Consider the following 50,327-nt stretch of genomic DNA (forward strand, 5'->3'; position numbering starts at 1 on the left):
TGGAACGTAGTAAAGTTACGGTTATTGGTGGTGGTGTCGTAGGTACCAATGCTGCCAAAATAGCAGTAGGCTTAGGTGCTGATGTCACAATTGTTGATTTAAGCCCGAACCGTTTACGTGAATTAGATGACTTATTTGGTAATCAAATTAATACAGTTATGTCTAATCCGTTAAATATCGAACAACAAGTTAAACAGTCTGATTTATTAATCGGTGCTGTACTGATTCCTGGTGCTAAAGCGCCTAAATTAGTCACAGAAGACATGGTCAAACAAATGACAGATGGCTCTGTTATCGTTGATGTGGCAATTGACCAAGGTGGTATTGTTGAAACGGTTGATCACATTACGACACATGATAACCCAACTTATGATCGCCATGGTGTCCGACATTATGCGGTTGCGAATATGCCAGGAGCTGTTCCTCGGACATCAACTATTGGATTAACCAATGTCACAGTGCCATATGCTTTACAGCTTGCTAATAAAGGTTATCAAGAAGCGGTACAAGATAACCCTCAATTAGCTAAAGGTGTTAATACCTTGAAAGGTCATGTGACTTATAAAGCTGTTGCCGATGCACATGGAATGGACTTCTATGATCTAACAAATTTAATTTAAAGCTTATTTCCTTAAATAATTAATAGTCACGAATAAACCCGGATGACTCCTGATCATAATAGGAGCTCATCCGGGTTTTTAGCTGAATAATTATTTTACAATGTTTTATGAAATGATTTGCAAGTCTTTAGGATATTGAGTTAAAACTAGTGGACCGTCCTCCGTCATATAAATATCATCCTCAATTCTGACACCACCAACGTTAGGCTGGTAAATCCCTGGTTCGATCGTAAATGTCATACCAGCTTGTAATGGATTTTGATTGTTCGATGCCATCGAAGGAAATTCGTGAACGTCAATTCCGATGCCGTGACCAATTCTGTGGGTAAAATAGTCGCCATAGCCTGCGTCATCAATAGTGGAACGTGCTGCTCGGTCAATTTCACCTAATGGTGTCCCTAGTTGACATGTTTCAATCGCTCGTTTTTCCGCTTCTAAAACAGTTTGATACACAGCTTGTTGCTCATTCGTTATATTGCCCACAGCTACTGTCCGGGTAATGTCAGAGCAATAGCCATTATAAACAACACCTAGGTCCATTAAGACAAAATCACCGTTTTCAATCGGCTTAGTGCTCGGTGTCCCATGTGGTGACGCTGTTTTTTCACCTGATAGGACGAGCGTGGAAAATGACATATCACGTATGCCTTTTTGTTTTAAAGCATATTCGACTTCTGCAATGATTTCTAATTCTGTTTTGCCTGGTTGAATATGGTGGACCGCCGTTTCAATAGCAAAATCAGCATAACGAGCAGCTTCTTGAAGCGCTTTTAGTTCTGATTCATCTTTGATAACACGAATTTGATTAAGTAATTGTTGCCCGTGGTAAACGTCACTTGCTTGTGTGAGGTTAAGGATGTTCTGATAACGCGAAACATTTAGATGATCTTCTTCAATAGCTAAATGCTTCGGTAATTCACCTGTTGATGTGAGCCATATTTTAATTTTGTCCCAAGGGTCTTCGTGATCGAAGTATGTAATAATATCGTTTTGCCAAGATGTGCGACGAATATCTTCCATTTCTAATGCTGGTGCTACGATTGCTTGACGCCCATTTGTATCAACATAGACAGCAATTAAACGCTCGTGAGCTTCAGCGTATAAGCCACTGTAATAAAATACATTATCTTTAGATGTCATAAACATACTATCTAAATTTCGTTCTCTTAAAGCTTCGGTTAATTGATCTAATCGTTGATTCAAGTTAATCACCTCTAAAAATTATAGTCTCTATGTGTTATCTTAAAGGATAACGGGTAATAAATGAATGGTGAAGTAATAATTTTATTTGGCTCTGTTAAAACTTAGTATTATTTTATAATACATTTATAAGTTTATAGTTGTTGAATTGTGAGAAGCGAAGGTGGCGACTCCTGTGGGAACAGCACGCGTCTCGAGACCCCGCAGGTCGTGCCTTTTGGCCGAGGAGGCTCGAGCCGTGCCCACGGAAAGCGTCCACCGAAAGCGGATCACAATATCAACAACGGACAAGATCAGAGTCTAAAATCGAAACACATAGGAGGGCATAACATATGAAAGTAAGTTATCATGGACATTCTGTTGTAAAGGTTGTAACAGACGAGCACACCATTTTAATTGATCCATTTATTTCTGGAAATGATAATTGCGATTTAAACGCTGAAGGTATGAAAGCTGATGTGATTTTATTAACCCATGGTCATAATGATCACGTCGGTGACACAGAACAAATTGCCAAAGAGAATGATGCACAAATTGTTGCACCGTTTGAATTGGCAACGTATCTTGGGAATAAAGGATTAAATGCCCATCCAATGCATATTGGTGGAGGACATCAATTTGATTTTGGATATGTGAAGCTAACACAAGCGTTCCACGGCTCTGCTTATACAGAAGAAGATGGCACCATTGTATATACGGGTATGCCAGCTGGCTTATTATTAACGATTGATGGAAAAACCATTTATCATGCTGGTGATACTGGGTTATTCTCAGACATGAAGTTAATTGGTGAGTTTAATGATATTGATTTAGCATTCTTACCAATTGGAGATAACTTTACGATGGGGCCTGACGATGCACGATTAGCAGCTGAATGGATTAATGCAGCCCGTGTTGTACCTATTCACTACAATACATTCCCATTAATTAATCAAGATGGAGAAGCATTTGCGAACTCCTTGCCACAAAACGTTGGTTATGTCATGAAACCCGGTGACGCATTAGACTTATAAAGAAATTGTAAGCAGTCGATCTGATATCGGCTGCTTATTTTAGTTTATACGCTTAATTGCTGAATATCTGGCAAACAGGTATAATAAATCTATATGATCATAGAGAATTAGGTGAGTCGATGAGCACTAAACATGAACAGATATTAAATTACATAGAAACGTTGTCGGTTGGATCGAAAATATCCGTACGTGCCATTGCAAAGGAACTCGATGTCAGTGAAGGTACGGCCTACCGTGCGATTAAAGAAGCTCAAACAACAGGGCTTGTCAGCACAATCGAACGAGTTGGGACCATCCGCATTGAACAGAAACGCAAAGAAAATATTGAAAAATTAACATTCGCTGAAGTGATTAATATTATTGATGGTCAAGTGTTAGGGGGCCGTACAGGTCTACACAAAACCTTGAATAAATTTGTCATCGGAGCTATGAAACTTGAAGCTATGATGAAGTATACTGAGAAGGGAAGTTTATTAATTGTCGGTAACCGTGTTAAAGCACAGGAGAAGGCTTTGAACGCGGGTGCGGCTATTTTAATTACAGGAGGATTCGATACAACAGACTATGTCAAAAATTTAGCTGATCGCTATGAACTTCCGGTTATTTCGTGCTCTTATGATACGTTCACTGTGGCAGCTATGATTAACCGAGCCATATATGATCAACTCATTAAAAAGGAAATTGTTATTGTAGATGATATTTATACACCTGTTGAAGAAACTCGAGTATTATATGAAGATGATCTCGTGTCAGCATGGCATGCCTTGTACGATCAAACAAAACACAGCAGGTACCCTGTTTTAAATCGAAACAATCAAGTAGTAGGTGTCGTGACATCGAAAGATATTATAAATAAACGAATTGATTTAAAAATCGAAAAAGTAATGGCTAAAAAGCCGATCGTAGCAAAAGTCTCAACGTCTTTAGCGAGTGCTGCTCATACCATGGTGTGGCAAGGAATCGAAATGATGCCAGTCGTAGATGACGCTGACACTTTTAAAGGAGTCATCAGTCGACAAGATGTGATTAAAGGATTACAAAGTAGCCAGAGACAACCACAAATTGGAGAAACCATTGATGACTTAATTCATAAGCAATTACAATCCGATGATGCGTCCAATCAGTTCGTAACAGAAGTCACGCCGCAAATGACAAATCAAATCGGGACATTATCATATGGCGTTTTCGCATCATTAGTTACGGAGGCTTGTAACCAAACCTTGAAAAAAGAAAAAACAGGAGACATGGTAATAGAAAATTTATCAATCTTCTTCATGAAACCTGTTCAGATTGGCGCTATATTAACTGTGACCCCAGAAATTCTTGAATTAGGTCGGAAGTTTGCCAAGATAGACGTGCAAATATTCTCTGACCAAGAATTAGTGAGTAAAGCCATGGTTATGACGCAATTGATCAATCGTTAGTCTAAGTCACCAGCTTCTTGTAACCTAATAATCTCACCACGATAATGCTTAAAGACTTTGTAGCCATGAACGATTTGAGCACCGCCGAGAATTAAGAAGAGAATACATACGAATAAGGCGAATTGCGTTTGATAAAAACCGTATGCATTAATCCCGAAAGACGCGATAAACACGCCTAAAGCTATTCGTGCTTTACCATTCGTATAGTGCATATACAGAGGATTTTTATGATTCAAGATTCGGACTTTAAAATATAAATAAAAAACGATTGAAACGACAAAGATTGTCACGAGAATAATCAATTTAAACGCTCCTTTTATGATCAAATCCGTATCTATTGTACCGATTTTTGGCGTGAAAGGCTAGTGACAATTATGAGAAAGGATGCCATTTATGCAACGTGAAATCATTCAACAAATCAAACAACATAGTACGATTATCCTGCACCGTCATGTTCGACCTGATCCTGATGCTTATGGCTCACAGGTCGGTTTAGCTAAAATAATTGAGGTCACTTATCCTGAGAAACAAGTATATGTTGTCGGTGAAGAAGACCCAAGTTTAGCGTATCTAGCTGAACTCGACGACATTAAGGATGAGACTTACGAAAATGCCTTAGTGATTGTTTGTGACACAGCTAATGAAGAACGTGTTTGTGATCAACGACATCGCCAGGGAAATTATTTGATTAAAATAGACCATCATCCCAACCGTGAACCTTATGGTGATGTGATGTGGGTTGACCCTGATGCATCATCAACATGTGAAATGATTTATGAACTATATGAAACAGCACAGGCTGATGGTTGGGTGATGACCAATGAAGCTGCACGTTTAATCTATGCTGGTATTATTGCCGATACTGGACGATTCTTGTTTCCAAATACAACTGAAAGAACATTTAAAGCAGCGAAATCTCTTATTCAATATGACTTTGATCGTCAATCATTACATGACAATTTATACCGTGTTTCGCTTAATACGGCTAAATTCAAAGGGGAGTTATTATCAAATCTAGAGCGTCGTGAAAGTGGATTAGTTGTTTTTAAACTAACACAAGAAATGCTGAACCATTATGATGTAACTCCTGAGGAAACGCACGCTTTTGTAAGTGTGCCTTCAGATATAGAGGGCGTTTTAGCGTGGGTGTTTTTCGTAGAAGAAGAGGACGTTATTCGAATTCGTTTACGCTCGAAAGGTCCTGTGATTAATGGAGTTGCTGAACAGTTTGATGGCGGCGGGCATCCAATGGCATCAGGGGCTAAAATACCTTCCTGGGATCAGGCTGAGGATGTCATCGACGCATTAGATGCAGTTTGTTTAGATTACCAATCATAATAAAAGAGCTCAGCAAATAGCTGGGCTCTTGTTTAACTCGTGCGATTTTCTGGGATGAACCATGAACCGATGTCTGTATGGTCTTCAAAGATTTCTAAGTTATTAGCTTTTATTCTACGTTTCATTAGTCGGATGAGCTCTTCGGTTTCGGCATAAGCTGAATAACCATCCATTAGACGGTTCACCTTTTCGTTTGCAAGTCTTTGTTTAAAATTTACAAACATAGGACTCACCTCTTCCTATAAGTTAACCTTATACAATGATAAGATTTTAATTATATTATAACCATATTCAAACATTCTATATCAGTTGACAATGAAAGTTTGCAAAACCGTCAATAATTTATGACAGTTTTATGACGAAGCAATTTTAACTTCGATACTTAAAATTAAGGTGGGCCCAATGGTCATATGCCTGACCGCTAATTGGTAATCGACATCTCGAATATTAAACGTTTTATTTTCTATTGTACGCAATAACAAGGTGCGTTGTTCAGACAAAGATATAATGTTTTGACCGACGACTGACTCAAGTTCATCTAATAAAATTTCTTTTAATTCGTGAGTGGTGAAGCGATCTAAATCTAATTTCTCCGCATTGGTCCATGAGATCTCAATCTTCTGCACCGTAACTCGTTGCTCAGCCTCTTCATTTAAGTCACTTTGATCACTTTTTAAAAGTTCATTCTCTTGTTCTAATTCATGTAGTTCATTTCGGATGGATAGATTCTCTTCAATCCATCGTTCTGTATGTTGCCCGTATACAAATAAAAAAAAGATATAACCGATGACTACACCAGTTAAAACGCCGATTAGAAATGTTTGCCAAGATGCTTTCTTGTAATAAGGAGGGATGTGCATGTCACAAATCTCCCTGTGTTAACCAGTTAATTAACATAATACCTGATTTGACTCCACTCATAGCTGAAATAATGAGTGCTATTTGTCTAATGACATCGATCGTCGATGCTTCGAAAATTCCTCTTTCAAATGTTGATATAGCATCAAACGTCCCACCAATAGCTGCGACAATTGCCCATATTCTTAATTTTTTCGCAGCTAACATCATTTCAGACAAAGGGGGTTGTCCAGTTAGATAACCACCTAAACTACCAAATAATGCGCCTCCTGTTAACACACCAAACGCAATGAAAAAGCATTTTATAATTGAAATAACCATACGTTCTTCCATATTATCGACCTTCTAGCCTTTTTAGTCGTGTTAAACTACTTGCAGACAAGCAGTCTTAATTACTAAAATGTATGTTTTTCTTATTTGATTTATGTGATTGATTTCAACTTCGTCCTTTCTCCTATATAATAATAGTAGAGAGTATGAAGTCGAAGAGTAAGTAGGTGATTGATCCATGGATTTTGTGCATTTACAACTTTATAGTAGCTACACCCTGATGAAAAGTGCCATATCAATTGAAAAAGTCGTCCAAGAAGCAAAGGAAAAAGGCTTTAAAGCTCTAGCCTTGACGGATGAAGGTGTGTTGCATGGATCGTATCATTTTGTACATACATGTGAACGACATGGAATTAAACCCATTGTGGGTATGACAGCTCATGTATACATAGCAGATGAACCCCGCCCTGTTCGGATGATTTTATTAGCCCAATCAGAAACAGGGTTTCAATCGTTAGTAACATTATCTAATAAGGAACATGTTCTAAAAGAATCAATCTATTTAGAGGATATCGAACACGCAGATGATTTGATTGCGATCGCTTCGTTTTATCAAACAGTATTCGAAGACCTCATTTATTTACAAGATTACGATCAGTTAAATGACTTATTAGGATTGTTAGATGGTCATTTGGATGATTGGTATATTAATTTGCAACCTCATGGAACGTCGTTGATTCAGTCATGGCTCTATAATCAAGGTCATTCTTATCGACATAAAGCCGTGGTTACGGATAACGTGCGTTATGTCCGTGAACGTGATTTGATTGGATATCAAGCGTTACAAGCCATGCAGCATCAAGCAACGATTCACCAACAGTCATCGTTAAATGATAATGTGTCACATTTAAAATCGTTAAATGAATATGATGAAACATTCATAGATGAATGGCGAGATGCGTTTGAACGGACGACAGTGATTGCTGATCAATGCCACTTGACCATGTCACAAAAATGGTTTGATTTGCCGGAATTTCCAAAAGAACAGGCTGATGAAACGTCAGAAGAGATGTTGCGTCGGTTGTGTGAAGATTCGCTTAAATATAAATATGATGGTGCAAGTCAACCTCAGGCAATGAAACGATTAGATCATGAACTCGATACGATTAATCAAATGACATTTGCCGATTATTTCTTAATTGTATGGGACCTTGTAAAATATGCGAAAAAGGAAGGCATATTAGTAGGACCAGGACGTGGTTCGGCTGCGGGGTCGATTGTTGCTTATTTATTAAATATTACAGATGTAGATCCCATCAAACATCAATTATTATTTGAGAGGTTTTTAAATCCGGAACGACAGTCGATGCCGGATATTGATATTGATTTTTCGGATTATCGACGGGATGACGTGCTCCATTATGTAAAAAATAGATACGGCGATGATCGAGTCGCTCAAATCATTACGTTTGGAACATTTCAAGCGCGTTCAACTATTAGAGAATTAGCTAAAGTGTTCCAGATAAGTCGTGAACAACTAACGTATTTACTTAATGCGATCCCACAACAAACAAATTCCTTGAAACAAGCGATTAAGCAAAATGAAACATTAAAGGATTATATTACTCAAACAGATCAATTAAAGAAAATGTTCCAGGCTGCTTTTGTGATAGAAGGATTACCACGACATCATTCTGTTCACGCTGCGGGTGTTGTGATAAGCGATCGCCCACTCACGGGAAGAATTCCAATGTTTCCAGGCGCTGAGGGTGTTTTGTTAACACAACTCCCTATGGAAGAGCTTGAAGCATTAGGGTTATTGAAGATGGACTTTCTAGGATTGCGAAATTTAACATTAATTGAACGGATGTTGAAACAAATTCGAGAGCGTGAAGGGAAGACCTTAACACTTGAACAAATCCCAGAATATGATTCCAAAACATTTAAATTATTGCAAAACGGTTTAACAACAGGCGTTTTCCAATTAGAATCATCAGGTATGAAGAAAGCGTTACGCACAATTAAGCCAACATCATTTGAAGATATCGTGGCCGTTATTTCACTATATCGACCAGGACCTATGCAATTCATTGATACATTCTCAAAACGGAAACACGGTTTTGAGACCGTAGAATATGTTCATGAGGATTTAAAATCAATATTACAACAAACGTATGGTGTATTGATCTACCAAGAACAGATCATGCAAATTGCCAGTGAATTAGCTAATTTTACGATGAGTCAAGCCGATTTATTAAGAAGGGCGATTAGTAAGAAGGATCGAGAAGCCATTGAACAATTACGTCGTGAATTTCTGATCGGTGTAGAAGAAAAGGGTTATGAATCATCATTGGGTGAACAAGTATTTTCATGGATTGAACGTTTCGCAGATTATGGTTTCAATAAAAGCCACGCTGTAGCCTACTCAATGATTGCTTACCAATTAGCTTATTTTAAAGCACATTATCCAGCATATTTTTACGCTGAGTTACTGACTTCAATGATGCATGATGCCAACAAATTAGAAATGTATATAAAAGAGGCAAGGCAAGTTGGTGTTAAAGTCTTACCCCCCTCAATTAATGAAAGTTTTGGTAAGTTTACTGTAAAGGACCACCAGACCATTCGCTTTGGGTTATTAGCTATAAAAGGTTTAGGGAAACAAATCTATGAGGAGATTATTCGAGCACGTGGGCAAACGCCTTTTCAGGGGTTATTTGATTTTTGTCAGCGTGTATCGTTAAACATCGTGACACGTCCAATCCTTGAATCGATTATTATTGTAGGTGGATTTGATGATATACACCCTCATCGCGCGCAGTTGTTAGCTTCTGTGGTACAAGCGATTGACCAAGGGGAATTATTTTCGGGTATGGATGAATCATTTAATATGAATGTTCAATATACTAATGTTCCTGACTTTTCCATTTTAAAAGCGATTAATATGGAACAGGAAGTGATGGGCTTTCGAATTAGTGAACACCCATTTCATCGTATGAGACGTGGCTTAACCCGCGAAGGATACTTATCAACGAAACAATTCAAACAACTCCCCTTGAAAAAAAGGGGTAAACTGACATTAACGGTTAATCAAGTCAAAACAATCCGGACTAAACGCGGTGAACAAATGGCCTTTGTTACATTGGAAGACGAATATGGAGAAATAGACGGAGTTGTTTTTCCGAAATTATACCGTCAAATCGGACGTGATCTCGACGAGGAAAAAACGGTGCAAGTATCAGGTGACTTGGATGAAAGAAATGGTCAGAAGCAACTCATCTTACAACAGGTTGATTTTATTGATTTAGATCAATTAGAAGTTGATGATCATCGAAAAGTGTTTATTAAGTTACTTCATGAGGGTGAACAAGCACAATTAGATTATATTAAGCAAATACACACTCATTTTCCTGGTAAAACACCTATTACGATTTATTCTCCACAACAGAATCAAGTCTATCAATTAGCACCAGCATTTGATATTCATGTTCACGATGAAAGTATTCAAGCTTTAAGAGATTATTTCACAGAGGGTCATGTTGTTGTAAAATCGTAGTTGTGATGTGAGGATGCACATCACGACTTACGACTTTACATGTTGGTTTGATTTGTTATAATTAATTGCGTTAGTGGTCTGACCATTTATGAAAAGGAGCGGTATAAGTGGCGAATTTAAAAGCAGAAGCATTACAAATGCACAAGGCAAATCAAGGGAAATTAGCAACTCATTCGAAAGTTCCAATCCGCAATGCAAGAGATTTAAGCTTAGCTTATTCTCCAGGTGTTGCTGAGCCTTGTAAAGCGATCTATGACAATAAAGAATCTGTTTTTGACTATACAATGAAAGGCAATATGGTAGGGGTTGTGACGAATGGGTCAGCAGTACTCGGACTCGGAAATATAGGTGCTGATGCGTCTCTTCCAGTTATGGAAGGTAAATCAGCTTTATTCAAAGGGTTTGCAGGAGTGGATTCCTTCCCTATTGCTTTAAATACAGAAGATGTTGATGAATTCGTTCAAACTGTGAAGTTAATGGAGCCCACATTTGGTGGTATTAATTTAGAAGATATCGCAGCTCCTAAATGTTTTGTTATAGAAGAACGTTTGAAAAAAGAAACAAATATTCCAATCTTTCATGATGACCAACATGGTACAGCCATTGTCACTGCTGCAGGACTGATTAATGCCCTTAAACTATCAGGTAAATCGTTCTCAGATATTAAAGTCATTGCTAATGGTGCTGGCGCAGCTGGTATTGCTATTATTAAATTACTTTATAATTTCGGCGTGCGCGATATGATTATGTGCGACTCACGCGGAGCCATTTACGATGGTCGTGATGAAGGTATGAATGATGTAAAAGATGAAGTGGCTAAATTCACGAACAAAGATAAAGAAGCAGGTACATTAGAGGAAGTGATGGAAGGTGCCGACGTGTTTATTGGCGTATCAGTTGGTGGCTTATTATCAAAAGAAATGGTCGAGTCGATGAATGATGATCCGATTATCTTTGCGATGGCAAATCCAGATCCTGAGATCACTCCAGATGATGCGAAAGAAGCAGGGGCTAAAGTAATTGGTACAGGTCGTTCAGACTTTCCAAACCAAGTGAATAATGTATTAGCGTTTCCTGGTATTTTCCGAGGTGCATTAGATGCTCGGGCAACTCGGATTAATGAGCGAATGAAGGTAGCTGCTGCTGAAGCGATTGCAGAATTAGTCGGTAATCAATTATCAGCGGATTATGTCATTCCTGAACCTTTTGATTCTCGTGTGGCACCAGCTGTTGCAGGAGCTGTAGCACGTGCAGCCATGGAATCAGGTGTGGCTCGAGTTGATGTTGACCCGGATGATGTCGTGAAGCGGACACAACAATTAACTGATATTGGCTAAGGAATAACATGGTTTGGGGTGTGTCACATGTCTAATCCATCAAAAATGAAAGTTTATCAAGAAGTGTTAAATAAAATTAGGCATTTTATACAAGAACGAGAATTAGAAGATGGAGATCGAATTCCTTCTGAACGAGAGTTATCAGAACAATTAAATGCCAGTCGGGCATCCGTTCGTGAAGCTTTGCGCGCGATTGAATTATTAGGATTAATTGAAACTCGTCACGGAGAAGGTACATTTTTACGCACTTACAAGCCTTTCCACTCTGTGGAATTGTTATCAACCTTTGTATTAACTGAAGCACAAACCAAAAATGAGTTAAATGAAGTGCAATTTATGCTAGAAAAATTATGCTTACAAGAGTTGAAGCGATTGAATGTGAGAGGGATTGAGGAATTAAAGTCACTTGATGATGCAAGTGAACAAATCCATAATGAGTTGTTTATTCTATTGTTTAATCAACTAGGGAATCAATTATTATTGAAGATTTGGCATCTTGTAGCCAGCTTTCAACAATTGACGGAACAAGAGCAGCTTGATACTTCTGATCTTCAATCAATAATTGACCAGATTAAACGCCAGGAATATGACCAAGCAATCGATACCCACTCGAGGTTGTATACTTAATATAAATTATGACAGTTTTTGCATGATAGAGAACGTATGATGTGATTGAGTGATTGGTGAAGGAGGAATCGGCTTGATAAAAGACATGTTTAATCGAAAACGCAAATATGCCACTGTCTCAAAACAAGAAGAACATGGGGATTTACCGGAAGGATTAATGATTAAATGTCCTTCTTGTCGAAAAATATTTTATAGAAAAGAAATTGAGAAGAATTTACTAACGTGCCCACACTGTGAACATCACCATCAAATGTCAGCACCTGAGCGTCTTGACGTCTTACTAGATCAAGGATCATTTGAAGAATGGGATGCTGATTTAACATCTGAAAACCCATTAGAATTTCCGGATTATCTGGAGAAGATAGAAAAAGACCAACGTAAAACAGGCATTAATGAAGCAGTGGTTACAGGACAAGGTACGATTAATGGAAATCCAACAGCTATTGGCGTGATGGATGCACGTTTTCGTATGGGTAGTATGGGTTCTGTTGTAGGCGAGAAAATTGCCCGAGCTATTGAAAAGGCAAATGAACTCGGCTTACCATTCATTCTCTTTACTGCTTCAGGCGGTGCACGTATGCAAGAAGGTGTATTAAGTTTAATGCAAATGACAAAAACATCTGTCGCTTTGGAACGTTTCGATCGAAATGGTGGTTTATTCATCTCCTATATGACAAATCCAACTACTGGTGGTGTATCAGCAAGTTTCGCTTCATTAGGTGATTATAATTTTGCAGAACCAGAAGCCTTGATTGGGTTTGCTGGACGCCGAATTATTGAGCAAACGATTCGTGAGAAGTTACCAGATGATTTCCAAACGGCTGAATTTCTTTACAAACACGGACAACTAGATCGTGTGATTCCGAGACACGAAATGAAAGAAACATTGACTACTATTATTGAACTCCACCAAGTAGGAGGTGGGCAATCATGAAGAACGTATTACCATTTGAAAAACCAGTTGTTGAACTACGTGAGAAGATAGCAGAGTTGAAAAGTTTTACGAGTGAAAGTGATGTTGACTTAAGTGGTGAGATTGAAACCTTAGAAAATCGCTTAGAACAATTGGAGCAAGAAGTATACGGTAATATGACACCGTGGGATCGAGTTCAAATGGCTCGCCATGCTGAGCGTCCTACGACGTTAGATTATATTGAACATGTCTTTACCGATTTCCTTGAAATGCATGGAGATCGTTACTTTGGTGATGATGAAGCAATTGTCGGTGGTATTGCCAAATTTAACGGACAACCCGTTACTGTAATTGGTCACCAACGCGGTAAAGATACAAAAGAAAACTTGCGTCGTAATTTTGGGATGCCACATCCTGAAGGGTACCGTAAAGCCCTGCGTCTAATGAAGCAAGCAGAAAAGTTCAATCGACCAATTATTACTTTTATTGATACAAAAGGCGCATATCCTGGACGAGCAGCAGAAGAACGTGGACAAAGTGAAGCTATCGCCAAAAATTTACGCGAAATGGCAGGTCTGACCGTGCCTGTAATTTGTATTGTGATTGGTGAAGGTGGAAGTGGTGGCGCATTAGGTATTAGTGTAGGAGATCGTTTATACATGTTAGAGAATTCTACTTATTCGGTTATTTCACCAGAAGGTGCAGCCGCCTTGCTTTGGAAGGATTCGAATTTAGCACAACAAGCTGCAGAGAAAATGCGAATCACGTCTTATGATTTAAAAGATTTAAATGTAATTGATGATGTCATTGAAGAAATTCAAGGTGGGGCTCACCGAGATTTAGAGACACAGGCTAAATGGATTACCGATCGACTTGAAGTAGATTTAAACGAACTAAATCATATATCTCACGACGACTTGCTAGATCGTCGTTGGGAGAAGTATAATCAAATTGGTGCTGTTGCATCAGTCATTCAATCTTAAAGGGACTGCTCAAACAGTTCCCTTTTTTATTTCAATTTGCAACAATTTTTAAGAAAATTGATGGGCATCTCGTCGTATAAATAGCATTTTACGACAATTTATCTTAAAATATAGAGTACAATGATAGACAAATGAATGAGGTGTTAGCGATGAAAGCAGTCGGCGTATTAACTAGCGGTGGCGATGCTCCTGGTATGAATGCAGCTATTCGTTCGGTTGTCAGAAGCTGTGTTTATCATGGAATTAAAGTATATGGCATTTATTATGGTTATCAAGGTCTTATCAATGGTAATATTGAAGAGTTATCTATTGGCTCAGTTGGTGACATCATTCAAAGAGGCGGAACAGTTTTATATTCTTCTCGTTCAGAAGAATTTAAAACACCAGAAGGTCAAAAGAAAGCTATTGATCAGTTAAATGCTTTCGGTATAGAAGGACTCGTTGTGATTGGTGGTGACGGGTCATTTAAAGGAGCAACTAAATTAACAGAGCAAGGGTTCCCTTGTATTGGTGTTCCAGGTACGATTGATAATGATATTCCTGGAACTGACTTCACAATCGGTTTTGATACTGCCCTTAATACGGTTATTGAGGCAGTGGACAAGATTCGAGATACAGCGACGTCTCATGAACGTGTATATGCGATTGAAGTCATGGGCCGTGATGCGGGTGATTTAGCTCTTTGGTCTGGTTTAGCAGCTGGAGCGGAAAGTATTCTTGTGCCTGAACGAGATACAAGTATGGAAGCTGTAGTTAATAAAGTAAAACGAGGTCATGACCGTGGAAAACGCCATAGCATTATTATGGTTGCTGAAGGTGTTGGTAGTGCTGTTGATTATGCTAAACAAATTGAAGACCAATTAGATTTATCGACACGTGTTACAGTGTTAGGACATACACAAAGAGGTGGTTCACCAACAGCTTACGATCGTGTTTTAGCAAGTCGTCTAGCAGCCTACGCTGTTGATTTGTTAACAGAAGGACAAGCAGGTCGTATGGTAGGAATTGAAAAGAACCAACTCGTCCATGATGATATTATGCATGTATTAAATCAGTCACATGCGATCGATCGCGATTTATATGAACTATCTAATCGACTATCCATTTAACCTTGTTATAAAGAGGAGGACATAACATATGAAAAAAACTAAAATTGTCAGTACAATCGGCCCCGCTTCCGAATCAGTTGAGACGTTAAAGAAGCTTATGAATGCCGGGATGAATGTCGCGCGTCTTAACTTTTCTCACGGTGACTACGATGAGCATCTTGCCCGTATTGAAAATATTCGTCAAGCAGCGCAAGAAAGTGACTCAACGATCGGTGTGTTATTAGACACTAAAGGGCCTGAAATTCGAACAGGTACATTTAAAGAAGACGAAGTTGAGCTTGTAGAAGGATCCACTGTCTATGTCACGATGGATGAAGTTGAAGGAACTGCTGAACGGTTCTCAGTTAGCTACCCTGGCCTTATTGATGATGTTGAACCAGGTGGAAAGATTCTATTAGATGACGGGTTGATTGGTTTAGAAATTGTTTCTGTTAATCATAATGATCGTGAAATCGAAACCAAAGTGATGAATACAGGGATCATCAAAGATAAAAAAGGCGTTAACGTGCCTAATGTAAGTGTCAATCTTCCTGGTATTACGGAAAAAGATGCGAATGATATTATCTTTGGAATCGAACAAGGGATTGATTTCATCGCTGCTTCATTTGTCCGTCGTTCGTCAGATGTGCTAGAAATCCGAGAATTATTAGAAGAACATAATGCTGAACATATTAAAATTATTCCAAAAATCGAGAACCGTGAAGGTGTCGATAACATTGAACAGATCATTACTGTTAGTGATGGAATAATGGTGGCACGTGGCGATTTAGGCGTTGAAATTCCAGCTGAAGAAGTACCACTCGTTCAGAAGAATTTAATTGAACAATGTAATGTAGCTGGAAAGCCAGTTATTACCGCAACACAGATGCTTGATTCCATGCAAAGAAACCCACGTCCAACACGAGCAGAGGCAAGTGATGTTGCTAACGCTATTTTTGATGGAACCGATGCGATTATGCTATCAGGTGAAACTGCTGCAGGTGATTACCCTGTAGAAGCAGTCGAAACCATGAATAATATTGCTATTTATTCCGAAAAATCATTCGATAAAGTCGTTACGTCGGGTAATAACAATGAGCGTTTAGACACGACTATTACAGATGCCATTAGTCACTCGGTTGCAAATTTAGCAGCAGATTTAAAAGTTGAAGCAATTGTGACGCCAACCGAAAGTGGAAATACAGCTCGAAACGTATCCAAATATCGTCCAAAAGCTAATATTGTTGCCGTGACTTCGAAAGAACATGTCAGTCGACAACTAAGTCTTGTTTGGGGCGTTCATGCAATTCATGGACAGCCTGTTAATTCAACAGATGAAATGTTAGCTTTAGCTGTTGAACAAGGTCTAGAATCTAATCTGTTTAGTCAAGGTGACCGAATTGTGATTACAGCTGGCGTACCTGTTGGTGAAAGTGGCACAACTAACTTAATCAAAGTACACGTAGTCGGCAATGTCGTCGTTAAAGGTCAAGGTATAGGTAAATTGGGGGCTGTAGGTAAAGCTGTCATTGCTAATTCAAGTGAACAATTAGCACAAAGTTTTGAAGATGGCGATATCATTGTTACGCGAGGAACTGACAAAGAAATGATGCCTTATATTGAACGTGCTAATGCTGTTATAGCCGAAGAAGGTGGTCTAACAAGTCACGCAGCTGTCGTTGGATTAAACGTCAACATTCCAGTGATTGTTGGAGCTGAAAAAGCGACAGATATCATTCGTGATGAAGAAGAAATCACAGTTGATCCGACTAATGGCCATGTTTATCAAGGACGTACGACAGTCTTATAAGAAATCAAGAGCAACTAGGTTGCTTGAAAGGAGCATCATCTGATGTTTCGTATATTATTTATTTTAATTGTTGTTGTTTCAGCAATTGAGATTGCCTTATTCGTTTGGTTAAGTAATTTATTAAACGTTTGGTTTGTATTATTTGGTATTATATTGACTGGGATTTTAGGAGCCTGGTTGGCTAAAATCCAAGGAACTGAGACGTTAATGAGAGCAAGAAGAGAAATGTCAACAGGGCGAGCTCCTACTGAAGAGATTTTTGATGGAATTGCAATCTTAGTCGGTGCAGTTGTGTTATTTACACCGGGGTTTTTAACTGATTTGTTCGGTTTTATTTTGCTGATTCCAGTGACAAGACGTCCATTTAAACGTTGGGGACAAGCTTTAGTCCTTACAATGATTAAGAAAGGGACGGTTACAGTTATTAGACGGTGATTTTGGGAGGTGCGGGTTAGTCCTGCCCTCTTTTTTTACTTTGAATGTATTCGGACTGGAAGAATATGTGCTAAATTTGTATTTTAATTCTTGAATAGTAAAAAGTATTATGTATTAATTCTTTAATGTAAAGGCGGTATATAACGTGTTTTCGTCTTCAACAGTTTTTCTATTAATTTTGTTAGCATTAGGATTTATTGCTAAGAATCAGCCCATCTTAATCGCTGTATACATCTTACTTGGCGTTAAACTTTTTAATCTAGAAGATCGTTTATTGCCTTTTATAGAATCAAAAGGAATCTTCATTGGGGTGGTGGTGATTACAGTAGCAGTTCTTGTCCCAATCGCGACAGGAGAAATTGGCTTTTCTGAATTATATCAGAGCATTAAATCATACTATGCTTGGATCGCTATTGCTGCTGGTGCTTTTGTCGCTTATGTGGCACGAGATGGTTTAGATTTGATGGCAAATGAACCTCATCTTACTGCCGCTTTAGTCTTAGGGACAATCTTAGGTGTTGTCTTTTTACAAGGTGTAGCAGTAGGACCTTTAATTGGTGCGGGTATTGCTTACCTTGTCATGCAAGGTGTCGATGGTGTATTGAAACTGATTTCATAATGGCAATTGTGTTTAAAGATGCACAGGAAGGGTATAGATAATAACAGTTATGCAATGTTATTAATTATTATGAAATTTATATAGTAAATAGTTTCACTTCGAAACAATTTTGTTTATAATGGTGATTGGGATGTATCATAGCATTGTAAATTAAGGTGTATACATACACGCCATTTGTTTCATTATTCTTTAAAGAAGGAGAGATTCTATGTCTGGCACTAAAGGTCTTGAAGGAATCGTCGCAACAGAGTCAAAGATTAGTTCAATCATCGACGATAAGCTGACATATGTTGGTTATGATATCGATGATTTAACCGAAAATTGTAGTTTTGAAGAAGTTGTTTATTTATTATGGAATCTTAAATTACCAAATCAAGAGGAATTAGCTTCCTTTAAAGCAGATCTTGCAAAAGAAATGGAAGTTCCTCAAGGCATTATCGATCATTTGAAATCTTATGATTTATCAACTGTTCATCCAATGGCGGCTGTTCGTACAGCTGTATCGATGCTCGGTTTATATGACAATGAAGCAGATGAAATGACGGAAGAAGCTAACCGTCGTAAAGCACTTCGTTTACAAGCTAAAATCTCAACAATCGTTACGGCTTTTGCACGTATTCGTAAAGGTCAAGAACCAGTGGCACCCAAGAAAGATTTAAACTTTGCTGCGAACTTCTTGTACATGTTAAATGGTAAAGAACCAGAAGACATTGAAGAAGAAGCGTTCAACAAAGCACTTGTCCTACATGCAGACCACGAGTTAAATGCTTCAACATTCACTTCACGTGTTTGTGTGGCAACATTATCTGATGTTTATTCAGGTGTTACGGCAGCAATTGGAGCGTTAAAAGGACCGCTTCATGGTGGTGCGAACGAACGCGTTATGCAAATGTTAAGTGAGATTGGTACAGTAGATAATGCCATTCCTCATATTAAAGAAAAATTTGCAAACAAAGAAAAAGTCATGGGTATGGGACATCGTGTTTATGAAAATGGTGACCCACGCGCGAAACACTTACGTGATATGTCTTACCAATTAACGAATATTACAGGTGAAACGAAATGGTATGACATGTCGGTTAAAATTGAAGAGTTTATCAAAGAGGAAAAAGGCTTACCAGCGAACGTTGATTTTTACTCAGCTTCGGTTTACCACAGCCTAGGAATTGATCACGATTTATTTACACCGATTTTTGCGGTTAGTCGTGTATCAGGTTGGTTAGCTCATATTCTTGAACAATATTCGGATAACCGACTCATTCGTCCACGTGCTGAATACGTTGGTCCGGATAAGCAGAAATTCATTCCATTAGAAGAAAGATCATAAATCATCTAAAAGCCGGGAAACCGGCTTTTGTGATGTTGGTTCTTCATAAAACAAGTTATTTATAGGAGGTCATGACATTGACACAAGGTGAAAAAATTACAGTAGAAAATGGACAAATGAACGTACCAAATCAAGCGATTATTCCTTTTATCGAAGGTGACGGGACTGGACCTGACATTTGGGCTGCGGCATCACGCGTTTTAGAAGCGGCTGTTGAGAAAGCTTATAATGGTGAAAAAGGTATTGAATGGAAAGAAGTACTTGCTGGACAAAAAGCTAAAGACAACACAGGTGAATGGTTACCAGAAGAAACTTTAGACACGATTCGTGAATATAAAGTAGCGATCAAAGGCCCATTAACAACACCAGTTGGTGGAGGTATTCGTTCATTAAACGTAGCACTACGTCAAGAATTAGACTTATTTACTTGCCTACGTCCTGTACGTCACTTCACAGGTGTTCCATCCCCTGTTAAAAAGCCAGAAGATGTTGATATGCAGATTTTCCGTGAAAACACAGAAGATATTTATGCAGGTATTGAATGGCAAGAAGGAACAGAAGACGTGAAGAAAGTGGTCGACTTCGTCCGTAATGAAATGGGTGTTGATAAGATCCGTTTCCCTGAAACTTCAGGAATTGGTATTAAGCCTGTCTCAAAAGAGGGTACTGAGCGCTTAGTCCGTTCTGCGATTGATTATGCCTTAAATGAAGGTAAACAAAGTGTGACCTTAGTTCATAAGGGTAACATCATGAAGTTCACAGAAGGTTCTTTCAAAGCATGGGGTTATGACCTAGCTGAGCGTGAATATGGTGACAAAGTATTCACTTGGAGAGAATATGATAAGATTACAGAAGAAAAAGGTCGTGACGCAGCAGATCAAGCAGAGAAAGAAGCTGTTGATGCTGGTAAGATTGTGGTTAAAGATGCGATTGCAGATATCTTTTTACAACAAATCTTAACACGTCCAAAAGAGTTTGATGTCGTTGCAACAATGAACTTAAATGGTGACTATATTTCTGATGCACTAGCTGCACAAGTTGGTGGTATTGGTATTGCGCCGGGTGCGAATATTAACTATGAATCAGGTCATGCAATTTTTGAGGCAACACATGGTACAGCCCCTAAATATGCTGGTCAAGATAAGGTGAACCCATCTTCTGTCATCCTATCAGGTACTTTAATGCTTGATCATTTAGGTTGGCGTGAAGCTAGTGAATTAATTCATAAAGCAATGGATAAAACTATTGGTAGCAAAGTGGTCACTTATGACTTCGCTCGTCTTATGGACGGTGCAACAGAAGTTAAATGCTCTGAATTTGCTGATGAATTAATCAAAAACATGGACTAATTACGTTCACTAAGGAGGAGTTCAATGCCTATTAAACGTCGAAAAGTATCCGTTATTGGAGCTGGATTTACCGGAGCGACAACTGCACTTATGACAGCTCAAAAAGAGTTAGCTGATGTCGTCTTAGTTGATATCCCTGATATGGAAGACCCCACTAAAGGAAAAGCTTTAGATATGTTAGAAGCTAGCCCTGTACAAGGGTTTGATGCCAATGTAACGGGAACCTCAAACTACGAAGATACAGCTGGTTCAGATGTCGTTGTTATTACAGCGGGTATTGCACGTAAGCCGGGGATGAGTCGTGATGATTTAGTTGCAACGAACGCAAAGATTATGCAACAAGTCACAGATGAAATCGTTAAATATTCACCTGACTGTTATATTCTTGTTTTAACTAACCCAGTTGATGCGATGACATATGCTGTTTATAAACAGTCTGGTTTTCCAAAAAATCGTGTGATTGGGCAATCAGGTGTCCTTGATACAGCTCGCTTTAGAACGTTTATTGCGCAAGAATTAAATGTGTCTGTTAAAGATGTGACGGGCTTTGTATTAGGTGGTCATGGTGATGATATGGTTCCGATGCTACGCTATTCATCTGTAGGTGGAGTTCCTGTCGAATCCTTAATTTCTAAAGAACGTCTCAATGAAATTGTTGATCGAACACGTAAAGGTGGAGGAGAAATCGTTGGCTTACTCGGCAATGGTTCAGCCTATTATGCACCTGCAGCATCTATTACTGAAATGGTAGAAGCTGTATTAAAAGATCAACGGCGTATATTACCTGCAATTGCATACCTTGAAGGAGAATATGGTTATCAAGATATGTATTTAGGTGTTCCAACTATTCTTGGTGGTGATGGCATTGAACAAGTCATTGAACTTGAATTGACTGAAGATGAACAGTCACAATTAGATCAATCGGCTGAATCCGTACGACATGTGATGCATGTTTTAGATGAGCAAGAATAGTCAAAAGCTCGAGATAATATTATCTCGAGCTTTTTTATATTTTTAAGCCAGCATACTGTTATATTTTAATATTTTTTTATAAGATAGAGGTAGGTTATTAAGAGAATTGGGATAAGGAGCTGGATTGTTAATGGGTAAAAGCATCTTAATTGTGGATGACGAGCTATCAATCACAACTTTAATAGACCATCATTTAAGTGAAGAGGGATTTCACACAACTGTTGTACATGACGGACAGTCGGCATTAGAACAATTGCATCATCATACTTATGAATTAGTTGTTTTAGATCTAATGCTCCCAGAAATGGATGGTGTGGATGTATGTCGGCAGATGCGTGGTCAGCAAAATTACACACCCGTTATCATGTTAACTGCAAAAGGTGAAGAAGAAGATAAAATTGCAGGCTTAAATGTTGGTGCTGATGATTACATGACTAAACCATTTAGTCCTAAAGAGTTAATTGCAAGAATTCATGCAGTGTTAAGACGTTTTGAAACACCTTCAACAAATCAAGATGGGCCTATACGAATTCACGACATTTCGATTTATGAAGATTATTATGAAGTATATAAACAAGACGAACTTGTCAATTTTACACAGAAAGAATTTGAACTTTTATTATATTTAGCTAAGCAACCTGGGAAGCCGGTAAGCCGAGATGTTTTATTGAAAGACATATGGGATTTTGAATATATGGGTGATACGCGTATGGTTGATGTTCATATCAGTCACCTTAGAGAAAAGTTAGAAGATAACCCCAAGAAACCGAACTTAATTAAAACGGTTCGTGGAGTTGGGTACAAAGTTGAGGGATGAATGTGAAAACGATCATCGAAAAACGAACGATTTTTCTCTACATTATTTTCAGTCTATTTATGATTGTCATGATTGGTTTATTATTTGACCAAATTGCTCGATTCTATGTGAATGCAGCATATGAAGATCAACTGGCCAATGAGGGACAATATATAGCAGAACAACTTGAAGAAACATCATCTGAAGATATACAAAGTACACTCGATGACTATAGTGAGCAATTTAATTTAGACTTATTTTATAACAATCAAAACGAAGGTCGCATTTTACATACATTTAGTAACCGCGACTTAAGTGTACTTCAGACAGTTCGGTCCAACACTGGAAATACGGGAGAATTTGTTTTAATTGAAAATCGTTTATTAACCAGTTATTCACTTGGTGAAAATGAGTCTTTATCAGTTATGACGGAATCATTACCACTTTCTGCATTAACTCGAACAGTGTGGTGGACTGTTTTCTTTGTATCGCTGTTTACAATTATTTTGTTATGGCGCTTTGGTGCACGTATTCATGATAGTTATGTGAAACCTGTTATTCGCGCAACGGAAACATCAAAGGAATTAGCAAATGGTAATTATGATGCGCGTGTAGAAGAATTACCTTATGGGGTTGCCTCACAGCTAGGGCAATTGGTAAATCGTTTAGGACGTCATTTGCAGTATATAACTAACAAATATGAGAACCAAAATAGTCGTCTCAAAACAGTTGTTAATAATATGGAAAGTGGCGTATTGTTAATTAACGAAAAGGGAATGACACGCTTAGTTAACGAGGCATTTTTGAGTCAATTTACTATGCGAGATATGCCAGTAATTGGTGAAGTCTATTATGATGTCATTAACCAAGAAGAGATTAATCAATTGATACAACGTGCTATATTCATGGAATCAAGATGGCAGGAGACTATAGAGCTAGCAGACGGCCGTTTTTTTGAAATTTATATCGCCCCGATTAAAGGTCAAGAGGATGAATGGCGTGGCGTTGTTATTGTGACGCATGAAATAACGGAATTAAAACGTTTAGAGCGTGTTCGTAAAGACTTTGTCGCGAACGTATCACATGAATTAAAAACCCCTGTTACGTCTATTCAAGGTTTCGCGGAGACATTGTTGGAGGAACCACAAATGGACCGGGCCAAACAGGAACAATTCTTAACGATTATAAAGAAAGAAAGTAACCGATTAAATATACTTGTACAAGATTTATTGGATTTATCAGTATTGGAAAAGGAAAGCTATGCATTAACGATTTCACAATTTCCAGCTCATGATATAGTTGAAGATGTTCATGCGGTGGTTGAGGAGTTAATTCAACAAAATGATTTAAGTTTTAATAGCCATTATGCTCCACAATTAATGGTTCAAGCTGATTATTATAGGCTATACCAGTTATTGCTTAATTTGATTCATAATTCTATTCAATATACGTCGGAAGGTGGCTCAATTGACCTTCGTTTGTTTCGAGAAATTGAACAGATGGTGATCGAAGTTGAGGATACAGGGATTGGCATTCCAGAATCAGCACATGATCGGATTTTTGAACGCTTTTATCGTGTTGATAAGGCGCGAAGTCGTCATTCTGGCGGTACAGGATTGGGCTTGTCTATTGTTAAACATATCGTTGAAGTACATGAAGGATCAATCGAAATTGAAAGTGAAGAAGATGAAGGAACGACAATAAGAATTAAGATTCCGCAATAAATTGATGAAGTTTGATATAATTTAAGTACGAATTATAAAACGGAATGTAATAGAAGTAAGAGGTGTTTCCATGGCAAAAGAATTAGTGTTAATTGATGGTAATAGTATTCTGTATCGCTCATTTTTTGCATTACCTTTATTAAGTAATGACCAAGGAGTCCATACAAATGCGGTTTTTGGTTTTACTAAAATGTTGTTGAAAGTGTTGGAAGACCATAACCCGTCCCATCTATTAGTAGCATTTGATGCGGGTAAAACAACATTTAGACATGAAACGTATCAAGATTATAAAGGTGGACGACAGAAAACGCCACCTGAACTTTCAGAACAATTTCCTATCGTTCGCGAAATTCTTGATGCATTTGGTGTGAAATATTATGAACTGGATCAATATGAAGCGGATGACATCATTGGAACGATCGTCTACGAAGCTGACCAAGCAGAACAGGAAACGATCGTTTATTCAGGCGATAAAGATTTATTACAGTTAGCATCAAATCATACAACAGTATTTCTGACGCGTAAGGGAATAAGTGAAATAGAGGCTTATTCACCTGAAACGATTCAGGAGAAAATGGGTATCACAAAGGAACAAATTATTGATTTAAAGGCTTTGATGGGTGACGCATCTGATAACATTCCTGGTGTTCCAGGTGTCGGTGAGAAGACAGCTGTGAAGTTACTACAACAGTTTGATACCGTAGAAGAGCTTTATGATCATTTGGATGATGTATCTGGGAAAAAACTGAAAGAAAAATTAGAAGCTAATAAAGATGAAGCATTAATGAGTAAACAACTGGTAACGATCAAACAGGATTCTCCAGTTGAAATTTCATTAAAAGACTTACAGTATGAAGGCTATGACACACGAGCTGTCATGCAAGTATTTAAAACATATGGTTTTCAATCGTTAATTGGCGATGTTGAAGGTGAAAGCGATGAGTCATATGAAGCGATTGACTATAATGTGATTGAAGATTTTTCAGAGGTTGAAACAGATGATGAAATAAACATGCTTTATATGGAGATGTTAGATGATAATTACCATGAAGGTGACATTATTGGATTTGGTTTTGTTAATCAGCATGGTCATTTCTTATTGAACTCCTCTATTCTGGATGACTCTAATTTCCAGTCATTTTTAGAGGATCCTGATCAACCTAAAATTGTATTTAATCAAAAGGCATTGCTAGTCGCACTAAAATGGCGTGATATAGAATTGCAAGGTGTTACGTTTGGTTTGCAATTGGCTGCATATATTGCGAACCCTTCAAGCCATGATGGGGACATTACATCGATTGCTCATCATTATCAAGTTAATGATGTTTCTTATGATGAAGAGATCTACGGTAAAGGAGCTAAGCAGCACCTGCCAGAAACAGAGACCTATTATGACCACATCGTTAGAAAAGCAGATGCAGGCTATCGATTACATCAACGCTTAAATGAAGAGTTAGTTCAGAATGAACAAGAGGACCTTTATTACCAATTAGAAATGCCTCTTTCTAGAATTTTAGGGAATATGGAATACGCAGGTGTGAAAATTGATGTTGAACGTCTAAAGGATATGAACGAAGATTTAACAACTCGTTTAGATGAAATAGAAAGTCGGATTCACGAGCTAGCTGGTTCTGAATTTAATATTAACTCTCCAAAACAATTAGGTAAGGTTTTATTTGAGGACTTAGAACTACCTGTCATTAAAAAGACTAAAACAGGTTACTCAACATCTGCTGAAGTCTTAGAGAAACTTCAGCATGAACATGAAATTGTTGATCAAATTTTACATTATCGACAATTATCGAAGCTTCAATCAACTTATTTAGAAGGTTTAATTAAAGTGGTTCATGAAGATAATCACAAGATCCATACCAGATTCAATCAAGTCTTAACTCAGACAGGACGCCTAAGCTCTGTAGAACCTAATTTGCAAAACATCCCAATTCGACTGGAAGAAGGACGTAAAATTAGACAAGCCTTTATTCCATCGCAGCAAGACTCAGTGTTATTTGCAGCTGATTACTCGCAAATTGAATTACGAGTTTTAGCTCATATTGCTGGAGATGAGAAATTAATTGAAGCTTTCAATAATGGTAAGGATATTCATACTCAAACAGCTATGGACGTATTCGATGTTGAAGAGGATGACATAGATGACCTAATGCGTCGTCAAGCGAAGGCAGTTAATTTTGGTATTGTTTATGGGATTAGTGATTACGGTTTAAGTCAAAACTTAGGAATTTCTCGTAAAGAAGCAGAACAATTCATCCAGAAGTATTTCGAAAGTTATCCAGGCGTAAAAGAATACATGGATGATATCGTGACTAAGGCTAAACGAGATGGCTACGTTGAAACCATTATGAAGCGTCGTCGTTATTTACCAGATATTAATAGTCGTAATTTTAATAAGCGAAGTTTTGCAGAACGAACTGCTATGAATTCACCAATCCAGGGAAGTGCAGCAGATATTATCAAACAAGCAATGATTGATGTAACGAATCAGTTAAATGAATCAGATATTGAAGCTACCATGTTATTACAAGTTCATGATGAGTTAATTTTTGAAGTTAAGAAAGATGATATTGAACAATTACAATCAATCGTGAAAGAAGCGATGGAACAAACGATTGATTTATCTGTGCCATTAACTGTAGATTATGCTTATGGCGAAACATGGTATGATGCGAAGTAGAAAAGGGGAAGAAGCATGCCAGAACTACCTGAAGTAGAAACCATTCGACGAACATTAGAACAATTAGTTGTGGGAAGAACGATCACAGATTTAACAGTTTATTATCCAGGAATTATTAAAGAGCCAGATGATCAAAATCAATTTAGGACTGTTTTATCGGGTCAAAAAATCGAATCAATCGACCGATTAGGGAAGTTTTTATTATTTCAGTTAACGGATGATGTGTTAGTATCCCATTTAAGAATGGAAGGTAAGTATGGGGTTTATAGTAGGGATGCTTCAATTGAACCCCATACCCATATGTGCTTTCACTTGGATGACAACAAGGAGTTGCGCTATAAGGATGTTCGTAAGTTTGGCACGATGCACGTGAAACCTAAGGGGACGGAACTAACGACTCCACCGATTAGTAAATTAGGAGTTGAACCTTTTAGCGAAGCATTTACAGTGGATTATCTTTACGATCGATTACAAAAGACCACACGTTTGATTAAACCAACCTTATTGGATCAATCAATTGTGACTGGTCTAGGTAACATCTACGTTGATGAAGTGTTGTATTATAGCCGACTACATCCAGAACGTGTTGCCCATACCATCACATATCAAGAATGTGAAGCGTTACATCATGCTATTGTAACGGTTTTAACACGTGCTATTGAAAAAGGAGGAACATCGATTAGAACTTACTTAAATTCGATTGGAGAAATTGGGCTGTTTCAGTTAGAATTAGCTGTTTATGATCAAACAGATCAGCCTTGTGTATCCTGTCATCAACCTATTGTTAAAACAAAAATTGGTGGTCGTGGTACACACTTCTGCCCGAACTGTCAGCCGATGACTGAATAACAGGCGATAAGCTCTTTTCATAAGATATGGTGACGCCCTATTATGAAAGGAGCTTTTTCAGTTGGTTGATTGGATTTTATTGGTGATATTAATAAGCTTTGCTGTAAGTTTTGATAGCTTTTTCTTCGGTTTAACCTATCAATTACGTCGAATTAAGCTACCAGTCACGAGCGTTGTAATGATTGGGTTAGTTACAGCCATTAGCTTTTTAATTGGTCACATACTAGGTCAAGGTGTGTTTCTAACGATACCGAGTTTATCAGAAGTGCTCGGTGGTATTATTTTTGTTGGGATTGGAACATGGGTGATCTGGCAATGGGTAAGAGAACAAAAGGAAAAAGTGGCTAATCATACGAATTCATTTCAATCTTTTAATTGGAAGACGATTTGGGAGATTATGAAACAACCGCAGGTAGCAGACCGTGATCGATCTGGTGCGATAACTGGGTTGGAAGCTATTATGGTAGCCGTTGCTTTGTCGTTGGATTCATTCGCAAGCGGAATAGGGTCGGCCTTTGTTTCTATTCCAATCATCTTGGCAGCTATCATGATCGGTTTATTTTCAGTGTTGTTTTTGCTTAGCGGATTAATATGTGGCAGATGGTTTCAAAAATTTGATTGGATCCATGCCTTATCATTTTTGCCTGGCGTGATTTTAATTAGCTTAGGATTTTGGAATTTTTTAAGATAGGAGTTTTACGATGAGCATAGTAGTAGGGTTAACGGGTAGTATTGCAACAGGTAAATCGACAATTTCTAATATGTTTAAAGATTGGCATATTCCCGTTATTGATGCAGATTTAATTTCCCGACAAGTAGTTGAAATTGGCCAACCAGCTTATCAACAAATCGTGGAAACATTCGGTGAGGCTATATTATATGATGACCGAACATTAAATCGCCAAGCACTAGGAGCTATTGTGTTTAAAGATGAGGCAGAACGAAAGAGATTAAATCAAATTATTCATCCACAAATTAGAAAATCAATGATTGAGCAACGCGACCAACTAAAGAAATCAGGCTATAAGTTGATTGTTATGGATATACCACTATTATTTGAAAGTGAGCTCTTTGATTATGTTGATAAAGTCCTTGTCGTCTATGTAGACCCCGAGATTCAATTGAATCGTCTAACAGAACGTGACCAAATTTCAGCTGAACAAGCTCTTGAGAAGATTAATGCTCAAATACCAATCACGGAAAAGCGAAAACGAGCCGATGCGATCATCAATAACGGTGGCAATGTCGAAGAAAGTAAGCAACAGTTAATCAATGTATTAGATCAATGGGGCGTTTCGATTCATTAATAGTATGACTATGTTAAGGTTAAATTTTGACTTAATAATTACACGTTCTAAACTTATAGTTGTTGAATTGTGAGAAGCGAAGGTGGCGACTCCTACGGGAATAGCACGTGTCTCGAGCCCCCCAGAGGGCCACAGGATGTGGGTCACTTCGGCGTTCGGACAGGACGTCCGGAACTTAGCCGAAGTTCCTTTAGTTGCCGAGGAGGCTCGAGCCGTGCCCGTGGAAAGCGTCCACCGAAAGCGGATCGCAATTCAACAACTTACTTTAACAAAATGAATGACAGAAAATTTTTTCATGAATTTTAAAATATTCTCTCACAACATAGTAATCAATGTGTTATACTTTTGTTGTTAAAACGTTATACAGTATATCATGATATGCTTGGCGAGGAGGACTTAAAATGAGTACAACAAAAGTAGCAATTAATGGATTTGGTCGAATTGGACGAATGGTATTTCGTCGCGCAATGAAAGACGAACAGTTAAATGTCGTAGCGATTAATGCAAGTTATCCAGTTGAGACACTTGCTCATTTAATTAAATATGATTCGGTACACGGACAATATGATGGTACTGTTGAAGCTAAAGATGAACAACTAGTTGTCGATGGTCGTGTTATTCAGACAGTGGGACATCGTGATCCTGCGCAACTTCCTTGGGATTCTTTAGATATCGATATAGTAATTGAGGCAACAGGGAAATTTAATTCTACTGATAAAGCACAACCTCATATTGATGCGGGTGCTAAAAAAGTTGTTTTAACAGCCCCAGGTAAACCAGCAGATCATACGATTGTGATGGGCGTTAATGAATCCGATTACAACCCGGATGAACATCATATTATTTCAAATGCTAGTTGTACAACAAATTGTTTAGCTCCTGTTGCAAAAGTATTACATGAAAATTTCGGAATTGAAAGCGGTTTAATGACAACAGTTCATGCCTTTACAAATGATCAACAGAACTTAGATAATCCACATAAGGATTTACGAAGAGCTCGTGGGTGTACACAGTCAATCATCCCAACGTCAACTGGAGCTGCCAAAGCAATTAATGATGTTTTACCTGACTTGAAAGGTAAATTACATGGGATGGCATTACGTGTGCCGACGCCAAATGTTTCTTTGGTTGATTTAGTGGTTGATCTTGAAAAGGATGTTACTGAAGAACAAGTAAATGAAGCATTTGTGGAAGCGATGAATGGAGAGTTAGCGGATTATTTAGCCATTAATCAGGATCCGCTCGTTTCAGTTGATTATACGACTTCGCCTTATTCATCAATTATAGATGGCCTATCGACAATGGTAATGGATGACCATAAAGTAAAAGTACTTGCTTGGTATGATAATGAATGGGGTTATTCTTGTCGTGTTGTTGATTTAGTTCGATATGTCGGTGACAAATTATACGTACACCAATAATAGCTCGTTACGATCTCGGATAAATTCGGGATCGTTTTTTATTGTAAAGGATATATTTCTTCATACGGTTGTTTCTTTGATTATGATAAACTAGTGTTAGGAAATAATGAGAAGGTGACTAGATATGAGTCGAGCTATGTTATTGTTTACAACTTTATTTGTGCTAATAGGTGCAATAGTTTACTTTATGACGAACGAAGAGATTGAATATGTTTCTGGAGATGTTTTATTAGAAGACGTTGATTTAGATTCATTGGAAAACGTCCGCATAGAACGGCACAATATCGACTCTGATTATCGATATGAAACAGCTGAGATAGAAAATGAAGAATTGATGAATACATTATTTCAATCCATTAACCAGTCGACTCTTCAACCACTTCAAGGAGATATCTTCGGTCTGAGTTATGTTATGTATTTCGAAGTAAATCATCGACAGATGTCGTTGCGTTTTTCAGAGAACTATATTACGTCTGATGTCAATCAACAGGCTTATCAATTTGAAGATAACGGGACGTTGATTGAAACGCTTGAGTCATTTGATATAACATGGGAGCCACCGCAAGATACACAGAATTAGATGATGATTTTATGAACGATTTAAGATTTTGTTATACTTAACATAATAGTTTTTAATAAAGGTATGAGGTGCAAATCATGAGATGCCCAAATTGTGATGCGAAAACGACAAGAGTACTTGATTCTCGTCCGATCGATGAAGGGAAATCGATTCGTAGACGGCGTGAATGTGATGGTTGTCAGTATCGTTTTACGACATTTGAACGTGTAGAAGAAATTCCACTTATTGTGGTTAAAAAAGAAGGTACGCGTGAAGAATTTAACCGCGAGAAATTAAAACGTGGGTTAATTAAGGCGTGTGAAAAGCGTCCTGTTTCATTAGAGCAGATTGAACAAGTGGCCTTTGAAGTCGAAAAAGATTTACGAGATGCCGGTCATTCAGAGATTATGAGCCACGATATAGGTGAATTAATTATGGACCGACTGGCTTTAGTAGACGAGGTGGCATATGTTCGGTTTGCGTCAGTGTATCGTCAGTTTAAAGATATTAACGTGTTCATGAATGAGTTGAATGACATGATTAAGAAAACGAAGAATGAATCATAAAACAGAGAGGAGTGAAGAACGTGAATCAACGAATGAAACATCTATTGCCTAATGATCAGTGTGTCATTATGAAACGCACAGCCTTTTTTGAAGATGCGAACACGGTTTTAACATTGTTGTATCAGCCGTTGATTGGGATGAAGAGTGTTGCATTATATCAGGCACTTTGGCGTGAAAATGGTGCGCGTTCTTCACAAACCGCATTTTCGCATCATCATTTAATGGGTATATTAAATATGTCATTAGATGAAATTTATGAAGCTAGGCAAAAACTAGAAGGGATCGGTTTGCTGAAAACCTTTAAGCAAGATGAGACCTATCGAACCTATTACTATGTATTACGTAAGCCGTTATCGTCTTATCAGTTTTTTGAGAATCCAACCCTTACAATCCTGCTTGAACATCATATAGGGAAGGAAGCTCATCAGACATTAAAACAACAGCTTGCCCCTTCTCAGCAGCTAAATCAAGCAATTGATGATGTCACTGCTCATTTTGATGATGTCTTTACAACGGTGAAACATCTACGTCAGCCTGCTAAGAAAACAAACGAAGAGTCAATCGTGATGAGCTCTGATCTTCCATTAGAGTGGTTATATAAAATGTTGACCCAGCAACAAATCGAACCTAAACAGATCTTAACGAAATCGAATCTGAATTACATGGAAAGAGTAAGTAAAATTTACGATGTTGACTATTTAGAACTAGAAAAAGCCTTGTTATGGGCGATCAATGAAGAAATGTCGTTTGACCGACAAGAGTTTTTAGATATGTGCAAAGATATTTATTACAATAAACACGGTTCGGTTCCGCCAAGATTATACGCAAAACAAGATATTGAAGCAGCAAATAATGAAGCGCAACAAGTTGAAGCCAATCATTCAGCCCAACCATCTAAGGCTGAGTCCAAGCAAAATAAACTAATTCAACATTTTAACACAATAACACATCGAGAGTTATTAGAAGATTACGCTGCTTCTGGTTTAGCTTCTATGAAAGAAGTTGACATGTTAACAAATGTGATGGAAGAGCATGGACTAAATCAACCTGTTATGAATGTGCTTGTTCATTATGTTCTTAATAAAAATGGCAACAAATTAAACCGCAATTATATTGAGACGATTGCAGCTCACTGGAGCCGTGAAGGTATTGAATCAGCACAACAAGCAATTGAACTCGCGAAACAAGAACACAAATTATATCAAACATGGCAACAAAAGAAACAACGCCAAGGTTCAAAACAATCTAATTCGAAAAAATCGAGTGAAGTTATTCCTAAATGGTTCAAAGAACAAAAACAAAAGAAACAATCTGAGGACCAATCTAATAATCAACAAGAAGCTGAAACTCAAGATGAAGATTTAGCTGCGTTTTTCAAAAGCTTTTCCCAGCCGAAACAATAAGTTGAAGGATGATGAAGAATGGAACCGATCCAATCGGCCTTAAATAATTGGCTAAAAAATAACGAAAACTTTCAAACATCAATGAATGACATGCGCGAAAAAATACTTAAATCAGATCGTGTACAAGCCTTGTTAGCTGATCATCCTGAATTAACTCAACCGCAAATCGACCAGCAATTAATGAAGTTGTACGAATATGATTATCAATCGCTTAATTGTGAGAAATGCCCATCACTTGAATCCTGTATTAATGTTATTCCTGGTTATGTGCCAGAAGCTCAAGTTCAAAATGGACGAATCAAATTGATTTATCATGAGTGCCAACGTAAGCAAAAAGAAATCCAAATGGAAAAGCAACGTTCATTTGTTCAAAGCTTGCATATGCCGAAAGATATTCATGAAGCTAGTTTTTCACAAATAAAACTTGATGTGAACGGACGTTCTGAAGCACTCAAAAAAATTCAGCAATTTTTTAAAGACAGCCAAACACAATTGCCACAAAAAGGCCTTTATTTACATGGCAGTTTCGGTGTAGGCAAAACCTATTTATTAGGTGCTCTCGCGCAAGAATTGGCTACAGAACAAATTGATACGATGTTTATATACATGCCTGAATTTGTACGCGAAATGAAAGCTTCAATTAGTGATTCAACAATTAATGAAAAGATCGAACGATTTAAACGAGCATCAGTGCTGGTATTCGATGATATTGGTGCAGAGTATTCATCAGCTTGGTTCCGAGATGAAGTGCTAGGTGCTATCTTGCAGTTTCGAATGATGGAGCGCCTGCCTGTCTTTTTCACATCGAACTATGATTTAAAGGAATTAGAGTTAATGTTTTCGAAAGTAGGCAAGTCCGATCTTGAAGAAGTTAAGGCGGCACGGATCATGGAACGAATTCGCCAAGTCAGTGAACCTATAGAAGTAACAGGAGATAATCACCGCGACCTATAAACAATTAGGTCGCTTTTTCATGTTTTGTCCATTCATTTCATAAGCTTTAATATCGACTTGTTTATGAAAGAGGGATGTGTAATGAAAGAATGGACATTAATGTTTAACTCTTCATCAGATGTTAATGCTTGGCTCGAACGATCTGAGAAGCGGTCGGAATTTTTTAGTCATGAGACCCATCAACCATTTCTTGTTCGGGTGATTGCCACAGAAAGTGTGAATTGGACAAGCTGGCTCGAATTTATCTTCACTTTTGTGCAAGAGGTTTATGTTCCGAGGTATTCAAAACAAGTGTTACAAGATGTGTATTGTTTATCTGAGGAAGAATCTGAACAAGTGTTACCCTTTGTAAGCCCATTAGCTGAAAATGTTAAAGGTCTTCATAGCCAACTATCAGAATCACTTTATGAACGTCTTGTACGATATGTTGGTTGTCATTCACCACGGAATCTCGATATGGCATTGTTATATGAGCATTTATTTATTGATTTTTCGGATTGGGATGAAGTGGTTGGTTATGCGATTGATGAATGGCAATACGAGTTATTTTTCCAAGAAAGAATGCATCAGCTCAGACAGTTTGTTCAATTTAAAGAGCCACAGATTAAGAGAGTAGATGTTTATGATGGTAAAGAATTAATGTTTTATGATCAGGCTGGTCGTTCCTTAACACCACCTGCTCAACCTCAAATGATGGATGGAATGATGGTGTCACCACTTACTCAAGCATTACTAAATTTAGTTCCTGAAAAGGCGACGATTTACTCAGATAGTGGTGGAACACACGAACTTTTTCAAGTCATGAACGTATTTGAAGAACGCATTGAGTTGTGTTCTTTGGATGAATTTCCTCACAAAATGAATTTAACGAGTTAAGTTGTGTTAGCTAAGTATTGATTTTTGCCATAATCATCGTTATAATACGTACATAATAATAAACGTTATGCTTAGAAGAGGATTATAATAATTTAACACAGCTTTACAGAGAAGAAAGTCGAGGCTGAAAACTTTCGAGTATGCTAAATTATTTACCACCTCGGAGCATTCATTGTGAACCGATTTGTATTCTTATTAGCAATGAACGTCTCACCAGCGATAATGGTGTCTTGAGTGCTGTTAAAGCAGAATCAGGGTGGAACCACGGGTATACACACTCGTCCCTATTATGGTATAGGGACGAGTGTTTTTTTATGGATTTAAACATGCTAGATATTATGGTGAAAGGTGGAAGATGATATGAGTGACATGATTCAAATTACATTTCCAGACGGTAATACAAAGGAATTTCCGAAGGGGACAACAACTGAAGACATAGCAGGTTCAATTAGTTCAGGACTTAAAAAACAAGCATTAGCAGGCAAATTTAACGGAACAATGGTTGATTTACGTCAGCCATTAGAAGAAGACGGTGAGCTTCAAATTGCTACTTACCGTGATGAAGATGGCTTGGAGGTATTGCGTCATTCGACTGCCCACTTAATGGCACAAGCGATTAAACGTTTATATGGCAACGTTAAATTAGGTGTTGGTCCAGTAATAGAGAATGGCTTCTATTACGATATCGATATGGACGAAACGATTTCACCAGAGGATCTACCTAAGATCGAAAAAGAAATGAAGAAAATCGTTGATGAAGCTTTAGAAATTCAACGAGTCGATTTGTCACGTGAAGAAGCTAAGCAGCGTTATCGCGACTTAGGTGATGACTTAAAACTAGAATTAATTGATGATATTCCAGAAGGTGAACAAGTATCTATTTATGAACAAGGTGAATTCTTTGACCTTTGTCGTGGTGTTCACGTACCCCACACAGGCAAAATTAAAGTATTTAAATTATTATCTATTTCAGGTGCTTATTGGCGTGGTGACAGTGATAATAAAATGTTACAACGGATTTATGGGACAGCGTTTGAAAAGCAAAGTGAATTAGATGAATATTTACGCTTACTAGAAGAAGCGAAAGAACGTGATCACCGTAAATTAGGTAAGGAATTAGACCTTTTCACTGTCTCACAAAAAGTTGGCCAAGGCTTGCCACTATGGTTACCAAAAGGAGCAACAATTCGTCGTACTATTGAACGTTACATTGTTGATTTAGAAGAACGTTTAGGTTATGACCATGTGTATACGCCAGTGTTGGGAAGTGTAGATTTATATAAAACAAGTGGTCACTGGGATCACTACCAGGACGACATGTTCCCAACGATGGAAATGGACAATGAAGACCTAGTCCTTAGACCAATGAATTGTCCGCATCATATGATGGTTTATAAGAATCAACTATACAGTTATCGTCATTTACCCGTTAGGATAGCTGAACTTGGTACGATGCATCGCCATGAAATGTCAGGTGCTTTAGCAGGCCTGCAACGTGTACGTGCGATGACATTGAATGATGCACATATATTTGCTAGACCTGATCAGTTAAAAGAAGAATTTATACGTGTCGTTCATATGATTCAAAATGTTTATCAAGATTTTGGTTTAAATGATTATTATTTCCGTTTGTCTTATCGTGACCCAGAAGATAAAGAAAAATATGTAGATAATGATGAGATGTGGAATAGCGCTGAGTCGTTATTAAAAGAAACAATGGAAGAAATGGACGTTGAGTATGTAGAAGCAATCGGTGAAGCGGCATTCTACGGACCGAAATTAGACGTCCAAGTTAAAACAGCACTTGGTAAAGATGAAACGCTGTCTACAGTACAACTCGATTTCCATTTACCGAATCGCTTTGATTTAACTTACATTGGTGAAGATGGTAAGGAACATCGCCCAGTGGTGATCCACCGTGGTGTCGTATCAACAATGGAACGTTTTGTGGCTTTCTTAATTGAAGAGTATAAAGGTGCATTCCCTACGTGGTTGGCTCCAGAACAAGTTCGTTTAATCCCGGTATCACTTGATGCCCACGTGGATTATGTGAAGAAAGTAGAAGAGAAACTTCAGTATGCTGGTATTCGCGTTGATACGGACCTTCGAGATGAAAAGTTAGGCTATAAGATTCGTGAATCACAAACACAAAAGATTCCGTATTCACTCGTATTAGGGGACCAAGAGATGAATGATGAAGCGGTCAATATTCGTAAATACGGTGAACAAGATAGTGAAACACTTCCATTAGATGACTTTGTTAATCGCATAGTTGACGAAGTTCAAAATCGCAAACTATAATAAGCTAGGTAGTCTCTTATGAGAAGAGACTACCTTTTATTTTAATTAGTTCAGTTTTGGAGTAGAAAATGCAATTTGTCCCCTTAATTGAACTACTTTTTACATATGAAATTGTTATTTAAAATGCATGGTATTTTGTAATACAAATTGTATAAAATTTGAGGGAATTTTAAGACAAATAACATTTATAGGCTAAAATAATTTAAAGAACGTTATTCAACTAACGGGCAGGATAACTCAAAAAAGGGGGAGTAATATATGGTGGTTGCATCTTGGTATGTTGGATGGTTTTTAATGCCAATATTGTGTGTAACATTTTGTTTGAATTTAGTATCATTACTGAAAAAGATAAAGAACGAAGAAAAAACTACAGTTAATACCGTTTGGCTTACAATGTCTTTTACATTTATTATGTGGAGCATAGCAATTATAGCTTCAGCGGGCATTTATTAAACAAAGAGAAATTGTGAAGTATTGTACCTAAAGTAACGGGCTTTAGTTCAATAAGAGCTATGCATTATGAAGAAGAATGAACATTTTCCAATAAGGAATTTTGCTCTTTTTTGTTGTCAAAATTTCATTAGTTTCCGCACGTGATTTTGCAAGTCTTCAATAATTATTGTGTTTTTGTAAAATGGGATGCACTTTCCTATGTAAATAACAACTCAAAATACAACTGAACATTGGTATAACAATAAAAAGTGAGCATCAATTTGCTATGCAACTCAACACTCATTTTAAAATGCATTTTTATTGTTTGTACTCCAAAACTGAACTACTTACTTTTATTTGGGGATCTTTTAAAGTTTAGTGGTGATTTTAATGATTAAGCACTTAGTTGTTGAATTGTGAGAAGCGAAGGTGGCGACTCCTGCGGGAACAGCACGTGTCTCGAGACCCCGCAGGCCACGCTTTTGGGCCGAGGAGGCTCGAGCCGTGCCCGCGGAAAGCGTCCACCGAAAGCGGATCACAATATCAACAACGGACTTTAATTAAACCTTTAAAAACTGTTGACAGATGTTGTTCAACTCGTTATACTTAATAAAGTAATTGAATAAGGCGAACGAATGACAAGTAGAAGCACCCGCTTCTCACCTGATCGACGCAATAAAGCAGTTGGCAGGTAACTTAATTTTCGCATTTAATACGTCCAAAGCGTATCAAACGACGAAATATGGTAGTGTGGGTGCAGTATGTGTACCGACACTTTTTTTATGTGCAAAAAGCAAACATTGATACCCATCACTTGTCGGTTAACGCCTTAATTTTTAAGATTTTTTGGAGGTGGCTCACTATTAGCAAAGATATGAATGTTAATGAGGGAATCCGTGCCAAAGAGGTACGTCTCATTGATGTGAATGGTGAACAATTAGGAGTTAAATCACGTCAAGAAGCATTAGACATTGCGGAAAACGCAAACTTAGACCTCGTCTTAGTTGCGCCAAATGCGAAACCACCTGTTGCTCGTATTATGGACTACGGCAAATATCGTTTTGAACAGCAAAAGAAAGAAAAAGAACAACGCAAGAATCAAAAAACGGTTCAAGTTAAAGAAGTCCGTCTAACACCACAAATCGAAGATCATGACTTTAATACAAAAGCGCGTAATGCGCAAAAGTTCTTGAAAAAAGGCGACAAAGTTAAAGTTAGTGTTCGATTCCGTGGACGTGCGATCACGCACAAAGAGTTAGGCCAACAAGTGCTTGAGCGTTTCGCAGAGGCTTGCAATGAGTACAGCACAATCGAAACGAAGCCGAAGATGGAAGGCCGTAATATGTTCTTAATGCTCGCTCCGATTAATGAAAAATAAAGTGAGCAAACAAGACAATATTGATTCAAGGAGGATTTTATTATGCCAAAAATGAAGACGCATAAAAGTTCACAAAAGCGTTTTAAGAAAACAGGTACTGGTAAGTTCAAACGCTCTCACGCGTTCACAAGTCACTTATTCCGTAACAAATCTAAAGACCAAAAGCGTCGTTTAGCGAAACAAACAACGGTAGATAAGAGTGACGAAGCACGTTTAAACAAACTAATGCCTTATAAATAATATAAGGATCGTGTAAATAGAAAGATTTTATAGGAGGGATTTCTTATGCCACGCGTAAAAGGTGGAAATGTAACACGCCAACGTCGTAAGCGTACGTTGAAATTAGCTAAAGGTTACTATGGTTCGAAACGAACGTTATTCAAAACAGCAAAACAACAAGTCATGAAGTCAGGTCAGTATGCATACCGTGACCGTCGTCAGAAAAAACGTGACTTCCGTAAATTATGGATTGCACGTATTAATGCTGCGGCTCGTATGAATGATCTTTCATATAGTCGTCTTATGCATGGACTAAAACTTGCTGGTATTGAAGTTAACCGCAAAATGCTAGCAGATTTAGCTGTTAATGATGAGCAAGGTTTTGCTGAAATAGCTGAACAAGCAAAAGCAGCCTTAAAATAATAGGTTCATAAGAGTTGTCCTAATAAGGGCAGCTCTTTTTCTATATGAAAGAGGCGATTGTCATGGTCATTTTTTTAATAATTTTAATTATATTATCAAGTATCATCGGTTTTATCATGATGGGACTAGATAAATATTATGCTAAACAAAATCATTGGCGAATTTCAGAGCGTACCTTATGGGTAGTGGCGTTAATTGGCGGTGCTCCTGGTTCATGGTTTGGTATGATTACTTTCCGTCATAAAACCCAACATACCTCATTCCAATATGGCATGCCTATATTAACGATTATATGGATGGTGCTATTATTAGTGATTTAGCATGTCATAACAGCTCGTCTTATGTCATAGACTGATAATAAAGTGTGTGATAAGGAGCGGGTTGAAGATGGAACAACTATTATCGTGGTTTAATCAATTGGAAGAACATATTCCATATGTAACACCCGTTTTGTTCATTCTATTCCATATTATTCGCCCGATTCTATTTATTCCAGTTACGGTCATATGCATAACTGGTGGTTTATTGTTTGGTTTAACACATGGTGTGTTGTATTCATGGGTTGGAATTACATTATCTAGTGTAACGTTCTATGCCATGATGCACTATTCGAAGAGAGACCAACACTATTTAAATCGCTTAAGAGATTTGATGCAATATAAATTACAGGCCTTATCGACTTCTCAAATCGTATTATTACGATTAACGCCGTTTGTTCATTTTCATTTAATTTCATTGATTATGATTGAGTTAACTCGCAATTTTAAAGAGTATGTTAAATTGTCAGTTTTTACGAATATGCCACTAGCGCTTATCTATACGACTTTGGGTCAGTGGTTACACTCGCTACAATGGACTTATTTGGTTGGGTTTATATTGTTTTTAGGGCTGATGTTTTTTCTATTAAGACGGCGAGAATTGATTTGGTCATGGGATGAGTACTTTGCATTTAAAAACTAACCAAGTAGTTGACTTATTTAGGAGGAGAACTAATGGATTGGAAACGATTGTACCAATTACAAGCAGAGTTAGATCAGCATATAATGGATTCCATACCACAAACACGTCAGGGAGTTTATCATGATAAATTATTAGCTTTAGTAGTTGAAGTAAGCGAATTGGCTAATGAAACGCGATGTTTTAAATATTGGAGTCAAAAAGGTCCGAGTGATCGAGAGGTTATTTTAGAAGAATATGTTGATGGAATCCATTTCATACTATCGTTAGGCTTGGATTTAGGAATTGAATTTGATCAAAATGCATTACAATCGGTTGAAGTTGAGTCGTTAACTGATAGTTTCCATACGATTTATAGTCAAGTTGAACGATTAAAAACTGAACCTACACAGACGAATTATAACCAATTAATGAACCAGTATCTTGCATTGGGTCGTGCGTTGTCTTTCTCGACTCATGATGTTGTACAAGCATACTTGGCTAAAAATGAAAAAAATCATGAAAGACAAGATCTAGGTTATTAATTTTTTGAGAAATATTACGACTTCCGTTATAATTAAAAAGGTGTCAAAAAATTTTAAAAAAAGAGGAGGGCTCACATTGACCCAATTAGATGATCAACTTAAGATGTTGAAAGATTTAACGGACGCAAAAGGGGTTCCCGGAAATGAACGGGAAGCGCGTGAAGTCATGCAAAAGTACATATCACCTTATAGTGATGAGGTTTCTACTGACCATCTAGGTAGCTTAATTGCGAAAAAGGTTGGCCAAGCTGGTGGACCGAAAGTCATGGTAGCAGGGCACTTAGATGAAGTTGGATTTATGGTGACACGTATTGATGACAATGGTTTCTTATATTTTCAAACGTTGGGTGGCTGGTGGAACCAAGTCATGCTCGCACAACGTGTAACTGTTGTCACTCGCCACGGTGATGTAACAGGTGTCATTGGATCAAAACCACCACATATTTTAACGGCTGAACAACGTAAGAAACCTGTTGAGATTAAAGATATGTTTATTGACATCGGAGCGTCTAGCAAAGAAGAAGCAGAGGAATTTGGTGTACGCCCAGGAGACTCAATAGTACCTTATTTCGATTTTACAGTGATGAATAATGAGAAGATGCTACTGGCTAAAGCTTGGGATAACCGAATTGGTTGTGCGATTGCGATTGATGTCTTGAAGCAATTAAAAGGTGAAGATCACCCGAATGAAGTTTATGGTGTCGGTACAGTGCAAGAAGAGACTGGTCTTCGCGGTGCACGTACATCAGCTCATTCCATTAAACCAGACATTGGTTTTGGTGTGGATGTTGGTATTGCCGGTGATATGCCAGGTGTTTCTGATAAAGAAGCTGCTGCGCAATTAGGCGATGGCCCGCAAATCATTTTATATGATGCATCGATGATTTCTCATAAAGGTGTGCGTGATCTTGTTGTTGATACAGCTGAATCATTAGATATTCCATTCCAATATGATTCTCTAGCTGGTGGGGGAACAGACTCAGGTTCAATTCACTTAACAGCTGACGGTGTACCCTCATTATCAATCACAGTGCCAACGCGTTATATTCATTCTCATGCTGCTATGTTGCATCGTGATGATTATGAGAATGCGGTTAAATTAATCGTAGAGGTTATAAAGAAACTTGACCAAGATACTGTTGAAAAAATCACTTTTGGTTAATTAATAATTAAGATCAGTTACTATACTCCTGATTAAGTAGTGAATACTCTACTTAATCAGGAGTATTTTATATGGAATTCTTAAAACATTTTCACACTTTATTGACACATTTATGTTCCTCCTTATATAATATATTATTGTAAGCTAAATTCCGATTAAGTTTATAGGGATTATAAGAAATAGGTGATAAATGTGTTTTTAGAGCTTAAGGATGTTGCAAAGACATTCACAGGAGAAAAACAAGGAGCATTTGAAGTATTTTCTGATATTGACCTATCTATTGAAGAAAATCAGTTTGTTTCGATATTAGGTCCTTCTGGTTGTGGGAAGTCAACATTATTGGCTATGGTTGCTGGCCTGGAAAGTTTGACAGAAGGCGAGATGAAATTAGAGGGAGAACAGGTTAATTCACCTGGTCCTGACCGGGGCATGGTTTTCCAAGAGCCTTCCTTATTTCCATGGTTGAATGTTCAAGAAAACGTGACTTTTCCTTTGAAACATATGTATTCCAAGGCTGAGGCTCAGAAGAGAGCAAATGATTTTTTGAAAATGGTTCATCTAAGTCGTTTTAAGGAGCATTATACTTATGAATTGTCTGGCGGCATGCAACAGCGTGTTGCTATTGCTCGGGCTTTAGCAATGGATCCTAAGGTGTTATTAATGGATGAACCATTTGGCGCATTAGACGAACAAACGCGTCATATTTTACATGATGAACTAATGACCATATGGCGTGAGACTCAGAAAACTATTCTCTTCGTAACTCATAGCATTCAGGAAGCTGTGAAATTGTCTGATCGTGTGGTTGTCATGGGTACACGTCCTGGAAAAATTATTGCGGATTATTCTATCGATATTCCGAGACCAAGACATCGAGATCATCCAGACGTGATTCAATATGAAAAACAAATCATGAGTCTGCTTGAGGTTGAAATCAATAAAGTATTAAAGGAAGAGTTAAACTATGAAAATCGCGATTAAACGTTTATTATTCATCATTGTCATTTTAGGTCTTTGGGAAGGGATTCACTTAGCGAATTTTTATCCAGATTATATCGTTCCTTCGCCAATCACAGTATTTGATACTTTAATAAATGGGTTTATACAAGGTGACTTATTAACAGCCCTAGGCGCTAGTTTTAAACATTTAATCATCGGTTTATCTTTATCCATATTAATTGGAACATTGCTAGGCGTGATTCTAGGAAAGTCGAAGCAAGCTGATGAGACGGCTGGCATGTATTTAATTGCTCTTCAAAGTATCCCGAGTATTGTGTGGGTTCCTCTAGCCATCCTATTATTCGGATTTGGTGAGCTTGCTGTTATTTTCGTTGTCGTTGTTGGCGGAACATTTGTCATGGCACTTAATGTTCGTTCAGCGATTCATAGTGTTCCACCTCAATTCTTACGAGCAGCTAGAACAATGGATGCCCGAGGGTTTGAACTTTTTTACCGTGTTGAGATTCCAGCTAGTATTCCTTATTTCATCCAAGGTGTTCGTCTTGCGTGGGCTTTTAGTTGGCGTGCTCTAATGGCGGGGGAATTTTTGAGTAATGGTCCAGGACTGGGTTACTCACTCAGTTTCGCCCAAGACTACGCACGTATGGATCAAGTCATAGGAATTATCATTATTATTGGGGTCATTGGTGCTGTCGTAGACCAGCTAGTCTTTTCAAAATTAGAACGAAATGTGATGAAACGATGGGGTTTATTAAATTCATAAGAAAGGTTGATCGAAGTATGAAAAAATTTGTGTTGTTTTCAGTCATTTTAATAGTAGGGGCCTTATTAACAGCATGTGGTAGTTCTTCTGCAGAAGGCAGTGAGTCAGAAGAAATTACAATTGGGTATTTCCCAAATATTAACCATGTAGCTGGAATGGTTGCCGAAGAACAAGAGTTATATTCAGAAACATTGCCTGATGGTACTGAAGTTAATTATCAATATTTTCCTGATGGATCGGCGTTTATGACTGCAGTTGAAACGGGAGAAATTGAAGGTGGTTTAGTCGGACCAGGTCCAGCAATGAATCACTTCGCAAGTGGCGCTGACATCAATATTGTCGGAGCGGGTTCTAAAGGTGGTACGGTTATTATGGCCAGAAATGATGCAGGTATCGAATCACCTGAAGACCTAGCTGGGAAATCATTTATCTCGCCGAGAGTTGGCTGTACACATGATGTCCAATTTGAAACGATGATGAAAGAAGAATACGGATTAACATCTGACCGTGTAGGTGGCGAAATGAAACATGTAACGGGTAAACCTGCCACATATGCAAGTATGTTTGAAACAGGAAAAGTCGATGTCGGGACAGTACCTGAACCTTGGGCTTCCGTAATTGAAGAAGAAGGTACGGGTCAAGTGTTGGTTGATACACCTGAAGTAGCTTATGGTGAAACATTGCCAGCAGCAGTTTTCGTAACATCGCAAGATTTAGTCGACAATGAGCCAGAAAAAGTTCAGAACATTGTTGATGCACACAAACAAGCAACTGAATTTATTCAAAATAATCCAGATGAAGCGAAATCAATTGCGATTAAGAAGATAAAAGATATTACGGATCAAGAATTATCCCGATCTGTAATCGATAACGCTTGGGAACGTATTGAATTCTCATACGAAGTTGACCAACAAGTATTACAAGATTTCATTGATTCATCTTATGACTTGGGCTTTTTAGATGAACAACAAGACCTAGAAGGTTTGGTTAATAAGGAATTTATTAATTAAGAAGTTTGCTAAAAGAAGTTGTTGAAATTGTGATCCGCTTTCGGTGGACGCTTTCCGCGGGCACGGCTCGAGCCTCCTCGGCAACTGAAGGAACTTCGGCTAAATGCCGGACGTCCTGTCCGAACGCCGAAGTGACCCACATCCTGTGGCCCTCTGGGGGTCTCGAGACTCGTGCTATTCCCGCAGGAGTCGCCACCTTCGCTCCTCACAATTCAACAACTAACTGCTCAATCAATTAAACATAATTAGACTTAATTAACAAAAATTCCCCGATTACTATTTTGTGATCGGGGAATTTTTATAATGACAGTTCTTATAATTTTCCTGCTTCTTGTTCTAATGTTTGTAACATGGTTTCTTTTTCGTCTTCAGAAGCTTGTTGCCAATACATTTCAAATAACACGCCTAAACCAGGCAACATCTTTTCTTCACCACTATCAACCGCTTCTGCAATTGTAGCTTCCAGTTGATCCTCGTTGTGTCCGGCGATATTATTTTTAATAGCTTGTCGTAAATTTAAATCCATTCTAACCACCTCATCGCAATGTAATCTAATGGTAGTTTAACCAATGACTTTATAATTATGTATGATAAAATAGAAACTATAAGGAGCGTTCATGAATCATGATTGAATCAAAGCAAAATCACCGTGTTAAACGATGGAAAAAACTACATAAACGAAAATATCGTGACCAAGAAGGGCAAGCCCTTGTAGAAGGATGGCATTCAGTAGAAGAAGTCCTTAAAAGTGATTGGCATGTAAATGAATTGATTATTAAAGAATCGATCGAATTGCCACAAATATGGAAAACCTATGAACATGTTGTCGTAACTGAAGACGTATTTAGTGAATTATCCCAAACAGAAACAAATCAAGGGATTATTGCTGTGGTTGAACAGCCCCAAGAACAATCCATACCAACTGCACCACGAAAAATTCTTTGTTTAGACGGCATTCAAGATCCAGGGAATCTTGGGACCATCATTCGTAGTGGTTTAGCATTTGAAATTGACCTGATTGTTTTAGGTGAAGGTACAGTTGATGTATTTAATCACAAAGTTATACGAGCGACACAAGGTGCCTTATTTCATATGCCTGTTATCCGTGATGAGATTTTGAACTGGATTGATTATAGCAAGCAACACCAAATTCCTGTTTATGCCACAGCATTAGACCAGCAAGCCCTGCCTTTACATGATGTAAAAGGTGGCAATTCATATACGGTCATCATGGGAAATGAAGGGAATGGCGTTCGCCCAGAATTAATTCAACAAGCTGATTATTCGCTTTATATTCCAATAGCATCACAAAGTGAATCGCTAAATGTGGCTATCGCTTCTAGTATTGTTTTATATCACTTTCAACAATTGACTTGAAAAATAAATAAAAATTAATTATAATAATTCGTTAGAAGTAAATGAATAAAAGCAATGAATGAGTTAAGTAATTCACCGAAGAATACGTTTGTTAGGGACGGGAGTCAAAGACTGGAAGCTTCCGATACGTACGGTGTAATGAATTTCACTCAGGAGCTGGTGCTTGGACCTTACATTATGTAAGTAATAGTAACCCGGGAGGACAACTCTCGTTAACTTAATGAAGTGGGTATACATAAGTATATCAATTAGGGTGGTAACACGGTTTATAACACGTCCCTTCGTCGAGAAGGGGCGTTTTTTTATTGTCATTAAACTGACTGAGTTAAATAAGGAGGCGTTAATCGTGAAAGAACGTTTGCAATCGATCAAGGAAGAAGCATTGCAACAAATAGAAGATGTAAAAGATTCAAAAACGCTACAAGATCTACGCGTTAAGTACTTAGGTAAAAAAGGCCAAATCACTGAAGTATTGAAAGGCATGGGCAAACTATCCAATGAAGAAAGGCCTGTTATTGGTCAATTAGCTAATGAGATTCGTGATGCTATTACTGAAGCTTTAGATACGAAACAAGAAACGCTTGAACAAGTAGCATTAGAACAGCAGCTTAAAGAAGAAACAGTTGATGTAACGTTGCCTGGTAAACCTGCTCAAGTAGGTGGTTCACATCTGCTTATGAATGTCATTCGTGATATTGAAGATTTATTTACAGGCATGGGGTATGAAGTGGCTGAAGGCCCAGAAGTCGAAACAGATTACTACAACTTTGAAGCTCTTAATTTACCAAAAGGCCACCCAGCGCGTGATATGCAAGATTCATTTTATATTACTGAAGAATTGCTGATGCGTACCCATACATCTCCAGTACAAGCGAGAACCATGAATAAACATGAAGGCCGTGGTCCAGTCAAAATCATTTGCCCTGGGAAGGTCTACCGTCGTGATACAGATGATGCCACACACTCTCATCAATTTACACAAATTGAAGGGCTTTATGTGGATGAGAATATCCGCATGAGTGATTTAAAAGGAACCCTTAATACTTTAGCAAAACATTTATTCGGAGAAGATCGCCATATCCGTCTGAGACCAAGTTATTTTCCATTCACAGAGCCATCAGTAGAGATGGATATTTCGTGTAAAATGTGTAACGGACATGGTTGTTCTGTATGTAAACATACAGGTTGGATTGAAATGTTAGGTGCCGGCTTAGTTCATCCAAATGTTTTAGAGATGGCTGGATTCGATTCAGAAAAATATTCTGGCTTTGCTTTTGGTATGGGACCAGAGCGAATTGCCATGTTAAAACATGGCATTGAAGATATCCGTCATTTCTACACGAATGACGTCCGCTTTTTAAAGCAATTCCATCAGGTATAAGAGGAGGAATGAATTGATGTTAGTTTCAACAAATTGGTTAAAACAGTATGTCGATATAGATCATGTTTCAACAGAACAATTAGCTGAAGATATTACGAAAACAGGTGTAGAAGTGGAACAAGTCTTTGAACCTACATTGGTGAGTGATGACTTGGTCGTTGGTTACGTTACCGCATGTGATCAACATCCTAACGCTGACAAATTAAATCTTTGCCAAGTCGATGTTGGTAATGGTGAGATTGCACAGATTGTTTGTGGGGCAGACAATGTCGCAAGTGGACAACATGTAGTCGTAGCAAAACCAGGTGCTGTCTTACCTGGTGGCTTTAAGATTAAGAAAACTAAACTGCGCGGTGAATCATCAGAAGGGATGATTTGTTCATTACAAGAATTAGGGATTGATGAGAAATATATCGCTGATGATTATAAAGAAGGGATTTATGTCTTTAATGAAAGTGTCGAAGCAGGCCAATTAGCGGCTCCACTTCTTAATTTGGATGATGCGATTATAGAGTTTGATGTGACTCCAAACCGTTCAGATTGTCTCAGTATATTAGGGATGGCTTACGAAGTTGCAGCTATGTATGATCATGAAATTGAACTACCAAATAGTGAAGTGGATCAAGCTCAAGAACAATCGAGTGATTATGTGGATGTCACAATTGCGAATGAAGAGGCCAATCCATATTACGGCGCTTGGGTTATTAAAGACTTAACGGTTACAACGTCACCACTTTGGCTACAAAATCGTTTAATTAGTGCTGGTATCCGTCCAATTAATAATGTTGTTGACGTCACGAACTTTATTTTACTTGAATACGGTCAACCGCTTCATGCGTTTGATTATGATCGTTTCGGTTCTAATCAAGTCTTAACGCGCCTGGCTTTAGAAGGTGAAACGATTCAAACACTAGACGGAGAAGAGCGGACATTATCAAGTCATCATCTCGTGATCACAAACGGGGAAGAACCGCATGCCATTGCAGGTGTCATGGGTGGTGAAAAGTCTGAAGTACAAGATGACACAACAACGGTTTTACTTGAAGCGGCATATTTTGATCCCCAAACGATTCGACAAAGTTCAAAAGATCACGGAATCCGTAGTGAAGCGAGTGTCCGTTACGAAAAAGGATTAGATATTACACGCGTGAAAGAAGCCGCAAGCCGTGCAGCACAACTGTTAGCCTCATTAGGTGGAGGCCAAGTTTTAGGTGATATTGTTGAAGCAGGCTCAACAAGCTGGACGCCTTATGTCATTTCCTTTACAAAAACTGAAATGGTCAAACGAATTGGTGCTGACATCTCCTTAGAAGAAATGACTCAAATTATTGAGAGATTGCAGTTTGATTATGAGGTGGATGGTGAAACGATTACAGTTACAGCACCTCCACGTCGTCACGACATTGTCATTAAAGAAGATATGTTAGAGGAAATTGCTCGACTATATGGCTACGACAATATTCCGTTCACATTGCCAATTGGTGAAATGGATCAAGGTGGTTTAACGTCAAAACAGAAACAATTGCGAGCTGTTCATGATTATCTACAAGCAAGTGGTTTATATGAATCAGTCACGTACTCATTAACGACAGAAACGAAAGCTCAACACTTCATAAGTCCCGATGTACGTGAGTTAAACGTTTCACCTGTTAAATTGGCGATGCCTATGAGTGATCTGCACAGTCATTTACGTTTGAGTGCTGTTCCTGAATTGTTATCGAGTTTACAGTATAATGTTGCTCGTAACCAATACAATGTAGGTCTATATGAATTAGGATCTATTTACACTCAAACAGAAGGTGAAGGGACACAACCAAATGAAAGATTAAGATTAGCTGCTGCTGTAACTGGAGTGTGGAAAAATCACCCATGGCAAGGCGTTCAAAAATCAGTTGACTTCTTTGTTTTAAAAGGCATATTAGAAGGGTTATTCGATTATTTAGCAATTGACGGTATAGAATTCAAACAAGGTGAGATCGATGACTTGCATCCTGGTCGTACTGCATTGATTGAATTGAACAAGACAGTGATTGGTTACGTTGGGCAAGTTCACCCAACTGTCCAAAAAGAACATGACTTGCAAGAAACGTATGTTTTTGATGTGAATTTAGATGCCTTATTAGATGTCACGAATACACAAGCTGGCTACAAGCCAATCACGAAATACCCAGCGATTGCACAGGACTTAGCATTTGTAGTCGATCAATCAACTCCTGCTGCAGAGCTTGCAGAAGCTATTAAGGAAAAAGGTCAACCACATTTAGAGTCTGTGCGCGTTTTTGATGTTTACGAAGGTGAACACATGGAAACTGGTAAGAAATCAGTTGCATTCAACTTAATATTCCAGCATCAAGAAAGAACGTTGACAGACGAAGAAATAGACCAGGCACGAACTAATATTGTTGAGCACTTACAAGCAGAATACAATGCTATATTACGTGGATAAATTTCAACAATTTGATAGAGTCCATATAATTGTGTAAAAAGGGTCATTTTCCTCTCCACATGGTACAATGTTTTCAACCACAAAAACGATTACCAGGAGGAGAGTATT

General features: G+C 38.0%; 49 protein-coding genes and 2 other annotated features (1 of these 51 only partly in view). Of the genes, 43 read left to right on the forward strand and 6 right to left on the reverse strand.

Annotated elements, in window-relative coordinates:
* On the forward strand, nt 1-620 hold the 3' portion of the coding sequence (gene ald, locus J2S77_RS10755; protein WP_306977226.1) for an alanine dehydrogenase. It extends 493 nt beyond the left edge of the window; only the last 620 of its 1,113 coding nucleotides appear in the window; its start codon lies beyond the left edge, outside the window; it ends in the stop codon at nt 618-620.
* 105 nt (nt 621-725) lie between these two features.
* Here the strand turns inward: ald and J2S77_RS10760 are convergent, their stop codons facing one another.
* Nucleotides 726-1,823, reverse strand: coding sequence for a M24 family metallopeptidase (locus J2S77_RS10760; RefSeq protein WP_306977228.1), 1,098 nt, complete (start codon nt 1,821-1,823; stop codon nt 726-728).
* A 329-nt stretch (nt 1,824-2,152) separates the two neighbouring features.
* Between J2S77_RS10760 and J2S77_RS10765 the strand changes: the two genes are divergently transcribed.
* Complete coding sequence (locus J2S77_RS10765) at nt 2,153-2,833, forward strand: metal-dependent hydrolase (protein WP_306977230.1); 681 nt, start codon at nt 2,153-2,155, stop codon at nt 2,831-2,833.
* Between the two features lie 119 nt (nt 2,834-2,952).
* Nucleotides 2,953-4,257, forward strand: coding sequence for a DRTGG domain-containing protein (locus tag J2S77_RS10770; RefSeq protein WP_306977232.1), 1,305 nt, complete (start codon nt 2,953-2,955; stop codon nt 4,255-4,257).
* Here the strand turns inward: J2S77_RS10770 and J2S77_RS10775 are convergent.
* A complete protein-coding gene (locus J2S77_RS10775; protein WP_306977234.1) occupies nt 4,254-4,559 on the reverse strand; it encodes a YtpI family protein in 306 nt (101 codons plus the stop codon). The genes J2S77_RS10770 and J2S77_RS10775 overlap by 4 nt on opposite strands.
* A gap of 91 nt (nt 4,560-4,650) precedes the next feature.
* Here J2S77_RS10775 and J2S77_RS10780 point away from each other — a divergent pair, with 91 nt between their 5' ends.
* Nucleotides 4,651-5,595, forward strand: a complete 945-nt coding sequence (locus J2S77_RS10780) for a DHH family phosphoesterase (protein WP_306977236.1) — start codon at nt 4,651-4,653, stop codon at nt 5,593-5,595.
* A 32-nt stretch (nt 5,596-5,627) separates the two neighbouring features.
* On the opposite strand, the gene J2S77_RS10785 is transcribed toward J2S77_RS10780, so the two are convergent.
* The 3 genes from J2S77_RS10785 to J2S77_RS10795 all read right to left on the reverse strand — a co-directional run bounded on the left by J2S77_RS10785 (nt 5,628) and on the right by J2S77_RS10795 (nt 6,786).
* Nucleotides 5,628-5,819 carry a YtzJ family protein gene (locus J2S77_RS10785; RefSeq protein WP_306977238.1) on the reverse strand — a complete coding sequence of 64 codons (192 nt, stop codon included), beginning with the start codon at nt 5,817-5,819 and terminating at the stop codon, nt 5,628-5,630.
* Nucleotides 5,820-5,948: 129 nt separating this feature from the next.
* Nucleotides 5,949-6,455 carry a sporulation membrane protein YtrI gene (gene ytrI, locus J2S77_RS10790; RefSeq protein ID WP_306977239.1) on the reverse strand — a complete coding sequence of 169 codons (507 nt, stop codon included), beginning with the start codon at nt 6,453-6,455 and terminating at the stop codon, nt 5,949-5,951.
* Nucleotide 6,456: 1 nt separating this feature from the next.
* Entirely contained in the window at nt 6,457-6,786 is a 330-nt protein-coding gene (locus J2S77_RS10795) for a YtrH family sporulation protein (RefSeq protein WP_306977242.1), read from the reverse strand.
* 175 nt (nt 6,787-6,961) lie between these two features.
* Between J2S77_RS10795 and dnaE the strand changes: the two genes are divergently transcribed.
* The 36 genes from dnaE to J2S77_RS10975 all read left to right on the forward strand — a co-directional run bounded on the left by dnaE (nt 6,962) and on the right by J2S77_RS10975 (nt 45,015).
* Entirely contained in the window at nt 6,962-10,279 is a 3,318-nt protein-coding gene (dnaE, locus tag J2S77_RS10800) for a DNA polymerase III subunit alpha (protein ID WP_306977243.1), read from the forward strand.
* A 137-nt stretch (nt 10,280-10,416) separates the two neighbouring features.
* Nucleotides 10,417-11,616: an NADP-dependent malic enzyme gene (gene ystJ / locus J2S77_RS10805; protein WP_306977318.1), complete on the forward strand. Its 1,200-nt coding sequence runs from the start codon at nt 10,417-10,419 to the stop codon at nt 11,614-11,616.
* Between the two features lie 27 nt (nt 11,617-11,643).
* The gene (locus J2S77_RS10810) at nt 11,644-12,243 is read left to right on the forward strand and encodes a FadR/GntR family transcriptional regulator (RefSeq protein WP_306977245.1); all 600 of its coding nucleotides are present in this window, start codon (nt 11,644-11,646) and stop codon (nt 12,241-12,243) included.
* A 73-nt stretch (nt 12,244-12,316) separates the two neighbouring features.
* Nucleotides 12,317-13,177: an acetyl-CoA carboxylase, carboxyltransferase subunit beta gene (gene accD, locus J2S77_RS10815; protein WP_306977248.1), complete on the forward strand. Its 861-nt coding sequence runs from the start codon at nt 12,317-12,319 to the stop codon at nt 13,175-13,177.
* The gene (gene accA / locus J2S77_RS10820) at nt 13,174-14,139 is read left to right on the forward strand and encodes an acetyl-CoA carboxylase carboxyl transferase subunit alpha (RefSeq protein WP_306977250.1); all 966 of its coding nucleotides are present in this window, start codon (nt 13,174-13,176) and stop codon (nt 14,137-14,139) included. Before accD ends, accA begins: the two co-directional genes overlap by 4 nt.
* A 149-nt stretch (nt 14,140-14,288) precedes the next feature.
* A complete protein-coding gene (gene pfkA, locus J2S77_RS10825; protein ID WP_306977252.1) occupies nt 14,289-15,248 on the forward strand; it encodes a 6-phosphofructokinase in 960 nt (319 codons plus the stop codon).
* Between the two features lie 28 nt (nt 15,249-15,276).
* Nucleotides 15,277-17,037, forward strand: a complete 1,761-nt coding sequence (gene pyk / locus J2S77_RS10830) for a pyruvate kinase (RefSeq protein WP_306977254.1) — start codon at nt 15,277-15,279, stop codon at nt 17,035-17,037.
* Nucleotides 17,038-17,079: 42 nt separating this feature from the next.
* A complete protein-coding gene (locus J2S77_RS10835; RefSeq protein ID WP_306977256.1) occupies nt 17,080-17,472 on the forward strand; it encodes an FxsA family protein in 393 nt (130 codons plus the stop codon).
* 145 nt (nt 17,473-17,617) lie between these two features.
* Nucleotides 17,618-18,091, forward strand: coding sequence for a DUF441 domain-containing protein (locus J2S77_RS10840; RefSeq protein ID WP_306977258.1), 474 nt, complete (start codon nt 17,618-17,620; stop codon nt 18,089-18,091).
* Nucleotides 18,092-18,299: 208 nt separating this feature from the next.
* Entirely contained in the window at nt 18,300-19,418 is a 1,119-nt protein-coding gene (gene citZ, locus J2S77_RS10845) for a citrate synthase (RefSeq protein WP_306977260.1), read from the forward strand.
* Nucleotides 19,419-19,495: 77 nt separating this feature from the next.
* Nucleotides 19,496-20,767, forward strand: coding sequence for an NADP-dependent isocitrate dehydrogenase (icd, locus tag J2S77_RS10850; protein ID WP_306977262.1), 1,272 nt, complete (start codon nt 19,496-19,498; stop codon nt 20,765-20,767).
* Between the two features lie 24 nt (nt 20,768-20,791).
* Entirely contained in the window at nt 20,792-21,739 is a 948-nt protein-coding gene (gene mdh / locus J2S77_RS10855) for a malate dehydrogenase (RefSeq protein WP_306977264.1), read from the forward strand.
* Between the two features lie 130 nt (nt 21,740-21,869).
* Nucleotides 21,870-22,556 carry a response regulator gene (locus J2S77_RS10860; RefSeq protein WP_306977266.1) on the forward strand — a complete coding sequence of 229 codons (687 nt, stop codon included), beginning with the start codon at nt 21,870-21,872 and terminating at the stop codon, nt 22,554-22,556.
* Between the two features lie 2 nt (nt 22,557-22,558).
* Complete coding sequence (pnpS, locus tag J2S77_RS10865) at nt 22,559-24,259, forward strand: two-component system histidine kinase PnpS (protein WP_306977268.1); 1,701 nt, start codon at nt 22,559-22,561, stop codon at nt 24,257-24,259.
* Nucleotides 24,260-24,329: 70 nt separating this feature from the next.
* Nucleotides 24,330-26,951 carry a DNA polymerase I gene (gene polA / locus J2S77_RS10870; RefSeq protein WP_306977269.1) on the forward strand — a complete coding sequence of 874 codons (2,622 nt, stop codon included), beginning with the start codon at nt 24,330-24,332 and terminating at the stop codon, nt 26,949-26,951.
* Nucleotides 26,952-26,966: 15 nt separating this feature from the next.
* Entirely contained in the window at nt 26,967-27,800 is an 834-nt protein-coding gene (gene mutM / locus J2S77_RS10875; RefSeq protein WP_306977272.1) for a DNA-formamidopyrimidine glycosylase, read from the forward strand.
* Between the two features lie 61 nt (nt 27,801-27,861).
* Nucleotides 27,862-28,491, forward strand: a complete 630-nt coding sequence (gene ytaF, locus J2S77_RS10880; RefSeq protein WP_306977273.1) for a sporulation membrane protein YtaF — start codon at nt 27,862-27,864, stop codon at nt 28,489-28,491.
* A 10-nt stretch (nt 28,492-28,501) separates the two neighbouring features.
* Nucleotides 28,502-29,107 (forward strand): dephospho-CoA kinase, encoded by a 606-nt coding sequence (gene coaE, locus J2S77_RS10885; RefSeq protein WP_306977275.1) that lies wholly within the window; start codon nt 28,502-28,504, stop codon nt 29,105-29,107.
* Between the two features lie 401 nt (nt 29,108-29,508).
* Nucleotides 29,509-30,528 carry a glyceraldehyde-3-phosphate dehydrogenase gene (locus tag J2S77_RS10890; RefSeq protein WP_306977277.1) on the forward strand — a complete coding sequence of 340 codons (1,020 nt, stop codon included), beginning with the start codon at nt 29,509-29,511 and terminating at the stop codon, nt 30,526-30,528.
* Between the two features lie 124 nt (nt 30,529-30,652).
* On the forward strand, nt 30,653-31,108 hold the full coding sequence (locus J2S77_RS10895) for a hypothetical protein (protein ID WP_306977279.1): 456 nt from the start codon (nt 30,653-30,655) through the stop codon (nt 31,106-31,108).
* A 77-nt stretch (nt 31,109-31,185) separates the two neighbouring features.
* Entirely contained in the window at nt 31,186-31,653 is a 468-nt protein-coding gene (nrdR, locus tag J2S77_RS10900) for a transcriptional regulator NrdR (protein ID WP_167260652.1), read from the forward strand.
* Nucleotides 31,654-31,673: 20 nt separating this feature from the next.
* Nucleotides 31,674-33,056: a replication initiation and membrane attachment family protein gene (locus J2S77_RS10905; protein ID WP_306977281.1), complete on the forward strand. Its 1,383-nt coding sequence runs from the start codon at nt 31,674-31,676 to the stop codon at nt 33,054-33,056.
* A gap of 18 nt (nt 33,057-33,074) precedes the next feature.
* Nucleotides 33,075-34,010 carry a primosomal protein DnaI gene (dnaI, locus tag J2S77_RS10910; protein WP_306977282.1) on the forward strand — a complete coding sequence of 312 codons (936 nt, stop codon included), beginning with the start codon at nt 33,075-33,077 and terminating at the stop codon, nt 34,008-34,010.
* 81 nt (nt 34,011-34,091) lie between these two features.
* Nucleotides 34,092-34,886 carry a sporulation protein YtxC gene (gene ytxC, locus J2S77_RS10915; RefSeq protein ID WP_306977284.1) on the forward strand — a complete coding sequence of 265 codons (795 nt, stop codon included), beginning with the start codon at nt 34,092-34,094 and terminating at the stop codon, nt 34,884-34,886.
* A gap of 63 nt (nt 34,887-34,949) precedes the next feature.
* Nucleotides 34,950-35,175, forward strand: a binding site (T-box leader).
* 71 nt (nt 35,176-35,246) lie between these two features.
* Entirely contained in the window at nt 35,247-37,187 is a 1,941-nt protein-coding gene (thrS, locus tag J2S77_RS10920) for a threonine--tRNA ligase (protein ID WP_306977287.1), read from the forward strand.
* Nucleotides 37,188-37,445: 258 nt separating this feature from the next.
* The gene (locus J2S77_RS10925) at nt 37,446-37,640 is read left to right on the forward strand and encodes a hypothetical protein (protein ID WP_306977289.1); all 195 of its coding nucleotides are present in this window, start codon (nt 37,446-37,448) and stop codon (nt 37,638-37,640) included.
* Between the two features lie 613 nt (nt 37,641-38,253).
* Nucleotides 38,254-38,406: a sequence feature (ribosomal protein L20 leader region), on the forward strand.
* Nucleotides 38,407-38,493: 87 nt separating this feature from the next.
* Nucleotides 38,494-38,997: a translation initiation factor IF-3 gene (gene infC, locus J2S77_RS10930; protein ID WP_306977291.1), complete on the forward strand. Its 504-nt coding sequence runs from the start codon at nt 38,494-38,496 to the stop codon at nt 38,995-38,997.
* Between the two features lie 42 nt (nt 38,998-39,039).
* Entirely contained in the window at nt 39,040-39,237 is a 198-nt protein-coding gene (gene rpmI / locus J2S77_RS10935; RefSeq protein ID WP_167260664.1) for a 50S ribosomal protein L35, read from the forward strand.
* 45 nt (nt 39,238-39,282) lie between these two features.
* A complete protein-coding gene (gene rplT / locus J2S77_RS10940; RefSeq protein WP_306977293.1) occupies nt 39,283-39,639 on the forward strand; it encodes a 50S ribosomal protein L20 in 357 nt (118 codons plus the stop codon).
* A 62-nt stretch (nt 39,640-39,701) separates the two neighbouring features.
* A complete protein-coding gene (locus J2S77_RS10945; protein WP_306977295.1) occupies nt 39,702-39,959 on the forward strand; it encodes a DUF1294 domain-containing protein in 258 nt (85 codons plus the stop codon).
* Nucleotides 39,960-40,026: 67 nt separating this feature from the next.
* Nucleotides 40,027-40,599 carry a TVP38/TMEM64 family protein gene (locus tag J2S77_RS10950; RefSeq protein WP_306977297.1) on the forward strand — a complete coding sequence of 191 codons (573 nt, stop codon included), beginning with the start codon at nt 40,027-40,029 and terminating at the stop codon, nt 40,597-40,599.
* Nucleotides 40,600-40,631: 32 nt separating this feature from the next.
* On the forward strand, nt 40,632-41,120 hold the full coding sequence (locus J2S77_RS10955; protein ID WP_306977299.1) for a dUTP diphosphatase: 489 nt from the start codon (nt 40,632-40,634) through the stop codon (nt 41,118-41,120).
* A 76-nt stretch (nt 41,121-41,196) separates the two neighbouring features.
* Entirely contained in the window at nt 41,197-42,282 is a 1,086-nt protein-coding gene (locus J2S77_RS10960; RefSeq protein WP_306977300.1) for a M42 family metallopeptidase, read from the forward strand.
* Between the two features lie 192 nt (nt 42,283-42,474).
* Entirely contained in the window at nt 42,475-43,263 is a 789-nt protein-coding gene (locus J2S77_RS10965) for an ABC transporter ATP-binding protein (protein WP_306977302.1), read from the forward strand.
* On the forward strand, nt 43,247-44,005 hold the full coding sequence (locus J2S77_RS10970; protein WP_306977304.1) for an ABC transporter permease: 759 nt from the start codon (nt 43,247-43,249) through the stop codon (nt 44,003-44,005). The genes J2S77_RS10965 and J2S77_RS10970 overlap by 17 nt, the downstream gene beginning before the upstream one ends.
* Before the next feature lie 17 nt (nt 44,006-44,022).
* On the forward strand, nt 44,023-45,015 hold the full coding sequence (locus J2S77_RS10975) for an ABC transporter substrate-binding protein (protein ID WP_306977306.1): 993 nt from the start codon (nt 44,023-44,025) through the stop codon (nt 45,013-45,015).
* A 313-nt stretch (nt 45,016-45,328) separates the two neighbouring features.
* On the opposite strand, the gene sspI is transcribed toward J2S77_RS10975, so the two are convergent.
* Complete coding sequence (gene sspI, locus J2S77_RS10980; RefSeq protein WP_306977308.1) at nt 45,329-45,541, reverse strand: small acid-soluble spore protein SspI; 213 nt, start codon at nt 45,539-45,541, stop codon at nt 45,329-45,331.
* 98 nt (nt 45,542-45,639) lie between these two features.
* On the opposite strand from sspI, the gene J2S77_RS10985 reads away from it, so the two are divergent.
* From J2S77_RS10985 to pheT, 3 genes are all read left to right on the forward strand, one after another.
* Entirely contained in the window at nt 45,640-46,392 is a 753-nt protein-coding gene (locus J2S77_RS10985; RefSeq protein ID WP_306977310.1) for a TrmH family RNA methyltransferase, read from the forward strand.
* A 346-nt stretch (nt 46,393-46,738) separates the two neighbouring features.
* Nucleotides 46,739-47,773, forward strand: a complete 1,035-nt coding sequence (gene pheS / locus J2S77_RS10990) for a phenylalanine--tRNA ligase subunit alpha (RefSeq protein WP_306977312.1) — start codon at nt 46,739-46,741, stop codon at nt 47,771-47,773.
* Between the two features lie 16 nt (nt 47,774-47,789).
* Nucleotides 47,790-50,219 carry a phenylalanine--tRNA ligase subunit beta gene (gene pheT / locus J2S77_RS10995; RefSeq protein ID WP_306977313.1) on the forward strand — a complete coding sequence of 810 codons (2,430 nt, stop codon included), beginning with the start codon at nt 47,790-47,792 and terminating at the stop codon, nt 50,217-50,219.
* Nucleotides 50,220-50,327 lie beyond the last annotated feature (108 nt).

It is taken from the genome of Alkalibacillus salilacus (genome assembly GCF_030812915.1).
GTDB lineage: Bacteria > Bacillota > Bacilli > Bacillales > Alkalibacillaceae > Alkalibacillus > Alkalibacillus salilacus.

Coding starts and splice junctions, on each gene's coding strand:
- J2S77_RS10765 (WP_306977230.1), top strand. CDS start 2,153: ATGAAAGTAAGTTATCATGGACATTCTGTTGTAAAGGTTGTAACAGAC.
- J2S77_RS10770 (WP_306977232.1), top strand. CDS start 2,953: ATGAGCACTAAACATGAACAGATATTAAATTACATAGAAACGTTGTCG.
- J2S77_RS10780 (WP_306977236.1), top strand. CDS start 4,651: ATGCAACGTGAAATCATTCAACAAATCAAACAACATAGTACGATTATC.
- J2S77_RS10785 (WP_306977238.1), bottom strand. CDS start 5,819: ATGTTTGTAAATTTTAAACAAAGACTTGCAAACGAAAAGGTGAACCGT.
- ytrI (WP_306977239.1), bottom strand. CDS start 6,455: ATGCACATCCCTCCTTATTACAAGAAAGCATCTTGGCAAACATTTCTA.
- J2S77_RS10795 (WP_306977242.1), bottom strand. CDS start 6,786: ATGGAAGAACGTATGGTTATTTCAATTATAAAATGCTTTTTCATTGCG.
- dnaE (WP_306977243.1), top strand. CDS start 6,962: ATGGATTTTGTGCATTTACAACTTTATAGTAGCTACACCCTGATGAAA.
- ystJ (WP_306977318.1), top strand. CDS start 10,417: ATGCACAAGGCAAATCAAGGGAAATTAGCAACTCATTCGAAAGTTCCA.
- J2S77_RS10810 (WP_306977245.1), top strand. CDS start 11,644: ATGTCTAATCCATCAAAAATGAAAGTTTATCAAGAAGTGTTAAATAAA.
- accA (WP_306977250.1), top strand. CDS start 13,174: ATGAAGAACGTATTACCATTTGAAAAACCAGTTGTTGAACTACGTGAG.
- pfkA (WP_306977252.1), top strand. CDS start 14,289: ATGAAAGCAGTCGGCGTATTAACTAGCGGTGGCGATGCTCCTGGTATG.
- pyk (WP_306977254.1), top strand. CDS start 15,277: ATGAAAAAAACTAAAATTGTCAGTACAATCGGCCCCGCTTCCGAATCA.
- J2S77_RS10835 (WP_306977256.1), top strand. CDS start 17,080: ATGTTTCGTATATTATTTATTTTAATTGTTGTTGTTTCAGCAATTGAG.
- citZ (WP_306977260.1), top strand. CDS start 18,300: ATGTCTGGCACTAAAGGTCTTGAAGGAATCGTCGCAACAGAGTCAAAG.
- mdh (WP_306977264.1), top strand. CDS start 20,792: ATGCCTATTAAACGTCGAAAAGTATCCGTTATTGGAGCTGGATTTACC.
- J2S77_RS10860 (WP_306977266.1), top strand. CDS start 21,870: ATGGGTAAAAGCATCTTAATTGTGGATGACGAGCTATCAATCACAACT.
- polA (WP_306977269.1), top strand. CDS start 24,330: ATGGCAAAAGAATTAGTGTTAATTGATGGTAATAGTATTCTGTATCGC.
- mutM (WP_306977272.1), top strand. CDS start 26,967: ATGCCAGAACTACCTGAAGTAGAAACCATTCGACGAACATTAGAACAA.
- coaE (WP_306977275.1), top strand. CDS start 28,502: ATGAGCATAGTAGTAGGGTTAACGGGTAGTATTGCAACAGGTAAATCG.
- J2S77_RS10890 (WP_306977277.1), top strand. CDS start 29,509: ATGAGTACAACAAAAGTAGCAATTAATGGATTTGGTCGAATTGGACGA.
- J2S77_RS10895 (WP_306977279.1), top strand. CDS start 30,653: ATGAGTCGAGCTATGTTATTGTTTACAACTTTATTTGTGCTAATAGGT.
- nrdR (WP_167260652.1), top strand. CDS start 31,186: ATGAGATGCCCAAATTGTGATGCGAAAACGACAAGAGTACTTGATTCT.
- dnaI (WP_306977282.1), top strand. CDS start 33,075: ATGGAACCGATCCAATCGGCCTTAAATAATTGGCTAAAAAATAACGAA.
- ytxC (WP_306977284.1), top strand. CDS start 34,092: ATGAAAGAATGGACATTAATGTTTAACTCTTCATCAGATGTTAATGCT.
- thrS (WP_306977287.1), top strand. CDS start 35,247: ATGAGTGACATGATTCAAATTACATTTCCAGACGGTAATACAAAGGAA.
- J2S77_RS10925 (WP_306977289.1), top strand. CDS start 37,446: ATGGTGGTTGCATCTTGGTATGTTGGATGGTTTTTAATGCCAATATTG.
- infC (WP_306977291.1), top strand. CDS start 38,494: ATGAATGTTAATGAGGGAATCCGTGCCAAAGAGGTACGTCTCATTGAT.
- rpmI (WP_167260664.1), top strand. CDS start 39,040: ATGCCAAAAATGAAGACGCATAAAAGTTCACAAAAGCGTTTTAAGAAA.
- rplT (WP_306977293.1), top strand. CDS start 39,283: ATGCCACGCGTAAAAGGTGGAAATGTAACACGCCAACGTCGTAAGCGT.
- J2S77_RS10945 (WP_306977295.1), top strand. CDS start 39,702: ATGGTCATTTTTTTAATAATTTTAATTATATTATCAAGTATCATCGGT.
- J2S77_RS10950 (WP_306977297.1), top strand. CDS start 40,027: ATGGAACAACTATTATCGTGGTTTAATCAATTGGAAGAACATATTCCA.
- J2S77_RS10955 (WP_306977299.1), top strand. CDS start 40,632: ATGGATTGGAAACGATTGTACCAATTACAAGCAGAGTTAGATCAGCAT.
- J2S77_RS10970 (WP_306977304.1), top strand. CDS start 43,247: ATGAAAATCGCGATTAAACGTTTATTATTCATCATTGTCATTTTAGGT.
- J2S77_RS10975 (WP_306977306.1), top strand. CDS start 44,023: ATGAAAAAATTTGTGTTGTTTTCAGTCATTTTAATAGTAGGGGCCTTA.
- sspI (WP_306977308.1), bottom strand. CDS start 45,541: ATGGATTTAAATTTACGACAAGCTATTAAAAATAATATCGCCGGACAC.
- J2S77_RS10985 (WP_306977310.1), top strand. CDS start 45,640: ATGATTGAATCAAAGCAAAATCACCGTGTTAAACGATGGAAAAAACTA.
- pheT (WP_306977313.1), top strand. CDS start 47,790: ATGTTAGTTTCAACAAATTGGTTAAAACAGTATGTCGATATAGATCAT.